Genomic DNA, 57671 nt, shown 5'->3' on the forward strand with positions numbered 1-57671 from the left:
TATCCAAGCGATGAAAGATGCGGTAGAACTTGATGGCGTAGACCTATTAGGGTATACAACATGGGGCTGTATCGATCTTGTTTCAGCAGGAACAGGTGAAATGAAAAAACGTTATGGCTTTATCTATGTCGATCGTGATAATGAGGGCAATGGTACGTTGAAACGTTCGAAGAAAAAATCATTTGACTGGTATAAAAAAGTCATTGCGACTAATGGGGAAGATTTAACGAACGCATAAAAGAGGGGGAAATCAAATGAAAAAATTTGCAAAACTGTTAGGAGTTTTAATGTTAGGAGCATTGGTAGTTGCTGGGTGCGGTAATGGTAATACAAAAGAAGACGAAGCAAAAACTGCAAATAAAGCACCTGAAGAATTGACGTTATACATTGTTCGCCATGGTAAAACGATGTTAAATACAACAGATCGCGTGCAAGGTTGGTCGGATGCTGTTTTAACTAAAGCTGGTGAAGAAGTTGTAACAGCCGCAGGTGTGGGTTTAAAAGATATTGATTTTCAAAATGCGTACAGTAGTGATAGTGGCCGCGCAATTCAAACAGCAAATCTGATTGTAAAAGAAAATGAAAAGTCTTCTGACTTAAAAGTAATCACAGATGAGCGTTTGAGAGAGTTTAACTTTGGAACCTATGAAGGTGATTTAAATCATACGATGTGGCAAGATATCGCAGATGACCAAGGGATAACCTTAGAAGAATTCTTGAAGAATATGACACCAGAATCATTTGCGAATAGCGTAGCTAAATTAGACGCTAAAAATGTAGAAGAAGCTAAAGTCAACTGGCCAGCAGAAGACTATAAAACAATTACAACCAGACTGAAAGCAGGTCTCGATGATATCGTTGAAAAAGAAATGAAAAACGAAGGATCGGGTAATGTCTTGATTGCCTCTCATGGATTAAGCATCTCAGCAATGTTAGATACATTATTTGATGATTTTAAAATTCCAGAAGGCGGGTTAAAAAATGCGAGTGTCTGTACAGTAAAATACAAAGATGGACAATACACATTAGATAAAGTCAATGATTTAAGTTATGTCGAGGCTGGACAAAAAAAGTAGAATAAGATGGAACTGGGAATAAGTCTATTGTAAAATTCAGCTACAATTACACAAAATTCGATCAAAGAAACATTTTTGATCGAATTTTGTGTATAATAAGAACAAAAAGAAGGAAAAGGGATAATAACTATGGTAACTATTACAAATTTTCGTGATATCGGTGGTATTAAAAACAAAGCGGGAAATCAAATCAAAAAGGACGTCTTTTTAAGATCAGGTGAGCTATCTAACTTAAGCAAAGAGGATGAAAAACGTTTAGAAACAATTTACCGATTAGGAAAGATTATTGATTTAAGAAGTGAAGCCGAAGTAGAGGAAAGACCTGATATGTCTGTTCCTAAAGTAGAATACGTCCATATTGACATTTTGGAAGATATCCAAGATGAAGGGGCTTCGATCGAAGACTTTGTTAAAATTGGTTCTCCAGAGAAATCAGCAGCTTATATGGAAAAACTCTATGCTGATATTGCTTTAAACACGACATCTCAAAAGGGATACAACAAATTTTTTGAAGAAATCTTAGCATTACCACAACAAGAAAGTATTTTATTCCATTGTTTCGCTGGAAAAGATCGCACAGGAATTGCAGCATTGTTGGTGCTGGAGACTTTAGATGTCCCTAGAAAAGCAATTTATACAGATTATTTATTAACAAATGACTTGAGAAAACAAGAAAATGCGATGATTTTAGAACAAGCAAAAAAAGCACAGTTGGAAGAAACAAACTTAGAAGCCTTACATGTAGCTTTAAATGTAGATAGCAGCTATTTAGATAATTTTTATGAAACCGTTGAAAAACAATATGGTGATATTGCTGCTTACTTAAAGCAAGCGATCGGTATTGATAAAGTAACGAAAGAAGCGTTGCATCATCGTTTTGTTTTAGATTAAATCAAAAGATAAAGAGGAACTTATGAATAAACAACAGCATATCGAATTATTGAACCGATGTATTGAAATTTCCCAAGATGCCCGTGAGCATGGAAATACCCCTTTTGGCGCTTTACTCGCTGATAAAGATGGAACGATCCTTTTAGAGCAAGAAAATATCGAGATCACAGAAAACATCTGTACAGGACATGCCGAAACGACATTAGCGGCAAAAGCTTCACAAAAATACAGCAAAGAATTTTTATGGGAATGCTTGCTATATACGACTGCTGAACCATGTGCGATGTGCACCGGGGCGATCTATTGGGGCAATATTGGAACGATCGTTTATGGCATGACAGAAAAACGTCTGTTGGAGTTAACTGGTGATAATGAACAAAATCCAACCTTTGATCTACCTTCAAAGGAAATAGTGAGCCACGGACAAAAAAATATTCAAATAATTGGTCCATTTCCAGAAGTGGAACAGGCAGCAGCGATCGTTCATCAAGGTTATTGGGATTAATAAAAAGTAGAAATCATTCATTTTCTTGAATCATTTCTACTTTTTATTTAATAGAAAAATATAGAAAGTAAAATGTCAGAATTTTCCAAAATGTTATTGACATCTGTACAGGTTAAGGCAATAATAGATAAAATCACTTATAAAAAAATAAAAGGGGCGATATGTATAATGATGATTAAACCATCACTGCCGCAAGAAATGACGATTTTTTTCGATGCAGAGAATCAACCAAATGAAAATGTACAGATGGGTGTGGTTATTTTAAAGCCAGGAGAAAAACGACCATTGGAAGGCTTTGCAAGACATGAGCAAGATGAATACTCATATGTTGTTTCAGGTGAAGCACACACAATTTTAGAGGATGGACAAGATTTGGTAGGAAAACCTGGGGATGCACAGTTGATCGAAGCAGGAGAAGGTCATATTAATTATAATGATGGAACTGAGGATGCAGTTGTTGTTTGGCTATTAGTGGAACGCACATAAAACAAGTTTAGGGGAGAAATGTATGAAAAAAACACTTAAATCGATCATCGGCTTAGCTATGCTGATGACTATTATATCGGGATGTTCTGGCAGTCAAGAAGCAAAAAAAACACAAGAAACCAAGCCTTTAAATTTAATGTCACCTTCAGAGTTAACAACTTTAGATACTTCCGTTATGCTGGATTTTCCAGATGCAATCGTCCAAACAGCAGCGTTTGAAGGATTATATGCGCTAGACAACAAAGACCAATTGATTCCAGCGGCTGCAAAAGAAATGCCCGTAATCTCAGAAGACGGAAAAACTTATACGATCAAACTAAGAGAAGATGCTAAGTGGACCAATGATGATCCAGTTACAGCAGCAGATTTTGAATATGCTTGGAAAAAAATGATCGATCCTAAGAATGGTTTTGTTTATAGCTTTTTAGTAGTCGACACGATTTTAAATGCTGAGGAAATTTCAGCAGGGAAAAAAGCAGTAGATGAACTTGGGGTAAAAGCATTAGACGATCAAACCTTAGAAATAAAATTGAAAGAAGCAAAACCATATTTTACGTCTGTTTTAGCTTTTCCAACTTTTTTCCCGCAAAATCAAAAATTTGTTGAGAAATTAGGTGCAGACTATGGAACGACAAGCGAAAATGTAGTTTATAATGGTCCTTTTACTGTAGAAAATTGGAAGCAAACGGATTTAAGTTGGGACTTAAAGAAAAACGAGAAATACTGGGATCGTTCGAATGTAAAATCAGATATGATCCATTATGAAGTAGTCAAAGAAGCTTCGACTGCATTGAACCTTTTTGAAGATGGGCAGTTGGATGTGGCGACTATCACTGGAGAATTAGCAAAACAAAACCAAAGCAACCCAGATTACCATTCTTACCCAACTGCAACAATGAATTACATCCGCTTAAATCAAAAACGTCAAGGGAAAGACACACCTTTAAAAAATGAAAATGTAAGAAAGGCTTTGGCACTGGGAATCGATAAAGAAAACCTAGTGAATAATATCATCGCTGATGGTTCCAAGCCATTATATGGTGCAATAACAAAAGGCTTTGTAAGTAATCCTGAAACCGGAGTAGATTTTAGAGAAGAAGCTGGAGATTTAATGACCTATAATAAAGATGAGGCATTAAAATATTGGGAGCTAGCTAAAAAGGAATTAGGTGACAAAATCACACTAGATTTAATGGTAACAGATGATGGTTCGTATAAAAAAATGGGAGAAAGCCTTCAAGGAAGTTTAGAAAAATTATTCGCTGGTCTGACCATCAATGTTTCTGTACTACCAACTGAAACAGCGCTAAACCTTAGTCGTGAGAGTGACTACGACATGTTCCTGATTTATTGGACACCAGATTATCAAGACCCGATCTCCACCTTAAGTATGTTGCGGACAGGAAATGATCGTAACTATTCTAATGCTACGTATGACGGATTATTAGATGACGCTTCACAGAAATATGCGACCGATCTAGAAAAACGTTGGGAGACATTGATTGCTGCTGAAAAAGAAGGAATCGAAACAACGGCTGGTATGATCATCATCAGTCAAAACCAGCAATCTGTTTTACAAAATCAGCAAGTTAAAGGGCTGAGTTATCACACTTTTGCAGCTCCGTTAACATTAAAAGATGTCTATAAAGAAGCAAATTAGTAAAAAAAAATGAGACGAAAGCAAGTTGGCAAAACTAAATCACAGTTTTGCCAACTTCTTTAGCCATATTAATATCTGAAATGACGTTACCGTTGTATGATAGGAGTATAAAAAGCATTAGGAGTGAAGCCGATGTCTAAGCAAATACATAACAAGCAAAGTGACAACAATGAAATTCAATTAAAAAATATCGAAGAAGAAATTCAGCAGTTTATCTTAAAGCAACACCCGGATTTAACCGAAAATTCAATCATTCTTTTTCCTGAACTTTTAAATTATCGATTAGATTATATAAAAGCAATGATCACAAGTGACTCACAAACAATGGAAAAATTAAATGAGAATATTGTCCAAAATATCAAAAATAACGAAACTATCTCCAATAATTTAAATACAACTGTGGAAAAAAACTTAACCTTAGGACAAAAAACAGCAGATAAAATTGCAAAATTTGGTGGAAGTTGGCCATTTATTTTCTTATTTATTGCAGTCTTGGTTATTTGGATCGTTATCAACTCAACTCAGTTATTTGGAAAACCATTTGATAGCTACCCATTTATTTTGTTGAATCTGGCATTATCGTGTCTGGCTGCCATTCAGGCACCGGTCATTATGATGAGTCAAAATCGTCAAGAAGCTAGAGATCGTGAACAGGCCAATAATGATTATAAAGTAAATTTAAAAGCTGAAATAGAAGTCAATTTGCTGCATGAAAAAATGGATTATCTGATCAACAGTCAGTGGCAGCATTTAGTTCAAATGCAACATATGCAAATCGAGTTGTTAGGTGAATTACAGGAACAAATCAATGAATTGAATACAAAGAAATGAGTGAACAACAATGCCTAGAAAAGTAGAAGTCATAGCCCCTCAAGAAAATTGGTTAACATGCTTTGAACAAGAAAAGAGCCGCTTAGAAAGGATATTTACCCAACAAATAGTAAGCATTGAACATATTGGCAGTACAGCAATCAAAAATAGCAGCGCGAAACCTGTGATTGATCTTTTGATGGTTGTAAAGGCAATTCAAAAAATCGATAGTTATAATCTAGCGTTGGAAAAAATAGGTTATGAATGTTTAGGAGAAAACGGTATTCCTGAACGTCGATTTTTTGCCAAGGGCGGGGAGAACAGAACGCATCATCTTCATGTATTTCAAGAAGGAAACTCAGAAATCAAACGTCATTTAGTCTTTAGAGATTTTATGAATCATCATCCTGAACAAGTTGAGGCCTACAGTCAATTAAAAATCAACTTGGCTAAAAAATTTCCATACGATATTGAATCGTATGTTGCTGGGAAAGATACTTTTATAAAAGAGATTGATCAAAAAGCAAGGACTTGGCACAGTAGAATCGCATCAATAGAAAAAAGTAGGAGCATAACATGAATTATCATCAAGTAACCGAAAATGAATTTAGCACGCTTGTAGAAATTTGGGCAAGGTCAGTTGAACAAACACATGATTTTTTACAAAGAGAAGATTTCATAGCAATAAAAAAAGAATTAGCAACGTATTTTCCTTATTTAGATGTAAAGGTTTGGACGGATCAAAAGAAGATAATTGGCTTTTCTGGTGTAGCTGGGAATAAATTAGAAATGCTTTTTTTAGACCCGATATATATTGGTCAAGGGTATGGTAAGCAGATAGTTAGCACGTTACTTAAAGAAAGTGGTATACAACTAGTAGATGTTAATGAACAAAACCTGTCTGCGAAGTATTTTTACCAAGCATTGGGGTTTGAATCATATGAACGCAGCGAAGTTGATGACGCAGGTAGAGCCTATCCAATTTTACACTTGAAAATAAGAGCAGATAGTCATAAATCAAAAGACTAAAAAAATATGTTTTAATGAGCATTATTGTTTAGCTTATGTAGAATAATGTGTATAATTTTACAGTAGTCTCCACTAATATTGCTCGAATGAATAATCTAAAAAGCATTTATTTAGAAAAATAAAAAAATCTAATAAAAGAACTGGAAAATAATTTTGTGAAAAAATAAAAAAAGAAGAAAATTGCTCTAATCCCTTGAAAAGGCTGTGGGATGGGGCTTTTTTTTTGTTTTAAAGTCTAAAAAAAATAGATATAGGGATGAAAAAAATGACAAAAAAATTTATTTTAATAGCATATTACTTGATATAATAGATTGAGAGATACTATAATAAATACAAGTCAGCTGTTTTAGCTGCTTAGTTATGGGAGGAGAGAGCATTATGTTTAGTTATACAGATATGATTTTGTCAGTAATGCAGCGAGTTGAAGTCTACAATGAGATTTTTAATGCCATTTCTAAGGAAGTACAAGAGAACAGCTGCAGCAAAGCCATTAACAGAAGGGGCAAAGATACCTATGTATTTTGTCGAACCAATGTTAATCGGTTCTTCGTAGAAGAAGCAAGTTTCAGAAAAAACTTAGTATTTTATGGCGAAAAAGAAGCAACAAAGATTTTGTTGGAAGGTCTAGATGCTTATAAAGAAGGGATTTATTTCTGGTTAGAAGGTTTAAATGATAAATGTGAAGTAATTGATGAAATCAAATACAAACGTGGATTGAATCGTACTGAAAGTTCATTTAGATTGATCAATCAAGCCTGCAAGGAAGCTTGTGGAGGAATTCAAAGTGCACATAGTGTACATAAAATGTAAGCTGATCGTTTAAAATGAATTTGCTATAATTTATTTTTGAAAAAAGAAATTTAATTTGTTAGAACAATTGTGTTAGAAATATGTATCTCATATTTTCATGTGTAATTTTTATTTATTTTGAACTATCCAAACAGATGAAGATCTTTCCCTTTTTGAATAATTAAGTACGGTCTTTATTCAATTTTAGAGCCCAAAGCAAAACAGTCCTGATTGTTTTGCTTTGGGCTTATTTTTTTATATTCTCTGCAAAAATTTTTCTATTAGTTGGTCTAATGCACAATCAATTTTGGCAGCATTGACCTCATCTCTAGATAAAAAAAGTGGAGGAGAAGAAGCCATGTCGATTAGTTTGATACCGGTTGCTCGTGTGTCGTCTAGAGCAACGGTGATTTGAGGATGAACCGTGCTTTCACCGCAAGGACCAGCAATTAGATAAGCCAACTCAATGGTTCTTTCATCAAGCTTTCGAAGTCTATAGTAGCCGTCTTTAATAAATCTTTTTTCTTCGTTAAAAACAGTGGACAGCTTAGCAAGTTGTTTGATTTTATTCATAAATTTTCTCCTTTTTAATTATTCTAACACATGTATTAAGCCAGTGAAACACGATTAAAGAAGTGTTATAAATCGCCAATTACTTCAATTTATATTCAAAATAAATTCTATGAAATTTAATAATAAAAGAGATGGAATTCACATAATTCTCAAATATTTATGTTTTTTATCAAAAACATGATAAATAAATGATTGATTTTTTGTAGACTAACCAAATGAAATAGATTAAACTGATTTTAGTTTAGAAATATATCTATATTTTATCTTGTTTATATTTATTAGTATATATTAATGAGATTTAGATGATATGTTATTTGGATGTATACTTGCTAACAAAATGATAAAGGGGAACACCAGATGTACAATATAGGATTTGCCTTGCTTGACAATACAAATGAACAAGAATCTATAGATTCACTAAAAAGTACTCAGTTAGATGTGCACCCAATCAGTAAAGAAGAAATTGCTGAAACAATGGATAATTATGATGGATTCATTATTAATGAACGTGACTCACAAAATATCGGAGCGATTTGCGAATTGATCATTCTACTAAAGAAAAAATACGATATGTTTATTTGGGTAATTTCAGAGCGGGCTAATAAAATGAATCATATCGTTTATTTACAGCTTGGTGTGGATGGCATTTTCGATAATAAATCTGATGTCGAAGAACGTAAGCTCATAATGATAAATGCATTCAAACGATACAAACAAATTCAAACGATGACAGAAGAAAGTGCTGACAAAAAAACGCAACTTTCTGAGTTTCAGCTACGACCATGCAATTTCAGTGTTTTATTGAATGGAGAAGAAATCAATCTGACAAAATTGGAATTTAAGACAATTGAATTTTTGCAAACACAAAAAGGTGTGGCTGTTTCTTATGAAGAAATTTACAAAAATGTCTGGAAAAATGAAGGAGCGGATAAACAATACCGCGTATCAAACTTGATTTTTCATTTAAGGCAGAAAATTGAAAAGGATGCTGCTCATCCTAAATACATTAAAACCATTCGCTCAAAAGGGTACAAATTAACTTTATAAACTTATTTTTGATAAAACGATAAACGATGGAATTATTGAAACAAACATGTCATGGCGGTTGGTTCGAAGAAATAAAGACAATGACGGTGACAAAAAGAAGGTAAATAGGGTTTCTCTTTTTTTGCTAATTGATGAAGCATAAACAAAATAGAGAAAATCAGTACTCATTTGTTGATAACCTGAATAGAGAACAGCCATTCTCTACGGGTGAGTAAACAAAAATCGAGTGCTAATTTTCCCCTGCATTGTGAATGTATCAAAAAATTAGACAATTGGCAAGAAAAATAGAAATAGATTGTGCGTTCTTTTAAGACAGGCGTACAAAAAATGTCTTAGGGAGGAGTTGAGAATATATGAAAATCGGAAAAAAGTCTTACTTTGTTTTGGGACTAGTTTTGTTGATGGGGCTTTTCTCTGCTGTCATCTTTCATAAATTAACACCATTGAAAGCATCAGAAGAAGCGTACTCCATTAAAACGGAAACGATAAATGAATCTGGGAAATTCCCAGTAACTTTGACAATTTCTAAACCAGTGAATGAAAAATTGAAACTTTCATATGAAGGAATCAATGCAATAACAGCTAAAGAACTATTAGACGGTATTTCTGATGAGCAAAAAGAATATATATCAATTGAAGATATAGAGGGTTCTGATGATAAAACGCTGAATATTAAAGAGAACAGCAATCCTTTGGAAATCCAAATTTCAGTTAGTCGCTTAGCTCAGGCTGCAGAAGGTAAATTAACTTTATCCAATGTAAAAGATGAAGAGTTGGCTTCAGCCAATATTAAGTTTATTGATGAACCATCTCCATTAGTTGAAAAGACGATTAAAGAAAGTTTATCTCCAGTTCAATTGCCAAAAGTTGGTCAAACTAGAGATGTTGACACAACTGGACCAGTTCCATCAACACCAGAGGAAATTGCTGCAGCAAATGATGTTGCAAATGCTAGGTTTGGTTTCGATCCTTTAGTAAATGTCAAAAGCGTAAGTACATGGGCTGAATTTAAAGCAGCTTATGACGATCAGAGTGTTACTAAAATTATCATGACTACTGATATTAGTAGAACTAGTAATTTAGCTCTTCGCCAAACGTCAATTGAAATTGACGGTGGGGGATTCATATTAGATATGAATAGTGACACATTGAGGATGGCAACTCGTCCAACTGATGGTATAGGATATTTTCATTTCCATGATATGACAGCAAAAAATTCCGCAAATGAAGGAAATGGTCTAGGTGGAAATATGTGGGCCTTTGTTAATGCAACAAACGGAACACCTTATTCACAAAACTGGTATTTTCGGACGGGTAATATCAATACGGTTCGCGAGAATGGTCAACGAGTTATTCGTTTAATAAGGGGAACACGTGCTGAAATAACGGTTTACGGTAAAATGAATTTGATCACGACATCTGAAAACTTCTATGCTGGAAGTATAATTATCGAAGATGGAACAAATTGGTATGGTGAAGACACAGGTTCAAATTATTCAGTCATCTGGTATGAACAAAATTCAAGTGGCACTGATACAGGGGCTGCACAGAAATTTGAGATCGGTAAACACGCTCAGGTAGTTTTAAAGAACTCAACAAATGGAACAACATATCCTGCGGTTTATTCTTATTATTCAGATCTAACGGTTGGGGAGAACTCTATCTACAATTCAAATATGAACGGAAACTCTGTTCGTTTTGATAATGTTGGTTCCTCTATGACTGTTAAAAAAGATGCAACAGTTAACTTGCTCAGTCGTGGTAGTGGTTCTGTCATGCAATTCAATGCAAATAACTCTGCGTTTAATTTAGAGCCTGGTGGAAGTATTTATATCGTTGGTTCAACAACAAGTCCTGTTGTTGATATAACAGGTGGTTCGAATAGAACCTTTACGATGAATTCACCAAAAGGATTTGATATTCGTAATAAAAATACTGGAACTGCAAGCAACAGTCCTGCTGTTTCTACTACAAATGTTGCTACTAATATCTTTACGATCAATGACTCCGATATCGACTTGTGGACATTGAGATCTGAATTGATGGGGCCTTCCCAACAAACCTATGCAAAAGTTGAGAAATTTTCAGCCAAAGCGAATGGTGGTGCATCAAACGTAACGACAACTGAACCGGGTTTATCTACTTTTGTAGCAACTCAATATCGTCGTATTGCTGGGATGAATGCCAATCCAGAAGTTGAATGGGTTCCTGTAACAGATGCAGATAAAACCTATAAAGCTAGAGTAAAAATTGGGATGACCCCGACTGATACTTTTGATGAAAATGGAAATGTTGTTTTACAACCTGTTTATGCTGGAGCTGGTCAAGCAACTGTAACTTATACAGACACTTATGGAGACACACATACAGTCCCTACTGATGCACAAGGTTATTCAATAATGACGGATACAAAATTTAATATCAGTAATAAAGAAATTAAAGCTCATGCTGTTAGAGGTCCATGGATTTCTGAAACTGATCCAGTTACTCCTGTTTTGGATGTCACTCCACCAGAACCAGCAATTGTTACTGGCGATAAAGTGACCAATGCCATGAAACAATTAGTTGGTAAAGATGCTGAACCAAAAGCTAAAATCTACGTTGATATCAATGGTACCCGTCAAGCAACAGTGGGAACAGTCAATGACGATGGCACTTGGCATATAATTTACCTCGTTACTTAAATACAGGTGAAACCGTTCAGATATTCTTAGAAGATAATGCTGGAAAAATTACAGAAGCTCTTACTCCAGCAGCTCCTTCAACGAATAGCGATAACGGTAATATCAACCCAGCAACTGAAATGAAATATCGTGATGCAACGTTTAAGGCAGCTACCAAATACACAGTAGAAGATGTATTACCAGATAAACCGTTTATAGAAAAAACAGTTATTTCTTCTGGTGGGCAAACGACACAAGTTGGCGATATCCTGACTTACACATTAACTGCTAAAAATAATAAACCAGAATCGTATACCACAGATTGGGAGAAAGTTGTTATTACTGACACGCTTCCTACTGGCCTAGACTTCGATCCAGAAACTGCAGAAGTCAAAATCAACGATATCGCAGCCGTGAGTCCAACTGATTATACGTATGACGCTGATTCTCGTTTGTTAACAGTCAATGTTGGCAATTTAGCAACAGGTGTTTCAGCTAAAGTAACGTTCAAAGCAACAGTTGCTGCAAATGCGGTTGGTTCGATTATTACAAATAAAGCTGAAGCAATTGGTAAATCTCCAAGGGAAACGCCATTTGTTGAAGGACCTGTTGATCCTGATGCAAAACGTGAGACGTATTCAGCAGAGTCACTGGGTGTAGATAACCCCGGCGGAACCGTTTTTGGTGTTTTAGAATTAGCTTCTGCACCAAGTGAAATTGATTTTGGAAGCGTGAAATACCAAGGGAAACAGACTCGTATAAACGCTGCTGAGCATCGTGGTGCTGACTTGATTGTCAAAGATAGTCGAGCGAACAAAAAAGGTTGGTCGCTAACTGCAAAAATGGTGACGCCAATGAAGAGCATGACCCCAGATGCTCCAGTCTATACATTGGATGGAGCACTCAAATATGTTTATAAAAACCGAGAAATTACGCTAAATGGTGGAGCTCAAGATATTATGGTCCAAGATGCTGTTGTTGGCGGAGGGACCGAGGGTGCTACCTACAACATTAGTGATACTTGGTCTGAAACTGGAGATGGATTTAAGTTTGAGGTTTCTGCTGCCGATGTGAAAGCACTTGGTGATTATCAAGGTGAAATCCTATGGGAATTAGGGGATACTCCATAAAAGTAAAGGAGATTTACGTATGAAAAAAATAATCTGCTTTTTAATACTCTCCTTTACTTTTGTATTAACGCTAGCAATCAGTAATCCATTGAATGTAGCGGCTAATAATGGAGGAGAGGTGCAGACTAGTGGTGTGATCAGCTTTTACGAAGAGAGTTCTAGTTCATCAACAGAGCCCTCAAGCACCACAGAACCTTCATCAAGTACTGAAACTTCCACTAGTTTGCCAGCAACCAAAAAACCAGCTGGTCGTTACCCTAGTACGGGTGAAATGGTAAAAACAAGTCTTGTATTCAGTGGAGCAGCCTTGATTATTATCGGCTTACTGCTATTTTTCTGGAAACGCAAGAAAGAGAAAGAAGGGCGGGATAACACATGAGAAAATTAAACCAAATGATTAAATTTCTCGTTATACCCGTTGCTATGATTTCTACATTTGCATTGAACAGTATCAATGCATCTGCCGAATCAGAATCATTGAGCGGGCCTGGCAAGATCAAATTTTCAGGCGAATACCCGCAAGATATTGTTGATCCAGAAAAACCTGGAGAAATAGTTGATCCTGGAGAAACGCCCCAATTAAAGGGAGACTTGAGAATCGACTTTGTTCCAAAACTGGATTTTTACCAGAATAAAATTTCTGATAAAGACGAAATTTATTACGGAAATGCACAAAATTTCTTTGGTGCAACAAAACCTAGAGGGAATTTTGTACAAGTGACTGACTTGAGACAAAAACCGACAGGTTGGACCTTACAATTGCGTCAAGAGATGCAATTTACAAACAAAGATACTGAACACAGTGAGATAAAAGGAGCCATGTTATCGCTAGATAAATCTTGGGTAAATTCAACAAAAGACCTTAGCAATGCTCCTCAATTATCAAAAGAAATCATCAATATAGACAACGTTGGCGCTTCATATAACTTAGCGCAAGCGAATACTGGACAAGGCGGGGGCACATGGACGATTTCTTTTGGGGCATCTGTTGAAAATCAGAGCAACCAAAAGAATACTTTGGAACCAAGGCTTGATAAAAATGGTCAAGCAGTTCTTGACCCAGTATTTGACAACAAACCAATCTATTTGAATAAAGCTGTTTCATTATCGATACCAGGAACAACCATCGTTGATCCGGTACCTTACACTACGGTGTTAACTTGGGTATTAGCCGAGTTGCCATAAATAGAAATACAAACACACACACAAACACACAAAAACTAGGAGGAAACACACATGAAAACAAAAACATTATGTTCAGTAGCATTATTAACTTTATTAGGAGTAAGCTTAGCAGCCCCAGCTGCAGCTAATGCTGAAGCAAAATCATTACCAACAAACGGTAAAATCAAATTTACAGAAGACAACGATCCTAAAGACGTTGTAGACCCAGAAGATCCAGACAAACCAGTTGTAGATCCAAAAGAACCAATCATCGTTAACCCAGATCGTGGTTCATTCAGTATTGACGCTGTAACAGAATTAAACTTTGGTGAAGATAAAGTAAAAGCTTTTGCTTCTAACCCAGAATATTTTGCAGCAGCAATTCCAGTAACAACAGCTGATGGCGATGTTACTCGTGGAAACTTCGTACAATTTACAGACGTACGTGGTGTTGCAAACCATAAATACCAAGTAAGTGCACAATTATCAAAACAATTTGAAGCAAATGCAAATGCTGGAACTTTTTTGAAATCAGCTACAATTGATTATTCAAATGCAGTAATCACATCTGCAGATCCAGCAGCTCAATGGCCAGCAACTACTGTTGCAGGATTCCAATTAGCAGCGGATGCAGCTGGAACAGGTGCTGGTTCATCAGTAGTTGTTTTAGACAACAAAGATGCTTCTAAAGGTATCGGAACATACACTATCGAATTTGGACAATACGGTGACGGAACTGCTGATACAACTGCAGAATCTGTTAAATTAACTGTACCAAACACAAACGTTCTATTGGCTGACGAATACACAGCTGAAATCACTTGGACAATCGCTGAAGTATTATAATTTAAACTGAATAATAAGTTGAATTATATAGCATACTTTAAGTAGTCGTGTTCAAATAATTGGCGAGACAGAAAGAAAATTTCTGTCTCAGCTTTTTAAAGAGAGGGAAATCGATGAAGAAAAAGCATCTATTCTATTTAGTAGTTATGGTCATTTTAAGTGTGCTTATGCCCACCAAGACATTTGCGCAAGACAGCAGTAGCGGTAACGCAACTGGATTTACATATGAAACAATCAAGCCTGATAATCAAAAAAGTCAAGATGTCGGTTACTTTGATTTAAAGATGACACCTGGACAAAAACAAACTGTTAAAATCAAAATCAAAAATCTAGCTTCAGAAGAAATAGAAGTTTCAGTCAAACTGAACGGGACGAAAACAAATGCTAATGGCGTTATTGAATATGGGCCGACAACAATCAAGAAAGATAAATCATTAAAATATGATTTTGAAACTATCGTTAAAGCTCCAGAAACAGTTAAAATACCTGCAAACGGTGAACAGGATGTCGACATAGAAATAACAATGCCGGAAGCATCATTTGATGGTGTAATCTCAGGTGGGATCCAACTTCAAAAAATCGAAAAAGAAGAACAATCAAAACCAAAGAAGACAGGTGTTATCAACAAATACGCCTATGTTATTGGGATGATTCTTTCAGAAACTGACAAAGAAGTTCAAGCTGATCTTGAGTTAAATAAAGTATATGCAGAATTGAATAATTTTAGAAATACATTTTTTATCAACTTTTCAAATGTCCAACCAGCGTATCTCGAAAATATGTCTACACAAGTTCAGATCATGAAAGACGGTAGTGATGAAGTTTTATATGAAACAAAACGTTCTGGTATGAGAATGGCCCCTAATTCATTGATCGATTTTCCAGTGAGCATGGAAGGCGACCGAATGGTTCCAGGAGATTACCGAGCTAAAATTTTAGTAACTTCTGGCGACAAAAAATGGGAATGGGATGAAAAGTTTAAGGTTACCGATGAAGAAGCAGATAAATTCAATAATCAAGATGCTAGTTTAGAAGATGTTCAAACATTCAACTGGCAACTGATTGCCGGAATCGTGGCTGGTGTACTTGTATTAGCAATCATCGTTTTTCTTGTAATTAGAACCATCAATAAGAAAAAACAAGCGAAGAAAAAACAAGCAAGAAAAAAGAGACCTAAGAAATAGTGGCTGAACCAGCAGATTCTATTTTTCAGTTTAGACTGAGAGAGCTCTTGCAAACAAAAAAATTATGGAGGTAAAGAAATGACGATATTAGATTGGTTTTTTATTGTTTCTTTGTCCTTGGCAAGTATAGGGGTATTGTTTGCTGGGATCTCCTTTTATCTGATGTTTAAAACAAAAAGAGCCTTAGAAAAAGTAAAAAGAACGAAAGTCAAAAAGAAAAAACAGAAACAAAAAAGACGAAAAATCAGAGAGCTTAGAAATAAAAGCAAAAAGCAGCGGACGTGGGGAATCGTTTTAAGTCTCCTCTTTGTAGTCTCAGGTATAACTGCAGGTTATTCATTGTATTACCAATCCATGCATTTGAGCCAGAAAGATTCTAAGGCTGTTATTCAAGGCTATTATCTTGTGGAAAATTTTGAGAATGAATTAAAAGCAGCTAAAACAACTGACAATGACGTAAAAGCAGGGAAAAATATTAAGTTACTAGCAGGGCAACTGTCAAGTTATGGTATCTATAAAGCCACGATAAGAAATACAGAACAAGGGCAAAAAGTGTTGAATAAATACTATAAATCATTGAAGGAACTAGGGATCAATGTCTCCTCACAAACAGATGGATTCTTCAAAGATGAGGCTCTTTTAAATGAATTTGAAGCAGACCTCGCAACAATCAAGAAAAACCAAGCAGCGGTTGTCAGCTACTTCAAAATCAATGAAAAAGCGTTGGTAAATAAAAAATAACTCGGTGATTTTATGGAAAAAGCAACGCATAAAAAAAGAAAAAAGAAACAACCGAATCAAAGACCGACCTCAAATCGGCAACGAAAGACAACAAAGAAAAAGCCACCTATGAAAACCACTAAAGTGCATAAAAAGCGAAAGAAAATAAAGAAGAAAAAAAGAAGAGTAAAGAAATTGAATGTTCTTTTTTTAGAAATAGCATTGACCTTGTTTGTGACTTTTGGCATTGTTTATATTCTTTCTCTTTTTACCTTTTCTTTTGCAAGGGTAGAAGGTTACTCTATGAGTGATACACTTGAAGATAATGATGTTGTCGTTGTCAATAAATTAGCAAAAATCAAACAGTTTGATCTTGTCTATATCCATGTCCCAAATTCTAAGGATAAATCAATTCGAAGAATCATCGGTCGTCCTGGAGACAGTCTGTACTATAAGAACGGTCAATTGTTTATCAATGAAGAGGAAAAAGAAGAGCGTTTTATCGCAGAGTATAAAAATCAATTTGAAAAAGATGGTATGATGTTTACAGATGATTTTACGCTAAAATCATTGACAGGTGAGTCTAGGATACCTAAAAATAAATATCTGGTTTTAGGAGATAATAGACCTTATGCAACGGATAGCCGTTACTATCAGTTAGTAGATGAAAAAGAACTGATCGGTACGGTAGAAATGAGAATTTTACCGTTACATAAATTACAAAAATTTTAATAGAATGATAGAAAACACCTTACTTTTGTCAATTGATAGGTGTTTTTATTTTAGAGATTAATCGGTCTTATACAAGTAAGGAAGATACGAAGAGTTTTACTTGAAAAGAATAAAAAGTAAGTTTTTTCTTGATAAATCTGTTATACTAATAAGCGTTACAAGTTCCCGAAAGGATTTGTTGTAAAATTATAGTTTTTTCGCAGAACGATTCTTTTTGAATTGGAAGTGAATGAAGCTTTATTTTATACAAAGATGCCTTGTAACCGAATAAACTTAGGGGGAATACATTATGACAGAGAGACATTTATTTACATCAGAGTCTGTTTCTGAAGGACATCCGGACAAAGTTGCCGATCAAGTAAGTGACGCAATACTAGATGCGATTTTAGAACAAGATCCACTAGCCCGTGTGGCATGTGAAACAAGTGTTACAACCGGTTTGGTTTTAGTTTTTGGAGAAATATCTACGACAGCTTATGTAGATATTCAAAAAGTCGTTCGTCAAACGCTGAAAGATATTGGCTATACTCGAGCTAAGTATGGCTTTGATGGAGACACTGTTGCTGTTTTAGTTGCAATTGATGAGCAATCGCCAGATATTGCACAAGGTGTGGACGACGCACTAGAAACGCGTGGTGAAAAAGATACTAAAGATGATATTGGTGCTGGAGATCAAGGCTTGATGTTTGGTTTTGCGGTTGATGAAACCCCAGAATTAATGCCTTTACCGATTTCTTTAAGCCATAAACTCGTTCGCCGTTTAGCAGAATTACGCAAAGAGGACAAACTTCCTTATTTACGTCCAGATGCAAAATCACAAGTGACGGTGGAATATGATGAGCATGGCAAACCACAACGTGTGGATACAGTCGTGATCAGTACACAACATGATGAAGAAGCTACGCTGGAGCAGATTCAAGCAGACGTGAAAAAACTCGTTATTGAAGAAGTGATCCCAGCAGAATTACTAGATGAAGAAACAAAATATTTTATAAATCCGACAGGCCGTTTTGTAATTGGCGGACCTCAAGGGGATGCCGGTTTGACTGGACGTAAGATCATCGTAGATACATATGGTGGCTACGCTCGTCATGGTGGCGGTGCCTTTTCAGGAAAAGATGCGACTAAGGTCGATCGTTCTGCAAGTTATGCAGCACGCTATATTGCAAAAAACATCGTTGCAGCTGGCTTAGCTGAAAAAGTTGAAGTTCAATTAGCCTATGCAATCGGTGTCGCACAACCTGTATCGATTTCAATCAATACATTTGGAACAAGTGAAGTAGCTGAAAGTAAACTGATTGAAGCGGTTCGTAAAAACTTTGACCTGCGTCCAGCAGGGATTATAGAAATGCTTGACTTACGCCGTCCAATCTACAAACAGACAGCGGCATATGGTCATTTTGGTCGTACAGACATTGAACTACCTTGGGAGCAGACAGATAAAGTCGAGGCAATCAAGAAAAGCTTGATGGAGTAAACGAGGCGGCGCTACTAATGAAAATTAGTGGCGCCGTTTTGCTGCAAATCACTGCGACTGCAGCGCAGAGTAGATGATGAGCAGTACTAGGCGACCAAAGAGAGCGTAGTTACCTTACTAGTGAAACACCAAACGCTGTAATCCCAAGTAACAAATAGAAGTTAGCAACCAAAGTGCTTGAAAACACCAAACACTATAATCCCAAGTAACAAATAGAAGTTAACAACCAAAGTGCTTGAAAACACCAAACGCTGTAATCCCAAGCAATCAATAAAAGCTAGTATCAAAGTGCCTGTAACCACCATACGCCAGAAACCAAACAACAAATAAAAGTCAACAATCCACAAAATTAGTCATGAGTAGATCACAGCAAAACTAAAAAATCTGATAGTAATGTAAAATATCACAAAAGTACCACTAAACCTCTGTAAATAAATTCATAAGTAACTTTATTAAACCAAAAATATCAAAAGGATGGAGATACATGGAAAGAAAAACAAACGTCAAACTTGTAACGATCAGTGTTTTCGTTGCAACCTTTATGACAGCAATCGAAGGAACGATCGTTTCAACAGCCATGCCAACAATCGTAGGATCTTTACATGGCATGGAAATCATGAACTGGGTCTTTTCTATTTATTTATTAACAAATGCTATGTTGACACCGATTTATGGGAAATTAGCGGATAAAATCGGACGCAAACCAATATTTATGATTGGAATTATTATTTTTATTATCGGTTCGTCACTTTGTGGTTTAGCACAAAATATGATCACATTGATTATTGCACGGGCAATTCAAGGAATCGGTGCAGGGGCAATCATGCCAGTTGCATTAACGATTTTAGCTGATATTTATTCGATCGATAAACGTGCAAAAATGCTAGGGTTGAATAGTGCAGCTTGGGGAATTGCGAGTATTTTTGGTCCACTTGCAGGAGGTTTTATTGTAGATACTGTAGGTTGGCACTGGATTTTCTTTATTAATGTACCGATTGGTCTTGTTTTGATGGGCTTGATTGCTTACTTTTTGGTGGAGCCAAAAAGAGAACAAAACAAAGTACCCATGGATATTCTCGGCAGTATTCAGCTGATGCTGGTTTTATTAACACTATTATTAGGTTTCCAATTAATTGGTGATGGTGGTTTTGATTTGAAAGTGTTCTTATGTTTAGGAGTGTCTGTTTTATTTTTTATTGGCTTTATTTTTGTGGAAAAAAGAGCGAAAGATCCTGTTATTGATTTGGTGTTGTTTAAAAATTCCACCTTTGTAATCGTCAATATTGTAGCTGCCTTGATCAGTGGATTTTTGATGGGGGTAGAAGTATATATCCCGATGTGGATGCAAGGAGTATTAGGAAAAAGTGCAGGAATCGGCGGGCTTGTCTTAGCGCCAATGTCGATTTTATGGATGGTAGGTTCGTTCATCGCCAGTAATTTAATGGAAAAACATACAACGAAAAGAGTGCTGACGATCGGCTTGAGCATTACTTTATTAGGCGGTATTTTCCTAGTGTTGGTTCCGGCATCGATTTCATTTGTTTGGTTCTTTGCGATTTCTTCTGTTTTAGGGATTGGTTTTGGGATTACGATCACAACAACTACTGTGACCGCTCAAAGCAGTGTAGATCCATCCGAAATGGGTGTTGCAACATCATTCAATACATTAGCAAGAACAATTGGACAAACGTTGATGGTATCGATTTTTGGTGTCATTATCAATGCAGTAACAAGTTCCGAATTAGCAAAAAGTACCTTACAGGTCGATCCAGATGTGATGAATCAGCTGGTTAATCCGCATACGGCTAACACGATCCCAGCAGATTTACTGAGACCATTACGCGGTATGCTATATGCAGGACTGCATAATGTGTATTTAGTGGGAATCGGTTTGATTATTGCAGCGATCATTTTAAATGCAAGTGTTAAAAAGAAACTTACGAATTAGAGGAGTCATTATTTCTTTACAAAAAATGACAATAGAATACGAAGTTTTGACGTAAAAAGTTCATACTTACTTTGTATGATATTGATATACCAAAAGCAAATAACTTAAGTAATGTATTTTCATTTTTAACTCCTCCTCTGCTCGTTCTTCTTAGAAGAACGAGTTTTTTTGTTTTATATATTTAGTCAAAAAATAATGATTTTAGTGCTACAATAATAGAAAACAGAAAATGAGGGATGTTGAATGGCTTTTTTGCAAGCGAGTATTTATTCAAATGTATTAGAGATGGAAGTATCAGTGAACGTAATTTTGCCTCAAAGAACAGAGAAAAAAATCGGTACAGCAACAAAAGGGAAGGAGACAGATGTCCCAGTAATGTACTTACTTCACGGAATGGGTGGAAATCATAGTGTATGGGAACGACGAACATCAATAGAACGTTATGTCTCAGAGCTAGGCTTAGCTGTGATCATGCCATCTACAGATCTTGGGTGGTATACGGATACGACCTATGAAATGAACTACTGGACATTTATTTCTGAGGAATTACCAAATATATGTCATGAGTTATTTCCACAATTGACAACAAAAAGAGAAAAAACATTTGCGGTAGGACTTTCCATGGGCGGATATGGGGCTTTAAAACTTGGATTAGCTAAACCAGAAAACTATGGAGCAGTGGCGTCTTTATCCGGTGCTGTGAATCTTGCTGACAGAATAGAAGATCTATTAGCGATTAAAGGAAGAAAGTTCTGGGAAGGGATTTTTGGTCCTCTAGAAAATGTCCAAGGATCGACCAATGACCCAATGTTTTTACTTGATCAGCTTGTTTCAAGTGGAGAAAATGCACCAAATATATTTCTTTGCTGTGGGGAAGAGGACTTGCTTTTACATGGAAATAAAACAATGGCGACAAAGCTTACAGCTTATAATATTGAACATACATTTGAAACAGGCCCGGGTAACCATGATTGGATCTTTTGGGATGAGTGGATTCAACGGGTATTAAAGTGGTTACCGCTAGATAAATGAAGAAAAAAAGCTTGGACAAATAAAAAATGTCTAAGCTTTTTGCGTATTTACTATTAGACGAACGTATCTAACCCATTCAAAAACACTCGCAATGTTTTCATAAAGAAATCTTTTTGTTTTTCTTTTTGCCGATATTGAATACTTTCGCTGATATTATTAAGCTCATGTTCTTGAACATATTGTTTCATCAAGATGATTTGTGTCTTTAAGTAATCATCCCCTGCCATGACTTTATTGTATAGTTTTTTTTCTTCAGAAGAATCCATCAACATGCCAAAGAGTAGATGCTGTAAAGAAGTGATCGTCATATAACTCAACTCAATAGAAAAACCAGCTTCATTAAGAATACCTAAAATTGCATCAAGATTTCTTAAACGAGAGGGGTAAGATGGGATCGTTTGAATTTCGATCTCGATAGCACAAGGGTATTGCTGATACAATTCATAATATTTTTCCATATAGGCATAGATGGTTTCTTTCCAAGTTTCTTTCTGCTTTGGTGGTATAAAATGATTCTCTATTTCTTCGGCCATACTTTGGAGTAGGGCCTGTTTATTTTCTATATGCCAATAGATCGCAGGGGCTTGAATATTAAGTTTTTGTGCTACTTTACGCATAGATAATTTTTCTAATTCAGGGTTTTCTGCCAATAATTCAAATGCTGCTTGAACGATTCTTGTTTTTGATAATTTTTCTTCCAAATTTCTCATCCTTTTATATAAAAATAGAAGCTAACTTCTTGAATTTCATTTCTAAAAATGGTAAATTGTTATGCGGCCTAATTTTACAGTGTTAAGTTTGTGAAGTCAACAATGGAAAACGTGTCTTATTTATCCGTTTATTCTCACATAATAACATTAAATGATCGTTGAAAGTTGCACAACGAATCAAAGACGGCTAGTTTTACAAAGAAAGTTGGGATATAAGTGAGTATTATTATGGAACATGTCAAAAAGTACAAGCTAGAAGTTTCAATCGCCTTGATTACTGTTGTTGTCATGGTCATGTCGGCTTTATGGCAGCCTAAACTATTACAAAAAGTGCTAGAAGCAATTATTAAAGAAGATAAGAGTCAAATGAAAGAACTAGGATTATATTTGATCGGGATTGCAGGTCTTGGTTTGATTGCAGGAGTGTTTAATACGATTTATTCTGCTAAAGTCGCACAAGGAGTGAGTGCTGATATTCGTGAAGCAACATTTCGTAAGATCCAAACCTTTTCATTCGGCAATATTGAAGAATTTTCAGCCGGGAATTTAGTTGTTCGTTTGACGAATGATGTAACTCAAATCCAAAATGTGATTATGATCGCATTGCAGTCATTATTCAGAATTCCCATTTTGTTTATTGGTAGTTTTATTTTAGCGATGATGACGTTACCGCAGTTGTGGTGGGTGATCGTTTTACTAGTTGTAGCAGTCTTCATTATTACTGCACTGTCATTTTCACAAATGGGTAAACATTTTATGATCATTCAAACATTGATCGATAAAGTAAATGGTTTAGCTAAAGAAAATCTGTTAGGGATTCGTGTCGTTAAATCATTTGTTCAGGAAAAGAATGAATTAAACCGTTTCACCAAAGTCAGTGAAGAATTGACGAAACACAACTTGATTGTTGGAACCCTATTTTCTGTGATGATTCCATCATTTATGTTGGCAGCCAATTTAGCTGTTGTTGGGTCTATTTTTCTTGTAAGTAATCTTGTAAAAGATGATCCAACAGTTATCGGAGGCATTGCCTCATTTATGAGTTATTTGATGCAGATCATGATGGCAATCATTATTGGAGGAATGATGATGATGATGACTTCTCGTGCTGCTGTTTCAATCAAGCGGATCAAGGAAGTCATGGACACAGTTCCAGCACTAACCTATAAAGATGTACCAGAACAAAAATTAAATGGTAGTGTCGTTTTTGATCATGTTAGTTTCCGTTATCCAGGAGATGATACAGATACGTTGAAAGATGTATCGTTTTCTATCAAACCTGGTGAAATGGTCGGGATCGTAGGGGCTACTGGTGCTGGTAAGTCAACTTTGGCACAATTGATTCCACGATTATTTGATCCATCTGAGGGGAAAGTGGAAGTTGGCGGAATTGACTTGAAGGATGTCAATGAACATAGTTTGCGTAAAGCTGTGTCTTTCGTATTACAAAAAGCGATTCTTTTTTCTGGTACGATTTCACAAAATTTACGTCAGGGAAAACGAGATGCTAGTGAAGCTGATATGTCTCGGGCAACTGAAATTGCGCAAGCAAAAGAATTTATTGAGAAATTATCGTTACAATATGAAGCGCCAGTTGCTGAACGAAGCAACAATTTTTCTGGTGGACAAAAACAACGTTTGTCTATTTCAAGAGGAGTGATCGGTGATCCTAAGATTTTGATCTTAGATGACAGTACAAGTGCCTTAGATGCCCGTTCAGAACGTTTAGTGAGAGAAGCGTTGGATAGAGATTTAAACGATACAACGACGATCGTGATTGCGCAAAAGATTTCTTCTGTTGTTCATGCAGACCGTATTTTAGTCTTAGATAAAGGACAATTAGTGGGTGAAGGAACGCACGAAGAATTAGTGAAGACAAATCCAATCTATCAAGAAATTTATGAAACACAAAAAGGAAAGGATGAAAATAATGACTGATTTAATAAGAGCAAGTAAATTCTTTTTTCATTATTTAAAACGATACAAACTTTCCTTCTTGTTTATCTTTGTGACGATCGTCATTGCGACGTATTTACAAGTGAAAGCACCGCAATTTGTTGGTGAAGCAATTCAAGAATTAGCTAATTATGTGGGCGCTTTGGCGCAAGGAACAGATGATAAGAGCAAATTTATCGATATTATCTGGAAGTTATTGATTTTTTATGTACTGACAAGTGCAGCTAATTTTATTTATAGCATACTATTTACCCAAGTTGTTGGAAAATCAACAAACCGGATGCGTATTGGTTTATTTAATAAGCTAGAAAAACTTACGATCCGTTTCTTTGATTCTCATCAAGATGGTGAGATTTTAAGTCGTTTTACTAGTGATTTAGATAATATCCAAAATAGTTTGAATCAAGCTTTACTTCAAGTGTTGACCAATGCGGCATTATTTGTTGGAATCTTGATCATGATGTTCCGTCAAAATGTGCAATTGGCATGGGCAACGATTGCTTCTACGCCTGTAGCGATCCTGATTGCTGTAGTTGTTATCAGTAAAGCAAGAAAATATGTTGATATTCAACAGGATGAAGTCGGTAAATTAAACGGCTATATGGATGAAAAAATTAGCGGACAACGCGTGATCATCACAAATGGTTTACAAGAAGAAACAATCGATGGTTTCTTAGAACATAATGAAACAGTACGTAAAGCAACATTCAAAGGACAAGTGTATTCAGGTCTACTATTTCCAATGATGCAGGGAATGTCCCTTGTAAATACCGCTATCGTTATTTTCTTTGGTGGTTGGCTAGCATTAAATGGAGAGTTAGAAAAAACTGTAGCATTAGGTTTAGTTGTCACGTTTGTTCAATATTCACAACAATATTACCAACCATTGATGCAGATTTCTTCAGGATACAGTATGATCCAGTTAGCGATCACAGGAGCTCGCCGTTTGAATGAAATGTTTGATGAGCCCGATGAAATCAATCCAAAAGATGGCAAAGAAATTGATGGTATCGATCATTCTGTTTCTTTGAATCATGTTGATTTTGGCTATGATCCTGAGGTACCGATCTTAAAAGATGTGTCAATTAATGTAAGCAAGGGTGAAATGGTTGCTCTAGTGGGGCCAACGGGTTCTGGTAAAACAACGATCATGAACTTACTAAATCGTTTTTATGATGTAAATAGTGGTTCAGTGACATTTGACGGAACAGATATTCGTGAAATTGAATTGAGTAGTTTGCGAAGTCACGTTGGAATTGTTTTGCAGGATTCAGTTTTATTCTCTGGAACGATTCGGGAAAATATTGCATTTGGTAAACCAGAAGCAACTGAAGAAGAGATCATCGGAGCAGCTAAACAAGCGAATATTCACGAGTTTATCATGGAACAAGAACATGGCTACGCTACTGAAATTACCGAGGAAAACAATATTTTCAGTACAGGACAAAAACAATTGATCAGCATTGCTAGAACGATCATCACAAATCCTTCACTATTGATTTTAGATGAAGCAACGAGTAACGTAGATACTGTAACAGAAGCAAAAATCCAAAAAGCGATGGATGAAGCAATCAAGGGGAGAACTAGCTTTGTGATTGCACACCGCTTGAAAACGATTTTGAATGCAGATCGTATTGTTGTTTTAAGAAACGGTGAAGTGATCGAAGAAGGAAACCATCATGAATTATTGGAACAAGATGGGTTTTATTCAGAGCTGTATCATAATCAGTTCGTGTTTGAATAAATAAAAAGAGATTAAAAATGAGAGAAAATAAAAGACAGGCTGAAAATCATTTAAATGATTTCGGACTGTCTTTTTTAACTATTTTTTCTCAATACAAAACAAAATTGGCGGATTGTTTTTCTGATTGACAAATTGGTAAGTCAAGACGCTATATTCGTCTTGAGGCAGTTTTTGAGAATAATCTTGGACTAAAGATAATTCTGCTTCGCCGCCCGTGTGTCCATAATAAACAACTAAAATAATCCGTCCTTTGGATCGTAGTCTAATCAGCAAAGCATCTAAGGCTTGTTTTGTTGTATCTGGTTTTGTAATAATTTGTTTGTCGCTTTTAGGAAGATACCCTAGATTAAAGACAGCGGCAGCCAAACGTGTTTCTGTCGGAATCGTCTCTTCAATGGTTTCATGACCTTGATGAAATAAAACAACTTGTTTTTTCAAGTCTAATTCGATGAGCTTTTTTTCAGTGTTTATCAAGGCTTGTTCTTGTACATCATATGCGTAAACTAAGCCTTCTGAACCAACAAGCTGTGCTAGAAAAGCTGTATCATTTCCATTGCCCATCGTAGCATCAACAACGGAATCACCTTGTTCTATCACTTCTTTTAAAAGTGTGTGACTAAAATGAAGTGCGGTTTGCAGCATTAGGCAAGAACCTCCTTACGTACATTATAAATTCCCTGTACACTATTTCGACGTTTCATTTCATTATCAATCGCATTCAACACTTCCCATTTCTTTAAACTCCACATTGGGCCAACTAATGAATCAACAGGTGCATCACCTGTTAAGCGATGGATCACAATCTCTTTTGGAATCATTTCCAACTGATCACAAATAACAGTGACATAGTCTTCTCGAGTCATCAATTGTAAACGTCCCTCATGATAATCTCTCAACATCCGTGTATTCGTCATAAGGTGCAATAAGTGCAATTTGATTCCTTGAATATCTGAGTCAAGGATCGTCCGACGAACATTTTCTCTCATCATCTCTAGATTTTCACCGGGTAAACCGTTGATCAAATGAGTACAAACACGGATATCATGTTTCCGTAGTTTCGCTACACCGTCTAAATAGATTTGATAATTATGTGCCCGATTAATTGTATTGCTGGTATTTTCATAAGTGGTTTGTAAGCCTAGTTCGACCCATAAATAATAACGCTGGTTCAATTCTGCTAAATAGTCAACAACATCATCTGGTAAGCAATCAGGACGTGTGCCGATTGAAATACCGACTACGCCTTTTTCATTGACTACTTGTTCAAAACGATGCCGAATCACTTCAACAGGTGCATGAGTATTGGTGAAATTTTGGAAATAAACGATATATTGATCAACTTGAGGCCATTTTTTATGCATCATTTGAACTTCTTTTTGAAATTGAATCGGCAAAGGATCTTGCGGTGCAACGATCATATCACCTGATCCTGATACACTACAAAAAGTACAGCCACCTTTTGCAACAGTCCCGTCGCGGTTGGGGCAATCAAATCCACCGTCTAACGGGACCTTAAAAATTTTTCCGCCAAACTGCTGGCGTAACGCATAATTCCATGTGTGGTAGCGTTTATTTGGATCTTCTGTATATGGAAACTCAGACATTTTCATTCTTCTTTCTATTGTTGTTTACTTTTGAAGCGCCAAACAAAGCGTTTTTCTAAATAAATTGGATAGGTCATTAACAGCCAAGCTAATCCAAAACAGAATCCACCTACAACATCACTAGGGAAATGAACACCTACATAGATTCTGCTGATACCAATCAGAAAAATTCCTAAACCTAAAAGAATTTGTAAAAATAAACAAAGATTTTTTTGTTTAATAAATTGCGGTAATAATAAAATAATCGTTCCGTATAACAAGACACTTCCAGTAGAATGTCCACTTGGAAAGCTGTAACTATGTTCTGTTACTAAATGATTCAATGTTGGGCGTGGGCGCATAAATAATAACTTGATCAAAGGATTTGCTACGCCAGCAATTAATCCTGTATTGATTAATAGCCAAAGAAGCTCGGCATAATATTTTCCTCTAAATAATACAAAAGCAATTGCTAGAGTAAGAATCCCGACAGTCAACGGATCAGCGAATCTTGTATACCAGATAAAAAATTGATTAGCAGAAGGATACGGCGTTCTTACGAGCGTTGTGATCGTCTGATCAAAACCGTTTAACCAATCTGGATAAAAACGTACTACATAACCTAAAAACATAAAAACAACCAAAAAACAGCTGCCTGCAAATTGATAATATAATTTATTCTTCATTAAAAGATCCTTTCAAAATTAGATAAAGCCTATTATAACATCAAATAAATAAGAAGACATCTGAAAAACTAGAAAAAGAAGCCTATATGAAAACTTTAAAAGTTTCATATAAGCTTTTAAATAAGAAGAGAATTACTCGTCTTCTCCATCATCATAATCGGAAGGTCCTTCAACTGAAATATCTCCAGAATTTGTTTGTAATGTGAATGATTTTGTCCCTTTTCCACGTTTGTAAGAAGTTCTTTCTTTCCCAAAAATCGTGTGATCACCCAATTGAGTTTTTGCTTTGATTGTTATATCATACAAAATTTCTTCTGTGTGTATCTCGATGTCTCCTTGTTGAGATTCAACCAGTAGTTTTTTAGGAATTTCTGTTCCAGATAATGAAAAGCTGCCATTGACACTTTTAGCTTGTGCCTCACCTTTTAAATTGGACACTTGAATATCACCATTGGTCGTCTCAATGTTAGCGACACCCTTGACTTCATTTAAAGAAATGTCACCAGAGGTACTGCTAGCAGACCATTTTGAAGCAGTAAAATCATTTACGTTGATATCACCGTTGGTCGTTTGGAAAGTAGCTTCGTCTGCACGAACGTCATTAAAGATGTTAAGATAGCCATTTGTTGTTTTAATCGCTAGTTTTTCAGCGTTGACATCATTAACATCGATATCAGCGTTGGTAAAGGAAATGGCTAAATCTTTTGTCGCTGCATTTGAAAGATGGATAGCACCATCAGATTTACCATCAATAATCAACCGTTCGGTGTCTTCTGGAATCGTTAGTGTCACGGCCGAACCTCTATCAAAAAAACCAAATTTTAGTCCTTCAAATTCCTTTTTTCTCTGATCGCTACTTACTGAAATCAATAACTGGTCATTTTTTTCCTTAACATCTAAGGTGCTTTTTAAAGAAACTGGTAAAGAACTGCGAGAGTTCATTACAACCTTATCCGAATTGTCAGTCAAGACATAAAATTCAGCATTGCCAGAAAGGTTTAGATGGATTTCTTTTTTACTTTGTTTATTTTTTATATCATACGTTTGTTTTTTTTCATCGACCATAGAATTTTCAGCACGACTAAAATAAACAGCACCGCCTATTCCACCGATAATCATGCTAAAACACCGATAGTTAGAAAAAATGTAGTTGTCTTTTTCATATTAAACCTCTCCTCTTAAGACACGAACGTTCCATTGTAGATAACGTCGCAAACAATTTCCAAAAAATTTTGTTAAGGGCAGTAGAATCACTATCCCAACGATTCCAGCACCAGAAAGAAAAATACTAGCAAATAACTGGAACATCGCTGCATCGTTGAAGCCAGCAAAGACTGAGATTCCTGCTAAGATAGGTGAAAATAAGAAGACAACAGCAACTAGCCAACAAGCGAAAAAGACCATGATGGCAGCAAAAATCATCCAAAACATAAAGAGAAAGTTAAAAGACAGCACTCCAGCAATTTGACAGAATCTTGTAAAGCCGCCATGGTGTGGACGTTCATAAGAACGGTAAGCATCATCATAAGGATGTTCAAGCTCTTCTTCATAATAATAGTCATTGTTCACAATTGGCTGAATCTCTTGCCAACCATCACGCTCAATTCTTTTTTCAGGAACGGAGATATCAAATTCTTGTAAAATCTCTTCAGCGATTCCTCGTGGTTTTCCTAAGCTTTTAGCGATTTGTTCTTCTGTTTCACCAGTAGCTGAGCGTTCCTCAAAAATTGCTTCATATTTATTCAAGATAAGAGCTTGCTGTTGGTTAGTCAGAGGTTTAAGGTAGATTTTCAATTCGATTAAAAAATGTTCTTTATTCATTATTTTCCCCCATTTCATTTTATCGTCCGTTTACTTCTTCTCCACTATAATTTTTTTTTGGAGTAATAACAAGCCTTTGATTAAAAAATCAGCCTAAGGTAAAGGGAGGTATCAGCCTTTAGACCTAGTCAGAATATCAAAGAAATAGTAAAAGATTGTAGAAAAAAGCAAAATAAAAATAGTTGGAAATGTTTTACATTTTTATTTGCATATTAATGAAAGAAAATAAAAAAATATTTCTATTTTCTTTAAAAAAAGGGTATACTATAAATCAAGGATTACTTTTTTAGAAAATTCGGAGGATATATTATGAAGAAGTACGTAATATCAAGAAAAGAGCGGAGGAAAGCCGAACAAAACAAGCTTGCTTATGGTCAGTTCAAAAAAGGAACCACTGTGCTTAGCTCAGCACTCGTTGTTTCTTCGATCGCTGCACCGATTGCCGCACCAAAAATAGCAGAAGCAGCAGAAGATCAAAGTTCAAGCGCACAGGTAAGTTACTCAGATACAATTACACATACAGAAGCCGTTCAAGCAGAAACGACGACTGATTCAAACGATTCGATGACACAAGAAACTCAGACAACAACGCCTGAAACATCTTCAAGTGAAGGGACATCTGAAACACTAGAATCATCAGAATTAAATACATCAGAAACAACACAAAGTACTGAGTCAACTGAGTCTACAGAAGAATCAACTGAAACAACAGACTCTTCAACGACTAAAAAAGAAACAGAAGAATCAATAGCGCCGGATCTTATGATGCGTTCAGCATTTGCTCAATCTAGAAGTGTCAGCCCGAGTACATTCATCGCCGAAATTGCTGGACATGCAAGTTCTGTTGCAGCAGCGAACGATTTATATGCATCTGTAATGATGGCCCAAGCTATTCTTGAGAGCGATTGGGGAAGAAGTACTTTAGCTGCACCACCAAATCATAACTTATTTGGAATCAAAGGAAGTTATCAAGGACAATCTGTTACCATGAAAACATGGGAAGTTATAAATGGACAGTGGGTTCAAGTAGATGCAGCATTTAGAAAGTACCCTTCTTATTCAGAATCATTCATTAATAATGCCAATGTTTTGAAAACGACATCTTTTCAAGCTGGTGTTTACTATTATTCAGGCGCATGGAAAAGCAATACGAATTCCTATAGAGATGCAACGGCTTGGCTGACTGGACGCTACGCAACAGATCCAGGGTATAATACGAAGTTAAATAATATTATTACAACGTATAACTTAACTCAATATGATACTCCTTCATCTGGCGGCGGAAGTACAGGAGAAAGCAAGCCTGGCGGAGGTAACACAGGTGGTAATACAGGTGGTAATACAGGTGGAAATACTGGTAATAATACGGGCGGAGGAACCAGTAGCCAAGACGTGACTCATACAGTAAAAGCTGGAGATAGTTTATGGGCACTATCTGCAAAATATGGTACATCGGTTGCTAATATTAAAAGCTGGAATAATCTTTCTAGTGACGTTATTTACGTAGGTCAAAAACTGGTTGTAAAAAAAGGAACAGGAAATTCTGGAAGTACAGGTGGAAGTAATAATAACGGGAACACTGGTGGTTCTGGTAACACAGGAAACTCAGGAAACACAGGGACCTCAAATACTTATTACACAGTAAAATCAGGTGATTCGCTGTGGGCGATCGCCAATGCAAATGGTATAAGTATAACGAATTTACGTCAATGGAATAGTTTAAGTGGAGATATCATTTACCCAGGTCAAAAACTGATTGTGAAAAAAGGTTCTGGAAATACTGGCGGAGGCAGCACAGGTGGAAGTACTGGTGGCTCAACAGGAAATTCAGGCGGTTCTAACGGTTCAGGAGCATCTAACACTTATTACACAGTAAAATCAGGCGACTCACTGTGGGCGATCGCTAATGCGAACGGTACAAGTATAGCGAATTTACGTCAATGGAATAGCTTAAATGGGGACATTATTTACCCAGGTCAAAAACTAGTCGTGAAAAAAGGTTCAGGAAGTACTGGCGGCAATACCAATAACAGCAATAGCGGTTCAACTGGAAATGCCAACAGTTCAAATAATTCCGGAACTGCTACTGGTTATTACACAGTAAAATCAGGTGATTCGCTGTGGGCAATCGCCAATGCGAATGGTATAAGTATAGCGAATTTACGTCAATGGAATAGCTTAAATGGGGACATTATTTACCCAGGTCAAAAACTAGTCGTGAAAAAAGGTTCAGGAAGTACTGGCGGCAATACCAACAACGGCAATAGCGGTTCAACTGGAAATGCCAACAGTTCAAATAATTCCGGAACAGCTGCTGGTTATTACACAGTAAAATCAGGTGATTCGCTATGGGCGATCGCCAATGCAAATGGTATAAGTATAGCGAATTTACGTCAATGGAATAACTTGAGTGGTGATATTATTCAGCCAGGTCAACGTCTAGTTATTAAAAAGAGTCAAGGCGGTTCTGGTTCTTCTAGCAATCAGGGCAACACTCAAACAGCAGGTTCACATACCGTAAAAAGTGGTGATACTTTGTGGGGACTGGCTCAAAAATATGGCACAAATGTTCAAAACATCAAACAATTAAATGGCTTATCAAGTGATATCATTTATATTGGTCAAAAATTGAAAGTTAGATAAAACGATTGAAATTGCTGGCAATGTTTGGTAGTATAGTAGCACACAATAGATATACAAACAGTGAAAAGGAATAGTAGAAAGAACCCTGTTTTAGAGAGCGTATGGCTGGTGAAAATACGTACAGAAGCTTTTGAACTCGCCTTTGAGTTATTTTACTGAATTAGTGACAGATAAAGATTCTTTTCGATTTTGATGAGCGGCAGAAACAGCTCAACGACAATCATCTTCACTTTATTAAGTAAAATCGGCGGCAGTCGTTATAATGTTGAGGCTTGTATTTATACAAGTGAACTTAGGTGGTACCACGTTGTCGATTATACGTCCTATAGGAATATTTTCCTGTAGGGCGTTTTTGTTGCAAGTCACAGCAATTGCTTATAGAGCTGATGAATGGGCAACTTTTGATGGCAAAGGGAAGAGACGTTATCTAACTTATGAAGTATCGCCAAGCCAACACTTTAACAAAGTGAAAAAGGCGAACCTAAGAGACAGGTAAACCGATCACCAGCAGAAATTATTAATAAAAAGTTGCATAAAATAGGAGGAGAAAAACGTGAGTTACGATCACAAGAAAATTGAGAAAAAATGGCAAAAATATTGGGCTAAGCATAACAGCTTTACTACCCATGATGATCCGAGTAAAAAGAAATTTTACGCTTTAGATATGTTCCCGTATCCATCAGGACAAGGGCTTCATGTTGGGCATCCAGAAGGTTATACTGCAACAGATATTTTATCTCGTATGAAAAGAAGCCAAGGATACAGTGTTTTACATCCAATGGGTTGGGATGCCTTTGGCTTGCCGGCAGAACAATATGCGTTGGACACAGGTAATGATCCAGCTGAATTCACAAAAAAAAATATTGAAACATTCAAACGTCAAATTAACTCCTTAGGCTTCAGTTATGATTGGAATCGCGAAATCAATACGACAGATCCTGAGTATTATAAATGGACACAATGGATTTTTACCAAGCTATATGAACATGGCTTAGCCTATGAAGCGGAAGTAGCAGTGAACTGGGTACCAGAACTTGGTACAGTTATTTCAAATGAAGAAGTGATAGATGGCAAAAGTGAGCGTGGTGGCTACGACGTTGTTAGAAAACCAATGCGCCAATGGATGCTTAAAATCACAGCTTATGCAGATCGTTTGCTAGATGATCTAGATTTGGTCGATTGGCCAGAGAATATCAAAGATATGCAGCGCAACTGGATCGGACGTTCTGAAGGAGCGAACGTTGATTTTAAAGTCAAAGGAAGTAATGAAACTATCACAGTCTTCACAACTCGTGCAGATACATTGTTCGGTGCAAGTTATTTAGTCATTGCGCCTGAATTAAAAATAGTTGATGAGATTACAACACCTGAGCAAAAAGCGGCAGTAACAACTTATCAAGCAGAAGTAAGTAAAAAATCTGATTTAGATCGTACGGATTTATCTAAAACAAAAACAGGAGCCTTTACAGGTGCCTATGCAATCAATCCAGTCAACGGCAAAGAAATCCCAATTTGGATCGCAGATTATGTTTTGGGAAGCTATGGAACGGGTGCTGTCATGGCTGTTCCAGCTCATGATGAAAGAGACCACGCGTTTGCTGATAAGTTTGGTATCGCAATGATTCAAGTTATTGAAGGTGGAGATATCACGAAAGAAGCATACACTGGAGATGGTCTTCATATCAATTCTGGTTTCTTAGATGGTCTAACAAAAGATGAAGCAAATGAAAAAATGTATCAATGGCTGACAGAAAACGGCTGTGGTAAAAAAGAAGTCACTTATCGTTTGCGTGATTGGTTATTTTCTCGTCAACGCTATTGGGGGGAACCAATCCCTGTGATTCATTGGGAAGATGGAACAACAACGACAGTGCCGGAATCTGACCTACCCTTGACCTTGCCCAAAACCGATGATATCAAGCCAAGTGGAACAGGTGAATCACCACTTGCAAATATTACCGAATGGATCAATGTAGTCGATCCTGAAACAGGCAAAAAAGGTAAACGTGAAACCAATACAATGCCGCAATGGGCTGGAAGCTCTTGGTACCATTTACGTTATATCGATCCACATAATAAAAATGAAATTGCCAACTATGAAAAATTAGAACGTTGGTTACCAGTAGATATTTATATTGGTGGGGCTGAACATGCGGTACTCCACTTGTTATATGCACGTTTCTGGCACAAATTCTTGTATGATATCGGTGTTGTACCAACAAAAGAGCCATATCAAAAACTATACAATCAAGGAATGATCTTAGGCCAAAGTTTCCGCGATAGTCGTGGTGTACTCGTTCCTACAACTATGGTTGAAAAACGAGATGGTATTTGGGTAAACATCGAAACAGGTGAAGCACTTGAAGAGGCTCCAGCCAAGATGAGTAAATCATTGAAAAATGTCGTGAATCCTGACGATGTTGTTGAAAAATACGGAGCAGACACATTAAGAATGTATGAAATGTTCATGGGCCCACTCGATGCATCGATTGCTTGGAGTGAAAATGGACTTGAAGGTAGTCGTAAGTTCTTAGACCGTGTGTGGCGTTTGATCGTAGATGAAAATGACAAGATGCGTGATCGTATTACAACAATAAATGATGGACGTTTGAGTAAAGTGTATAATCAAACTGTCAAAAAAGTGACAGAAGATATGGAAAATCTACACTTCAATACGGCAATCTCGCAATTAATGGTTTTTGTCAATGAAGCCAATAAAGTTGATGTTTTGCCATACGATTATATTGAGGGATTTGTTCAATTATTAGCTCCAATCGCACCGCATATTGGTGAAGAGCTATGGGCGATTCTTGGAAATGACGAAAGTTTAACGAATGCACCTTGGCCAACATATGATGAAGCTGCATTGATTGAAGATGAGGTCGAAGTTGTTTTCCAAGTGAATGGAAAAGTTCGTACAAAACTAAATATCGCTCGAGGCTTGAGCAAAGAAGAATTAGAAGAAAAAGCACTAGCTGCTGAAGAAATCCAAGCATTTATTGAAGGAAAAACAGTACGTAAAGTGATCGTTGTACCAGATAAACTGGTGAATATTGTAGCGAATTAATTACCTATAAAAATGTAATTGGCTGACGCCAAGATAAAAGTGTTTAGCTTCGAGAACAATACCTACCTAGTTCTCGGAGCCTTCAATTCTCAAAGAATTTGATGTGATCGAAGCATAGCTTAGTAGCTATTTTTTCTCGCCGTTTATTCGGGTTTAGAGCACGAAATAACACTAATTTTTAGTGTTTTCCCGCTCCAGTCTTTTTATTTTGTTGAATTAATATAGCTTTATTTAGTAACCTATTTTGAAGAATTAATAAAATGGAGTGAGGAACAATGGGCAGAATCCAATCTGATCATTGTTTCTCACTCCTATACATAGTTAAGTTAGGTTGTGTAAAAATTTTTGGGAATTGTCTATTAGTATAGATTGACTAATCATAGATTTCAACAAAGTATGGATTTCGAAATCTATATTCTCATTCAAGAGATAATTTTCGAGATCTTCAACTTCATCATCTTGCACGATTGATATAATCTTTTTGACTTGTTTCTCGTTTAAATCAAAGTCGATGATCCCTTGAAAAAATAAGGTCTCTTCTTTGTTTTCTTCAAGAGCAATTATGAGTAGTAATTTTTGATGGTATTTAATTTTTGACAATTCATCTTTGATATTATTATCCAACTTTGCACCTCATTTTAAAATAGGAACTGACTTATTGCCCATGCTATAGTGCGAGCAGCAGAACTTGGTATTTTTAGTTCGTGTATCATGAATGAAACTAGTCGAGCCTCAATAGAAGTGGAGATTGATTCAAGAAATGTGCCTAGTGCAAATGCATGTTTTTTAAGTAAATTTGCATTCTTTTTACTTAAAATACCAACAACTTTGCTAAGTAAATTTCCACCATATTTTAAAGCCAAAACCATCGCTTTTTTCTTAAGACCTCTGGCTTGAGGGCGTAGATCATTTGGATTATTTTGTTTATCTTCAAATAGGGATTTACCTTCATCAGATAAACCAGAGTAAATTTCATTTTCATAATTTAGATGTTTTTCAGTGGCGACGTTATCATTCGCAAATACTTGGGAAGTAGGGACAACATAAGTACCAACTAGCAATGTAGAACAAAATACCAACATAAGTTTTTTTAGTTTCATATCAATCAACCTTCTTTCATTTTTTACTCATCGCGATTGAGATAATTCATATTATATATTATGTTATATTAAATGTAAATGTTTTTTTACTTTTTAAAAACAAAAATAATCATAGAGGTCGATCGTTCATAAAATAGTTTTGCTCAATTGTGAAAATCATGCTACAATGTTTCTAAGAAATGACGAAGGTGGTGAATAAGTACAATGGTCAACATGTCAAAAATAACAGTTAGCTTTTCATATACAATGGAGTACCTGGCTTTTTGTCATGTTATTATTTCCGATTTTTTAACTCAAGGGACGAGTGTGCCCAAAAAGGTTGATCAATTGAATAAAACAGACCATTCAGACTTATTTACTTAGAAAACAATCAGTCATAAAATAACATGATGTTTGCTAATAGAACATGCTCCCGTCTAAAAAATAAAGGAGCTAACTTTGCATCTAACAGTAAATAATGAAGGTTGAACGAAGAAAAACGTTCAGCTTTTTTGTGTATACCAAATAACTAGAAAAAATGTAGGTCAAAGGAAAACGAAAAGCAAGAGTGTTTCGTTTTGTTTATCTGTCTGAATGGCAGAAAGAGGACGATATGTTAGTACAATTACAAAAGATAACCAAAAACTATGGAAGTGTTCCACTTTTTGAAGAAGTAAATCTACAAATAAATCAAGGAGAAAAGCTCGGACTGATCGGTACCAACGGATCAGGAAAATCAACGATGTTAAGGATTATCACAGGACGTGAACCAGTTGACTCAGGGACGGTCAGCTGTAAAAAAAATATTCGTATTGGCTATTTAGCTCAAATGCCAGAAGTCTATGAACAACAAGTCAAAACGTATCTGTTAGAAACTTTTACATTACAGAATTCGATTCAAAATCAATTAACACATTTGGAAGAAGCCATGACTGATCCAGACTGTGATTTAGAAAAAATATTAGCTCGCTATGGTCAAAAGCAAGAAGAATTCCAACAAGCTGGCGGCTATGAAATGGAAAATAGACTAGAAATGATTGCTAACGGTTTAATGATCACTCATTTGTTGTCGAAAAAACTTTCAGAGCTAAGCGGTGGTGAGCAAACGATCGTTTCTCTAGCAAGGATATTATTACAAGAGAATGAATTGGTTTTATTGGATGAACCGACCAATCATTTGGATGCTAAAAGAATCACTTGGCTAGAAGGTTATTTAACACATGAGAAAACAGCTTATTTGATTGTTTCACATGATCGTTTATTTTTAGATCATACAGTAGATAAAATTATAGAGCTAGAATCAGGACAGCTGCAGGAATACAAAGGGAATTATTCAGCGTATAAGAGACAAAAGGAAGAACAGCTTGAAAAGTTGAGAAAAGATTTTGCAGAGCAGCAAAAGGAAACCCAGAAAATTAAACTAGCAATTCGTCGTTTTCGTCAGTGGGGTCACGAAGGTGATAATGAAAAATTCTTCAAAAAGGCTAAAGAACTGGAAAAACGTTTAGAAAAGATTCAAAAAATTCCTAAACCTAAAGATGAAACCACAAAATTAGGAAAGAAATTCAAAGAAGCTGACCGTTCTGGGAAAGAGGTGCTTCACTTTAAGGCTGTTAGCAAGCGTTATGCTGAACACCGCTTGTTTGATCAAATCGACTTTTCGTTATTTTGGCAAGAGCATTCAGCCATTATAGGCGAAAACGGTGTCGGAAAAAGCACATTGTTAAAACTGGCATTGGAATTAGAATCAGCGGACAGTGGCGAAATCAAACAAGGAGCGAATCTTCAAGTCGGTTATTTACCTCAGGTCATTGATTATGAGCAGCCTAATCAAACAATTTTAACTTCATTCAGCCAAAGTTGTTCTTTGCCAGAACGAGAAAGCCGCCAAGCGCTGGCAAAATATTCGTTTTATAGTGAAGATGTGATGAAACAGGTTCGGTTTTTAAGTGGTGGTGAAAAAATTCGTTTAGAATTGGCTAAACTGATGCATAATGAAGTGAATTTTTTAGTGCTAGATGAACCAACTAATCATTTAGATATCGAAACTAGAGAAGAAATCGAAGAAATATTAGAATCGTTTAAAGGAACCCTATTAGTTGTGTCCCATGATCGTTATTTTTTACAAAAGATGTTTGATACATTTTTGATCGTTGACCAACTTAAGGTAAGGAAACAAACAGGAACATATTTAGAAATACTTACAAAAAACATTTAACTCCAAGAAACGTCCCCTTCAGAAATAAGCTGATATTGCACAATATCTACTTGGTCATAGAAATTTGAAGAGTAGTTTTTGAGAATTCTTCCTTACTTCTCAAGGGGATATACGTTTCACTCAATCTAAACCTGCCCTCACCTTTTAATCAGATTCTCTTTTCCTAGTGTTTAAAATTGAAGTAATTACCCACAAGAAAGAGCAAAATGAAAAGAAGATGTCAGTGCTTAAAAAAAACTTAATCTTTATGAAAAGAAAATTGAGAGCAGATAAAGAGCGGATTTGTTATAAAAAGTTTTAAAAAAATAAGTAATTGATAAAATAAATAGATAAACAATAAAAAACTGACGTTATTAAATTGATATTAGTTGCAAATTACAATACAATGATATACGTGAGGAAAATTATTTGCTTAGTTTCTATTAAAAAGTAGGGGAGGCCTGTCATGAAAAAAAATATTCGTTTGTTTTTAATTACATATATCATCGTAATGATTTTTCCGATTGATTGGTCTTACGCTATAGAGGTAGAACAAGTCCAAATGGAGCAACCAAACGAGGAAACTTTATCGACCACTGAATTAACAGAATCAACGGAGGAAGAATTAGTCTTAGATTCATCGGAGCTGATTAGCACTGATGCTTCAGATACACAAGAATCAACGGAAGAAAAAGAATTCATTGAAAAAGATAATATAACAAATAGTAAAAGTATAAATAACGTTTCAGATGAAAACGAAGTTGAAATGAGCAGTGAGAATAGGTTAAGGATCGCTGCCCAAGATGAAGATGGTTTTTGGCTAGTTGATTCAGCTGCTACTTTGACTGAGTATTTAAAAGATAGTCAAAAATTAAATTTTCGTTTAACAAACGATATCAATTTGGGTTCAAGTGGTTATCAGCTTAAAGATAAGATGATCATAGATGGTGCAAATCATATTATTACATATAATAAAGGCGGTACAGCTGCCAGTGGTTTTTATGCAAATCAAGCAAATGCGGTTATCGAGATACGCAACACACAATTTGGTAATAGTGATGGTTCAGGCGCAGTTGGTTATTATGGGATCATATCTGGAATATCAGCAGCAAATATGACTTTCATTTTTGATGGAGTCGATTATTATTCTACAAATGGTCAAATGATTTATAACATAGATGGATCGGTCATCATGCGTGGGCAAAATAGAATCGATCAACGAGGTACGAGTACATATTCCCAGGAATGGGCAGAAATCAATTATGTAGAAATTCAAAGTGGTCATACGTCAATCCAACATTCAGGTACAACAGAGGCATTCATCTGGTCATCGGGAACGTCTTCAGCCAATCCACATGCGAGAACTTCTCAAATCGTAGTGAGAGAAGATGCACAACTGGATGTACAAACGAATGGAAATGTCATGTATGGCTCTCTTTCACCAAGTTACACTGTTGAAAAAAATGGTATCTTTAATTTGGACAAAGTCACACTAGCATCAACGAGTTCTAGAAATCGATTTTTTGCTGCTAATCTGACCCAACCAATTACATTTGACTTTAAAGAAAATGCTCAAGTGAACTTTAAATTACCTTTGCCGATTAATCTATATACCGCTAAAGGCGGTATGACGATTGGTGAAAATGCTGATGTTTCAATAGATGTTGCAAGTGGTAATGTCTTTACAACGTCTAGCTCCAGTACATTTGCTATCAATATGAATAAGGCAAAGCAAGTGTCATTTGCAGGGACGAGTCTGGGAACTCTTGGGTTAAATGGCGCCAGTGGTGTCAATAATTTGTCTTTCACTAGCAACTATCTACAAAAAATAGAGACCTATTCCAGTAAAACGAGTAGTACACCAACACAAGAAATATTCAAGACAGCGTCCGATTTGAGTGTTCAAGGAACGAACTTTACGAATATCCCAGGGTCTAGTGATCCATTCAACGCAACAGAAATACTTGCTTTAAGAAACTCACAGAAAATTGTGTTTAGTGAGTTTATAGATGTTCCTAATCAATTAGACCTTTTTGCGCTTGATGCGTCAGATACATCCATTTCGTTATCTGGAAGCTCTGTGAATAATGGCAGCCCAGCAACAGAGGTGAAATTTTTCATTTTCTCTGCAGAAGAAGATGCAAATGATTTAAGGAATGCAAGACAAATCGTTACGTTAAACTCATTTGATGGTCAAATAAACACAGCACTCAAGTCATATTATAATGTTGTCGTGGATGGTCTAAATCCAAACACTCTTTATTGGGCTCAAATGGTTGTTACTAACCAAGCGGGAGAAAGTGAATTTTCTGACACGGAACTTTTTGCTACAAAACCGCAGTTGAGCAATCTCACAGCTGATGTCACAACTACTACTGCCATTATCAATGGAGAACTAGCAAGTGATACAGGGAAGTGGACGGATTATTCAAATGGTGAAGCTGCAGCAATCCCAGATCAACCAGCTTATTTTGGTGCTAAGTATCGCCAAGTCACAGTTGAATATAGCAAAAATAAGACCTTTCCGGAAAATGAAACAAACTATCAAATTGCTGATCTTTCAGGAGATAAGAATCAAAAATTTAGTACGAAATTAAAAGGGCTTGAAGAAGATGTTACGTATTATGTTCGAGTGAATGTTGCAGGCGTTTATGGGGAAGAAGTTGTTTTAGCAATGACGCCTCTTACGGAATTTCAAACGGTAGCGGAAATCATCAAAGTGGAAATACCGATTGAAATGGCTTTTCAAACACAAAATCAAGATATTGGCACGCCACAAGAAGGCGAGGTCTCCTCTGGGGAATATCAAGTCGTAAACAAAGGCAACACGGCAACAAAAATTTCTTTAACTAATCTGAGTAAAGAAAATGCGGATGCCAATCAATTACTATTATTGAATAACCTTTCAGGAAATGCAGGTCAAAATGAACTTGCGCTGCAAATGCTTATCAATAATGATCAGTCAAACACGCTCTTTTTGACGAATGATTTAATTCACTCCCCATTATCGATCGGCGTGTTGGATCCCAACGAACAGAAAAGTCTGACTCTTAGAGGAAAGTACTTTAATGCAACGAACCAAGCAATTTTCCCAACCTATAAAATGACTTTTAAAGTGGAAAGAAATGAAGAATGAGAGGTAATTTATGGATAAAACGAACCAAACAAATGAGGAAAAGAAGAAAAAGAAACGCCTGCTGATTTTGCTATTACTACTTATACTCGCAGTAGCAGCAGGAGGATTATACTATTATTATTCAACTAAAACCGAACCGATCCAAGTCGTATCTGGAGAGTATTTACCAGATGCTAAAGGTGCTAAGAAGATGAGTGATAAAGAAGTGAAAGAAGCTGAACAAAAAGCAGTTGATGCCAGTAAATTCAACATGGTCATCAAATCGCTTGCAGTTTTTGAGACTGGTGATAGTGAGGGCAGCCTCTATATTCAAAACCCAGTCGAAAACGGTTATCCAATCAATGTAGTGATTCGTTTAGATAACAATAATGAACAAATTTATTCTTCTGGTGCAATTCAGCCAGGCTATGAAATAAACGGAGCAAAACTAGATAAAAAACTTGCCCAAGGAGATCATCCAGCAACAGCCACATTTGATATTTATGATTCAAAAACCAATAAAAAACGTGGTCAAGTGCAAGCTGGAATCACCATTCGTGTCAACAACTAATAACGTTATTTAACAGGTTTTCTGTTAAAAATAAATCATTAACACATAAGGGAGAAACGATATGAAAAAAACGAACTTTTTACTTACTGCAATGATGCTAGGTCTAAGCGTATCAGGACTAACACAACTAGCGTCAGCTGAAACAATCGATGGAGAAAATTCAGCAGACGTTATTATCAATGGAACGATCGGTAAATTAGATAATACAGATCCAGATACTACTATTCCGGAAGGCTCTGATGAATGGATCAATGTTACTGTTGATACAGCAACAGCCTTTCACACGACAACAGCAAGTGCCCACAAAAACATCGAGTCTGCTGATTACAGCATTGTCAATAATTCAGGTCGCGGTGTTGCGGTGACGTTGAACAAAATGGACGGAACGCCTAAATATGTTGATACATTGACAATCAATGCCAAAGGAGATGGATTAGTTGCGACTCCTGCAGCTACTAATTTAGTGGAAAGTAATGCATTAGCTGATTTGACAAGCGCGCCTGTTTGGATGCGTTTAGCCAATAAAGAGGGACGCTTAAATATTGATACAGATGCGGCTTCAGCATATGCGAATTCTGCAAAATTCTACTATACAGGTACAACGGTTGCTGATTTACCAGCAAATGTTGAACAAGCGACAACTCCTGAAAACTACACATTGACATTGAAATTCACATCGATCCAAAAAGACGGTACAACACTTGGTGTAACTCCATAATTTAGTAAAAGGCTGTGATAATCAATGAAACGATTTAATTGTCACATCATTTTGTTCATTCTTTTGGTCGGCTATATTGGTTTTTATCAAGAGTCTGTTTATGCTTCAACTGCTGAAATTGAGGTAAGTGGGCAAATCGGTGGAAATAAAGCCAATTCACAACCGCCAAAAGAACAAGAGCAAGAACCAGATACAAAATTAGCACAACCAGAACAAACGCACATAGAACTAAGAAAATTTCCGAATATGGGGAGCCTTATCGAAACAATCACTCCGATTGGCTTCGTATTACTATTGATTTATCTACTTCTCAGTAGATGGAAAGCACATAGAAAAAATTATTCATAATAATAAGCATAGAGGATGGACAAAAGGGATTGCTTTTGCTCCCATCGTTTATCCGAATTCTGTGTGAGTGGGACCTGACTAGAAGAGTTAAGTTCCACTCTCTTTATGTTTATCTAAGAGCTAGGAGTCTATAAGTGATAACAACTGATAGATATAATACTAGAATAGCTTAAATGAAAAAATAAAAACAAATAAAAAAGGAATTGACAGCGTTTTCTTTCCGTGCTATATTAATCGTAGTTGATGGAATTGTTACTGATTTTTCAGGCATAACCATAATATAGCAAAGATGATAAAGGCTTCTTTATCGTGATTGCTATGTTATGGTTTTTCTTATTCTTCAACGAGACTGAACGAGCTCTTTTAGCTTTTATTGTAAGGAGGTGGAACATGTATATAAAAAAGCGAATCAATAATAATGTTGTGTTGGCTGTTGATGAGGAGTTAGAAGTTATTGTTGTTGGGAAAGGTTTGGGATTTCAAGCATATCCTAATGAACCTGTTGATCCCAAGTTGATCCAGCAAGTGTATCTGCCTACAGAAAAAATGAGTGTTAAGCAAATGGCTGTTTTATTAAATGAAGCAAGTTATGAGGAAATTTTGTTAGTGGAGAAAATAGTAAAAATCGGAGAAGAGAAACTTGGTAGGGAAATCAATCCGGTTATTTTGTTTAGTTTGCTAGATCATTTGTTATTCGCATTTAAGCGTCACCAAGAAGCGTTAAAAATACGGAGTCCGATCGAGTGGGAAATCAAACAGTTTTATCCTAAAGAAGTTGAGGTTGGTCTGCAAGTACTTTCGTTGATTGAAAAGGAAAAAGGAATTGCTTTAGAAGAATCAGAAGCAGTATTTATTGCCATGCATTTTGTAAATTACCAATTTGATCAAGAATCAATGGAAACGACAATGGACTATATGGAAGCGATGGGAGATATTACTCAACTTGTCCGTTATTATTTTCAAGTAGAATTAGATGAAAACTCAATCAATTACCAACGTTTTTTGAATCATCTGCGTTACTATTTAATGCGGTTGAACACGCATGAGACTGTGAACTCTCTTGATAATGAAGAAATTGTTTTAACGGTCAAAAAAAAATATCCGAAAGAATTCAAATGTAGCCTGAAAATCAGTGGTTATTTGGAAGAAAGGTACAAAAAGACAGCAACCTTTGATGAACAATTATACTTAACCTTACATTTGGCTCGCTTATTGCATTCATAAATATCAATACAAGGATTCGTTACAGTTAGGCTGGCAAGACCTGTTTGAAAAAAATTGTTTTCTAAAGAAAATAATTTTTTGAGCAGGTCTTTTTTTCTTAAAGAAAACTAACTGCAAAATTTGGGTAATAAATAAAAATATTAAATAGAAAAGAGGAGAAAAAATGCAGGCTTTAGCTGAAAAAATCATTATGCTTGTTGGTGGAGAAGAAAATATCAGCAGTTTGACTCATTGTGTTACACGACTACGATTTAATTTAAAGAATGAGTCTAAGGCTCAAACAAAAGTGTTGGAAGAGCTTGAAGGAGTTATGGGTGTTCAAAGACAAGGTGGTCAATATCAAGTGATCATTGGTGGGAAAGTCGGTAAAGTGTATGCAGAAATCATTAAACTTATCCCGCGTTTAGATGATAACACGAGTGAAGAAGCGCCAAATGGCGAAAAAGATTCGTTGATAAACCGTTTGATCAACACTTTATCTGCAATTTTAGTCCCAAGTTTGGCACCAATTGTTGGTGGCGGGATGCTAAAGGGCTTTTTATTCATGCTGACAAGTTTGGGTTGGGCAGATCCTGAAAGTGGCACGATGTTTGTTTTGAATATGACTGGGGATGCCATGTTTTATTTCTTCCCGTTTTTATTGGCAGTAAGTAGTGCACGTAGATTTAAAACCAATGAATACATGGCGTTAAGTTTGGCTGGTGTATTGATGTATCCAACGTTGATCAATGCTGCAATAGCAGGGGAATTGACGAAAGTTCAGTTTTTAGGTTTTATTCCTGTTCCGATCGTTAATTACAGTAGTTCGATTTTACCGATTATTTTAGCTGTTTTACTGTTGAGTTATGTGTATCGCTTCTTTGAAAAAGTCATACCTAGTATGGTGACAGTGATTTTTACGCCGTTGTTAACATTGATTTTGATAGTGCCGATCATGTTAGTTGTTTTGGCCCCAATCGGGTTTTATGTGGGAGAATATATTGCTCAAGGAATCGAAGCACTGATCAAGTTCTCTCCGCTAGTATCAGGTTTTGTCATTGGTGCAAGCCGTCCGTTATTAGTATTAATGGGGATGCATCATGCGATTCGGCCGATTACGCAGCAACAAATCGCAACATACGGTTATTCGACAATGGGACCAATGAATTTTATGAGTACGATGGCCCAAGCGACAGCAGCATTTGCTGTCTACTTCTTGATTTCAAATAAAAAAATGAAGCAAGTGGCTTTGTCCTCTACAGTTTCCGGGTATTTAGGAATTACTGAGCCTGCGTTGTATAGTGTTTTAGTAAAATATAAAGCTGCATTTGTCGGTGCATCGTTAGGTGGAGGGATCGGTGGTGCTATCGGTGCAGTTTTGGGTGCTAAATCAATGGCGCCTGTAATGCCGAGTATTCTTTCGATTCCTGTTTTTTTAAATGATGCAGCTGCCGGATTTATTATTGCCTTGATCGTAACGGTGATCGCTACTTTTGTGATTACATTTTTACTAGCGAAAAGTGTGATGAAAATAGAAGAGGGCCCAGAAAAAGCAGTGAGTTCATTGAATACAAGTGCTGTAGAAAAGGAGCAGGACGTTGTGATTATCAATGCACCAGTTTCTGGAACAGTTTATCCGATCAGTGACGTGGCAGATCAAACATTCTCAAAAGAATTAGTTGGAAAGGGCATTGCAATCATGCCTGATACTGACAGGATCGTGTCGCCGATTGAAGGGACAGTGACGATTGCGTTTAAGACGAAACATGCGATTGGTTTGACCTCAAAAGAAGGAATTGAAATGTTGATCCACGTGGGATTAGATACAGTGGAATTAGAAGGACAGTATTTTGAGTTGCTGTGTAAGCAAGGGCAAACGGTTCATGTAGGAACTCCGCTGCTTCGATTTGACCATGAAAAGATCAGTGAAGCGGGCTATGATATAAGTGTGATCGTGGTTGTTACTAATTCGGATGACTATTTATCAGTTTTAACAATGGATGATCAAAAGCAGATTCAAGAAGAAGAGGCATTGATCACGATTGTTCCTGGGGTGACACATGATAGAAGCGAAGTGGGGTTAGCTGTGGAATGATGTAGGAGGAGAAAGTAAGACTGATTTAGTTGTCGATTTTAGAAAAATGAAATGAGCTTTACGGGCTATTCTCTATGAAAAAAGCTGAAAATGAAGTGATACAAAAAAGGAGCGCACTCAATTTTTTCTATTTTTCTACGAGACTGGACGAGCCCGATATGCGTTTAAATTTAGGAGGAAATGGTATGAAAATTATTTTGACGAAGGATTATGATGAATTAAGTAAAGTTGCAGCACAACTGTTGATTGGAGAAATGTTTCAACGCCATGAGCGAGTGAATTTGGCAATCACTGCAGGGACGACGCCAATTGGGATGTATGAAAAATTAGTGGCTGAAGTGAAAGACAAGGACTATTTTGATAATGTACATTACTATAATTTTGATGAGATTCCTTATAAGTCAGGGCGGCGTGAAGGTGTGACGATCGGCGACTTAAGAGAGCTGTACTTTACACCTGCAGATATTTCAGATGAACAAATCCATATACTAGATGGAGAAAACTACAAAGAGCAGGATCAACGGATAGATGAAGCTGGCGGTCTTGATGCGATTTTACTTGGGATCGGTGCAGATGGGCACTATTGTGGCAATCTACCAGGGACAACAAGCTTTAGTGACTTCACAACGAAGGTTGTTTGCGATGAGGCAATGAAAGAGCGAATCGCGCCGCATTTTGAAGATCGTGCTGAAACACCTGATTTTTATGTTACAATGGGACCAAGAAGTGTGATGAACGCTAGACACTTGATTCTTTTTGCTAGTGGTGAAAAGAAAGCGAAAATTATGAAAGCGTTTATTGAAGGCGCAATCACTGCTGAAATACCTGCTTCTATTTTGAAAATGCATCCGCATTTAACGGTTGTTCTAGATGAGGCAGCAGCAGAATTATTAGAATGAGGAGAAATAATCAATGAGTAAATCAGTATTTCCAGAAAATTTTTTATGGGGTGGGGCTACAGCTGCCAACCAATATGAAGGTGGCTATTTATCTGGTGGCAAAGGACTAAGTACGCTAGATGCGATCACAGGTGGTAGTCATACAAGTCCTAGAATGATCACTTATAAAACAAAAGAAGGTAAAATTGAAACCTGTAAAAGAGACGCAACGCTACCAGAAGGTGCAGTTGGCTATATTGATCCTGAACAGTATTACCCAAGCCATGTAGCAACCGATTTTTATCATCATTATAAGGAAGATATTGCTTTATTTGCTGAAATGGGCTTTAAATGTTTTAGACTTTCGATCGCTTGGTCTAGAATTTGTCCTAAAGGAACAACAGAAATCAATGAGGAAGGGTTAGCCTTTTACGATAAAGTGTTTGATGAGTTATTGAGTTATGGGATTGAACCAATCGTAACGATCAATCATTTTGACATTCCAATGTATTTAGCCGATGAATTAGACGGATGGTCAAGTCGAAAAGTGATCGATTATTTCTTGTTTTTCTGTGAAACATTATTTAAACGTTATAAAGATAAAGTAAAATATTGGATGACTTTTAATGAAATCAATTTTTTACGCAGCTGGACACAAATCGGTATCCATCAAAATGATAAACAAGCGAAATACCAAGCTGCTCATCATTTATTTGTAGCGAGTGCTAAAGCTGTTAAGTTAGGTCATCAGATCAATCCAGATTTCAATATAGGGATGATGGTCGCATATATTCCAAGCTACCCAATGAGCTGTAATCCAGAAGATGTGATGGAAGCGATCAAATTTAATCGTGAGCAAGAATTTTATATTGATGTGCAGGTTAAAGGCTATTATCCAGCACACAAAATAAAAGAATTTGAACGGGAAAATGTTGTGATCAAAAAAGAAGCGGGTGATGATGAAATCATACAAGAAGGAACGGTTGATTATATTGGCTTTAGTTATTATATGTCAACGGTTTCTGCTGCTAATCCGGAAGAGGTAAAGTATGTTGGTGGAAATCAAATGCCAGCGGTCAAAAATCCTTATTTAAAGGAATCGGATTGGGGTTGGGCTGTAGATCCTCTAGGTCTACGTATTTCTTTGTGTAAATTGTATGATCGCTATAATGTTCCATTATTTGTTGTAGAAAATGGGTTTGGTGCAGCTGATAAAGTTGAAGCAGATGGCACGATCCAAGATGACTATCGTATTGATTATTTCAGTAAGCATATTGCTGCGATGAAAGAGGCGATCGAGTTAGATGGAGTCGACTTGATTGGCTATACACCTTGGGGCTGCATTGATGTTGTTTCATCTGGAACAGGAGAAATGAAAAAGCGTTATGGTTTCATTCATGTTGATATGGATGATGAAGGTAATGGTACATTAAATCGTTCTAGAAAACAGTCGTTTTATTGGTATAAAAAATTGATTGCAGCAAATGGCATAGAAGAATAAAAGAGTTAAGACTTATTTCAATCATTTGAAGTAAGTCTTTTTTAATAAAAGGCGCAAAAAGAGCGTAAAATGTTGTAGTAATAAGGAACAGTGGTATACTGCTAATGAGACGAATTAACTGATTACAGAATAAAGAAGCAGTAATCAGTTGGCTGAAAAAGCTGCAGGAGGAATAATAGATAAGATGAAAAGAGTATCAGTCAAGGAATTAAAAAAGTTAATCGAATTAACAGTCAATGAACCAGTTTCGATCATTGATGTTCGAGAAGTAGAGGAATTTTCTGATGGACATATTGTTACTGCCAAGAATTATCCGCTATCCACATTACCAGAAGCAATGTCGGAAATCGATCGGGAGCAGCCACATTACGTTATTTGTCAGCACGGTGTTCGTTCGGAACATGCGTGTTCTTTTCTTGAGAATTATGGCTATAATGTAATTTCTGTATCTGAAGGTATGTCGGTTTGGGATGGAGAAAGCAAGGTCAATAGTTATAGCTGAAGAAGTGGGTGATCCCGACAACCAAGTAGGTACAATGTCTATCTGCGACGAGTCTTTGGCGAGAAGTATCAACTCGTACTTCGTTGTATTTTAAAATAATTTCAGCTTATTTCTGAAGAGATTGTTTCTGTTCCTACCAATTTATCTGGATTCCGTGTGAGTGGGATATGACCCAAGAGTCATATCCCACTTATTTTTAGTAAGCAAATAAGTTGTCAGTTCACTTACTATTTGTTAGTATTTGAATGTAGATAGAAAACAACAGTTATTGGAGGAAAAAAACATGACAACTAAATTATTGATCGCATATTATAGTTCTACAGGGACTGGTACACAAATGGTAACATGGGCAAAAGAAGCAGCTGAAGCGAATGGTGCTGAAGTTCGTTTAAGAAAAGTTCATGAGCTTGCACCAGACGTGGCGATTGATTCAAATCCAGCTTGGCGCAAAAATGTGGAAGCGAGTGCTGACATTCCAGAAGTTACGAGTGATGATCTGTTATGGGCAGATGCTTATATTTTCTCTTCACCTTCTCGTTTTGGTGTGATGGCAAGTCAATTAAAACAATTTTTTGATTTACAAGGTGGACTTTGGGCACAAGGTAAATTAGCTAATAAATTTGTTACAGCTTTTTCTTCAGCTCAAAATCCAAATGGCGGACAAGAACAAGTGATTCAAGGGATTTATACAGTTATGCAACATTGGGGTGCTATTATTGTTCCTGCAGGATATGTAAACCCATCAACTTTTGCAGCGGGTGGTAACCCTTATGGAACAAGTGCTTCAATCGATGGTGAAGGCAATATGTTGAAAGCTGATGAAGTCAAAGCAGCGATTCAAGATCAAACAAAACGATTAGTGGATGTCACAAGTAAATATTTAAGCTAATCGGATAACGACAAAAAACATACTAAGAGTAGAGCGTAAACTTAGTATGTTTTTTGTCGTTCATTTTTAAAGTGAGTGTTCACTTAGTTACATCTTCTCCAAACCATTCTTTAGAAATAGCCGCTAGTTTGCCAGATTTTCTGAGTTTTTCAAAAGCCATGTTAATTTTTTCAGCTAATTGTTTATCAGATTTCCGTAGTCCAACAGCGAATGCCTCACTTTCAAATGCGCCGCTAACAATGGAATAATCAGCTAAATTATCTTCATGGGAAAGATAATAATTAGCATAAACACGATCGATCAATAATCCGTCGATGCGACCGGATTTTAAATCCATAAAGGCTTCATTGAAGCATCATACAAAATGGCCGTTTGATCTTTTACCAAATTTTTTAAAATCTCAGGCTGTTCTTCAAAGCTATTGTAGCCAGAAGAACCATTCTGGGCACCTAAAACTTTTCCTTTCATATCCACAAAGCTGTTGATAGCATTCTTTTTTAAAGAAACTACGACTTGCTCATTTTTCATGTATTCATCACTGAACAAAACCTTCTCTTCTCGCTCAGCATTCTTAGAATAGCCGTTCCAAATTAAATCGATTGTCTGATTTTGCAGCTCATTTTCTTTCATCGACCAATCAATGGGTTGAAAATCAACGTTGATTCCATATAAATCAAAGACTGCTCTAGCTAAATCCACATCAAATCCAATGATTTCACCTGCTTTGTTTTGAAAGCCCATCGGAACAAAAGAATCATCTAAACCAACGATCACTCGTTTTTCAGAATTGATTCGCGACCATTGATCTGTGTCTGTTTTTTTTCTGCCACAGCCTGTAATCGATACGATGGCCAATAAAGTAGCAATGGTGAGTATTAGATAGTTTTTTCTCTTCATATAAGATGTCCTTTCTACTGAACAGGTGACACTGTTAGTAAGTTATCGGCAATATTTTCAGCAAAGTTCATGTCGTGGGTCACAACGATTTGAGTCATGCCTTGCGCTTTTAGTGTTAAAATCACATCTTCGACTTGTTGACGAAGTTCAGGGTCAAGTGCACTAGTTGGTTCATCATAACCTAATACTTTTGGTTTCATTGCAAGAGCCCGAGCAAGTGCAACTCGTTGTTTTTGACCACCAGATAATTGGTAAGGATAGAGTTTTTCTTTTCCCCCTAAACCAAACTTGGTTAGTAGATCGACAGCTTCTATTTCACTAGTTTCTTTCGATTGTTTTAAAGCAAGGATAGGTGCTAAGGTAATGTTATCTAGTACTGAAAGATGAGGAAATAATTGGAAATCTTGAAACACGATTCCCACGACCTGGTCTGCATTATCCATTTCAACAGGATTGAAAGGCACGCCATCCATAGTCAACTCACCAGAATCAATGGTTTCTAACCCTGCTAAGCAACGCAGCAAAGTTGTTTTTCCTCCACCAGAAGGCCCTACAATTGTTAAAATTTCTCCATCTTTGATTTCTAAATTCAATTGATCGATGATCCGACGACCATCAAAACTTTTGGTTAAATTTTTTATACGTAACATAATCTTCCTCCTAAATAAAAATGGTGACAACGTTCCTCAAGCACTGACTATTTATAATACTGATAGTGCTTTTCTAATTTTTTTGAAGCTAAAGTCAACACGGCGGTCAACAGTAGATAAATAACTCCGACTAGAACTAATGGCAATAAGCTTACATCCCGACTCATCGCAATTTTTCCAGCACGCAGTAGATCACCTAAACCAAGTACGTAAATCAATGAGGTGTCTTTAACTAAATTGATTACTTCGTTACCAATAGAAGGTAAAACGACTTTGATCACTTGCGGCAAGATTATTCTTGAGACCGTTTGGAACTTTGTCAAACGTAACACTTTAGCCGCTTCATATTGCCCTTCTGGAATTGACTGAATCCCGCCGCGGAATATTTCAGCAAAGTAAGCCGCATAATTTAAAATAAAGGCAAACAACGCAGCATCATATCGTTCAAAGACAACTCCAATCAAAGGCAAGCCATAAAAAACAAAAATGAGTTGTAGTAATAATGGCGTTCCCCGCATGAGCCAAATATAGATGTTGATCAGAAAATTCAAAGGTTTAAAATTTGTCTGTAAGGCAAAGGCAACTAAAATTCCAAGTGGGATCGAACCCAATAGTGTAAAAATAAATACTTTCAATGTCATAAGTGCTCCGTCTAATAAAGCCGGCATGATTTCTAAAATGTAGTTCATGTTTCTTCCTCCAATTTTTTTAAGTTTGTAGATAAAAGCAAAAAGTCCTCTTGCAATAGCCAAGAGGACGAAATAATCGTGGTTCCACCTCAATTTGTTAATACCTCACAGTATTAACCTCATAAAATCTCTCGCATAACAAAAGATTTCTTTCTGGTAACGGAGAAGGCCGCATCTTCTTACTTGATTCAGAAGATGACTGAAACAGGTGTGTTCATCAAAGGTTTCCCGCTTTTTTTCTCAGCGAATAAAAAAGTCTCTGTCAGGAAATGGTCGGTGATTACTTGTTCTGTTTATGTGTGTTGTGTTTATTCAAATGATTAGCGGAAACTGTCTTAGTACCTTGTTTCTAATTGTGGTTAATGAGTAAGAAGCTTGACGATTCTAAGTAATGAAACGTCTCTCGCTTAGGTTGTCAAGTGTTGAACAACAAAAAGTCCTTTGGCAATTAAGCCAAAGGACGTAAAATTCGTGGTTCCACCTTTTTTCGTTATCATCTCACAATGATAACCTCATGAAGTCGTAGACTTCGAATGCTATAACGGGCATTCCCGAACTTTTCTACTCTTTTGTTCAAAAAGTTAACTCCCAGATGTGGTTCGCTTTATCATTCTGTCTTTTTTCACCAGCCAAAGACTCTCTTTAAGAAAAAGATAAAGGTACTCTTCTGTTCTTTGTTTTTTATAACTTTACCACCAGTTTTTCCACTTGTCAACAATCAATTGTTGAGAAAATTCAGAAAATACTATGTTTTAAGCATAAAACTTACTGATTCAGCGAAGTTGAGTTAAAATGAACATAGCTATTTCCTTTTAAAAAGTAAGTGAATTGTGATAGGTAGAAACTATCGCACTGGTCCTTTTGGTACTATCCATTTGCGTATATATCTGATAAACTATGTACAATTATTGTCGGAAAGTAAAAAGGAGTGGTGGCGATTGAAGCGGCCGATTATTGGAATTGCAGCAAATGAAATCAAGGACGCAGGAGCAAAATTATATCATTTACCAATCAGTTATACTCCTTGCGGTTATGTAAAGGCCGTTCAAAACGCTGGTGGTTTGCCATTGGTTTTACCTGTCGGTTCTCCTGAGCTAGCAAAAGCGTATGTTGCTCAGATTGATAAATTAATTCTAGCTGGGGGGCAAAATGTTTCACCAACACTATATGGTGAAATGATTCAGGTTGAAGAGGCTGAGCTATCTAATGAACGAGATCAATTTGAGCTAGCGTTGATCGAAGAAGCAATTGCACAAAAGAAACCGATTTTTGCCGTTTGTCGTGGGCTACAGTTAGTTAATGTAGCGCTTGGCGGCAGTTTATACCAAGATATCAGTTGTTTGAATAAGCAAAATATTGCCCATATGCAAGTACCGATAGCAAGAGAAATTCCAACGCATCAGATCCAAACGGAAGAAGCCAGCATTTTACGTGAAATATATGGGAAAGCAACGACTGTTAACTCTTTTCATTTTCAAGCAGTAAAGAAATTAGCGGAAGAGTTAAGAGTTACAGCGCTCAGTGAAGATGGCATCATTGAAGGGGTGGAAAGCAAGGATCCTAGTTTAGCATTTTTAGGGGTTCAGTGGCATCCTGATTTTGCCTATGAGTATTTAGAACAAGAAATGGCTGTTTTTCAATATGTTGTCAAAGAATTATAAATTATTCAGCTTAAAAAGAGGAGGAATTGTATAATGAAGAAAAGATTAGGCGTTTTTGTTTTGGCGGCAAGTCTATTGCTGGCTGCATGTAATAGCAACAGTGGGACAAGTTCAACTGGGGAAAAAGAAGACGGTAACAAAACAGCACAAACTCAAGTCATTAAAGTAGCTTCTGGCGGAGAATTATCAACATTAGATAGTGCTCATTACACAGATGTTTACAGTTCAGATATGATCGGTCAAGTGGTGGAAGGACTTTACCGTATGGATAAAAATCATGATCCTGAATTGGCTGTTGCTGCAAGTGAACCTACCGTTAGTGAAGATGGATTAGTTTACACATTTAAATTAAAAGAGACAAAATGGAGCAATGGCGATCCAGTCGTAGCAGGTGATTTTGTGTCTGCGTTTAAAAATGTTGTCGATCCAAGCTTTGGCTCAAGTAGTAGTAACCAAATGGATGTTTTCAAAAATGGCCGGAAAATTCGTGAAGGACAAGCAAAATTAGATGAGCTTGGTGTGAAAGCCATTGATGATCAAACGTTAGAAATGACGTTGGAATACCCGATTCCTTATTTAGCTCAAGTATTGGTTGGTACACCATTTATGCCGAAAAACGAAAAATTCGTTAAAGAAAAAGGTGAAGCTTACGGGACTTCAACAGATAATTTTGTCGGTAATGGTCCATTCTTGATTTCTGGTTGGGATGGTAATACAGAGAACTGGAAATTGACGAAAAATAAAGATTACTGGGATCAAAAAAATGTCAAATTGGATACGATCGATGTGCAAGTCGTCAAAGAAATCGGTACTGGAACGAATTTGTTTGATGCCGGTGACTTAGATTACACTGTGTTAGCGGATACCTACGCATTACAATATAAAGATTCACCTCAAGCGCACTTTACACCTAAAGCTATGGTGGGTTATTTAAGCCCAAATCATAAACGAGAAGTAACTGGCAATGTTAATGTTCGTAAAGCAATTTTACAAGCAATCGATAAAGAAACCTTTGCCAAAGATATTTTAGGTGATGGTTCGACTGCTATTAATGGTTTTGTACCAAAAGACTTTGCTAAAGACCCTAAAGATGGTGAGGACTTCCGTAAAGAAAATGGTGATTTTTTGCCATATGATTTGAAAGCCGCACAAAAAAGCTGGGAAACAGCTAAAAAAGAATTAGGCAAAGATGAAATCGAATTAGAGTTGCTTTCGGCTGATTCGGCTCTTGCGAAAAAGACGATTGAGTATGTGCAAGGACAATTACAACAAAATTTGCCAGGCTTAAAAATCAATTTAAAATCAGTACCATTACAAAATCGTTTAGACTTACAAACAGCTAGTAACTTTGATTTAGTTTTTGGTACATGGACACCAGATTACGCCGACCCAATCAATTTCCTAGAATTTTATGATTCTAAAAGCGGATTGAATACAGCAGGATACAACAATCCTGAATACGATAAAGGGTTGAATGATGCCAGAATCACATTAGCAAATGAACCAGAAAAACGTTGGGATAAATTAAAAGAATTAGAAGAAACATTAATTGAAAAAGATGCCGCTGTCTTGCCTTTATACCAAGGCGCGATCGGATATCTTAAAGCAGATCGATTAAAAGAATTACAAGTTTTTCCTTTTGGACGAACCGTTTCTTATCGTTTGGCTTATGTTGATTAGTATTTAAAGCAAAGAGCAAGTTGCACGTTAAGGAAAATTTCTTTAATTGCAACTTGTTTTTTTATAGTAAAAACTATGAACAAAACGTTCTTATACAAGTGACTAGAAGACAATAAAGATATAGAACAAGGTTGGAAATCCAATTTTGCTCGTGCGTATCTTTTGTAATTGTTGGAAAATGCGTTTAACATAAAATGTATAGACAGGAGAAATATTTTCCAAAAGTCCGAACAACGTTGGAGGGAAAAACTATGCGAGTAATCAAAGGACTTGTTTCTTTATTGTTAATAGCTGGTATTTTTGGAATCGTGGGATTGTATTCACAGATGATGGATTTAGGTATTGTGAGCACATTTTTCAATGATTTGTATGTTCGATTTGATGGGGTATTTTATTTTTACCAGATTGTTCTTTTTGCTCTATTAGCTCTATTGCTGTTGCTGTTTTTGATCGTTGTATTTAAACCAATCACCAAAAAACAGATCCATTTAAAAAAAGATACAGGTCAGGTAAATCTGCCGCTCAATACGCTAGAATCCATTGCTAAATCCTCTTTACATGGAATTGCTGATAGTGAGACTATACAGACAAAAGTAAGACTGACCAAGAGCCAAACAGCAGATGTAGAAGTAACCATTGCAGATGAGCAACAACAATCTTTTATAAGTCGAGGAAAACAAATTCAAGAACAGATTCCGCAAGCTCTACAAAAAATGGCTATGCTTGAGACGCATAAGACGAAAGTTATTTTCAAAAAGAAAAAAGCAGAATCCTCTTTGTTGTCAAACAGCAAAAAAGAGTCCCGCGTAGTTTAAAGGAGGAAGTAGGGTGAAAAAATTAAAGACTTTCGCACCTTATCGCAATCAAATGATCTTTACAACGTTAGCGATCCTAATTGCTATTCTTTTGATGACAATTGGGTTTTGGAAAACAGTGTTACTTGTCGTTTTAACAGGAATCGGTTATTTTATCGGTAAAACGCAAGACGAACAACGTTCTATCTCTTCAATTTTAGCTTCTATACAA

At 36.4% G+C, this 57671-nt stretch carries 52 protein-coding genes, 1 pseudogene, 1 riboswitch and 3 other annotated features (1 of these 57 running past the window's edge); of the genes and pseudogenes, 41 read left to right on the forward strand and 12 right to left on the reverse strand.

Annotated features, from left to right (window positions below; all coding sequences use genetic code 11):
* The 10 genes from V192_RS0117850 to V192_RS0117895 form a co-directional block, all read left to right on the forward strand.
* Nucleotides 1-238, forward strand: a 238-nt coding sequence (locus V192_RS0117850) for a family 1 glycosylhydrolase (protein ID WP_029948333.1), incomplete at its 5' end; no start/stop codon positions are given.
* Between the two features lie 16 nt (nt 239-254).
* Nucleotides 255-1076: a histidine phosphatase family protein gene (locus tag V192_RS0117855; protein WP_025873633.1), complete on the forward strand. Its 822-nt coding sequence runs from the start codon at nt 255-257 to the stop codon at nt 1074-1076.
* A gap of 129 nt (nt 1077-1205) precedes the next feature.
* Nucleotides 1206-1967 carry a tyrosine-protein phosphatase gene (locus V192_RS0117860; protein WP_025873634.1) on the forward strand — a complete coding sequence of 254 codons (762 nt, stop codon included), beginning with the start codon at nt 1206-1208 and terminating at the stop codon, nt 1965-1967.
* Nucleotides 1968-1989: 22 nt separating this feature from the next.
* Nucleotides 1990-2472, forward strand: coding sequence for a nucleoside deaminase (locus V192_RS0117865; protein WP_025873635.1), 483 nt, complete (start codon nt 1990-1992; stop codon nt 2470-2472).
* A 168-nt stretch (nt 2473-2640) separates the two neighbouring features.
* Nucleotides 2641-2958 (forward strand): cupin domain-containing protein, encoded by a 318-nt coding sequence (locus tag V192_RS0117870; protein WP_025873636.1) that lies wholly within the window; start codon nt 2641-2643, stop codon nt 2956-2958.
* A 22-nt stretch (nt 2959-2980) separates the two neighbouring features.
* Nucleotides 2981-4618 (forward strand): peptide ABC transporter substrate-binding protein, encoded by a 1638-nt coding sequence (locus V192_RS0117875; protein ID WP_025873637.1) that lies wholly within the window; start codon nt 2981-2983, stop codon nt 4616-4618.
* Nucleotides 4619-4750: 132 nt separating this feature from the next.
* Complete coding sequence (locus tag V192_RS0117880) at nt 4751-5449, forward strand: DUF1003 domain-containing protein (RefSeq protein WP_051581984.1); 699 nt, start codon at nt 4751-4753, stop codon at nt 5447-5449.
* Nucleotides 5450-5459: 10 nt separating this feature from the next.
* Nucleotides 5460-6008, forward strand: coding sequence for a GrpB family protein (locus V192_RS0117885; protein WP_025873639.1), 549 nt, complete (start codon nt 5460-5462; stop codon nt 6006-6008).
* A complete protein-coding gene (locus V192_RS0117890) occupies nt 6005-6457 on the forward strand; it encodes a GNAT family N-acetyltransferase (RefSeq protein ID WP_025873640.1) in 453 nt (150 codons plus the stop codon). Before V192_RS0117885 ends, V192_RS0117890 begins: the two co-directional genes overlap by 4 nt.
* Nucleotides 6458-6835: 378 nt before the next feature.
* Entirely contained in the window at nt 6836-7267 is a 432-nt protein-coding gene (locus V192_RS0117895) for a hypothetical protein (protein ID WP_035011591.1), read from the forward strand.
* 234 nt (nt 7268-7501) lie between these two features.
* Here V192_RS0117895 and V192_RS0117900 read toward each other — a convergent pair whose 3' ends face one another.
* On the reverse strand, nt 7502-7819 hold the full coding sequence (locus tag V192_RS0117900; RefSeq protein ID WP_025873642.1) for a hypothetical protein: 318 nt from the start codon (nt 7817-7819) through the stop codon (nt 7502-7504).
* Nucleotides 7820-8176: 357 nt separating this feature from the next.
* Between V192_RS0117900 and V192_RS0117905 the strand changes: the two genes are divergently transcribed.
* The 12 genes from V192_RS0117905 to V192_RS0117955 all read left to right on the forward strand — a co-directional run bounded on the left by V192_RS0117905 (nt 8177) and on the right by V192_RS0117955 (nt 21762).
* Nucleotides 8177-8866: a winged helix-turn-helix domain-containing protein gene (locus V192_RS0117905; RefSeq protein WP_025873643.1), complete on the forward strand. Its 690-nt coding sequence runs from the start codon at nt 8177-8179 to the stop codon at nt 8864-8866.
* 353 nt (nt 8867-9219) lie between these two features.
* Entirely contained in the window at nt 9220-11550 is a 2331-nt protein-coding gene (locus tag V192_RS20665) for a pectate lyase-like adhesive domain-containing protein (protein ID WP_239644736.1), read from the forward strand.
* The gene (locus V192_RS22480; RefSeq protein ID WP_239644737.1) at nt 11523-12659 is read left to right on the forward strand and encodes an isopeptide-forming domain-containing fimbrial protein; all 1137 of its coding nucleotides are present in this window, start codon (nt 11523-11525) and stop codon (nt 12657-12659) included. Before V192_RS20665 ends, V192_RS22480 begins: the two co-directional genes overlap by 28 nt.
* 19 nt (nt 12660-12678) lie before the next feature.
* A complete protein-coding gene (locus tag V192_RS0117915) occupies nt 12679-13038 on the forward strand; it encodes an LPXTG cell wall anchor domain-containing protein (RefSeq protein WP_025873644.1) in 360 nt (119 codons plus the stop codon).
* Nucleotides 13035-13844 carry a WxL domain-containing protein gene (locus tag V192_RS0117920; RefSeq protein WP_025873645.1) on the forward strand — a complete coding sequence of 270 codons (810 nt, stop codon included), beginning with the start codon at nt 13035-13037 and terminating at the stop codon, nt 13842-13844. Before V192_RS0117915 ends, V192_RS0117920 begins: the two co-directional genes overlap by 4 nt.
* 51 nt (nt 13845-13895) lie before the next feature.
* Nucleotides 13896-14669 carry a WxL domain-containing protein gene (locus V192_RS0117925; protein ID WP_025873646.1) on the forward strand — a complete coding sequence of 258 codons (774 nt, stop codon included), beginning with the start codon at nt 13896-13898 and terminating at the stop codon, nt 14667-14669.
* A gap of 113 nt (nt 14670-14782) precedes the next feature.
* A complete protein-coding gene (locus V192_RS0117930; protein ID WP_025873647.1) occupies nt 14783-15853 on the forward strand; it encodes a WxLIP family cell surface protein in 1071 nt (356 codons plus the stop codon).
* Nucleotides 15854-15931: 78 nt separating this feature from the next.
* Nucleotides 15932-16594: a hypothetical protein gene (locus V192_RS0117935; RefSeq protein WP_025873648.1), complete on the forward strand. Its 663-nt coding sequence runs from the start codon at nt 15932-15934 to the stop codon at nt 16592-16594.
* A gap of 12 nt (nt 16595-16606) precedes the next feature.
* Nucleotides 16607-17305 (forward strand): signal peptidase I, encoded by a 699-nt coding sequence (lepB, locus tag V192_RS0117940; protein ID WP_239644738.1) that lies wholly within the window; start codon nt 16607-16609, stop codon nt 17303-17305.
* Nucleotides 17306-17455: 150 nt separating this feature from the next.
* Nucleotides 17456-17597: riboswitch (SMK box riboswitch) on the forward strand.
* Nucleotides 17595-18782: a methionine adenosyltransferase gene (gene metK / locus V192_RS0117945; RefSeq protein ID WP_025873650.1), complete on the forward strand. Its 1188-nt coding sequence runs from the start codon at nt 17595-17597 to the stop codon at nt 18780-18782. (Overlaps the previous riboswitch by 3 nt.)
* Before the next feature lie 484 nt (nt 18783-19266).
* The gene (locus V192_RS0117950) at nt 19267-20730 is read left to right on the forward strand and encodes an MDR family MFS transporter (protein WP_025873651.1); all 1464 of its coding nucleotides are present in this window, start codon (nt 19267-19269) and stop codon (nt 20728-20730) included.
* A 243-nt stretch (nt 20731-20973) separates the two neighbouring features.
* On the forward strand, nt 20974-21762 hold the full coding sequence (locus tag V192_RS0117955) for an alpha/beta hydrolase (RefSeq protein WP_025873652.1): 789 nt from the start codon (nt 20974-20976) through the stop codon (nt 21760-21762).
* Nucleotides 21763-21815: 53 nt separating this feature from the next.
* Here the strand turns inward: V192_RS0117955 and V192_RS0117960 are convergent, their stop codons facing one another.
* Entirely contained in the window at nt 21816-22463 is a 648-nt protein-coding gene (locus V192_RS0117960) for a TetR/AcrR family transcriptional regulator C-terminal domain-containing protein (RefSeq protein WP_029948335.1), read from the reverse strand.
* A 237-nt stretch (nt 22464-22700) separates the two neighbouring features.
* Between V192_RS0117960 and V192_RS0117965 the strand changes: the two genes are divergently transcribed.
* Nucleotides 22701-24410: an ABC transporter ATP-binding protein gene (locus tag V192_RS0117965; RefSeq protein WP_420834562.1), complete on the forward strand. Its 1710-nt coding sequence runs from the start codon at nt 22701-22703 to the stop codon at nt 24408-24410.
* A complete protein-coding gene (locus tag V192_RS0117970; protein WP_025873654.1) occupies nt 24403-26172 on the forward strand; it encodes an ABC transporter ATP-binding protein in 1770 nt (589 codons plus the stop codon). Before V192_RS0117965 ends, V192_RS0117970 begins: the two co-directional genes overlap by 8 nt.
* Before the next feature lie 78 nt (nt 26173-26250).
* On the opposite strand, the gene mnmM is transcribed toward V192_RS0117970, so the two are convergent.
* From mnmM to V192_RS0117995, 5 genes are all read right to left on the reverse strand, one after another.
* A complete protein-coding gene (gene mnmM / locus V192_RS0117975) occupies nt 26251-26814 on the reverse strand; it encodes a tRNA 5-(aminomethyl)-2-thiouridylate-methyltransferase MnmM (protein ID WP_025873655.1) in 564 nt (187 codons plus the stop codon).
* The gene (gene mnmL, locus V192_RS0117980) at nt 26814-27776 is read right to left on the reverse strand and encodes a tRNA modification radical SAM protein MnmL/YtqA (RefSeq protein ID WP_025873656.1); all 963 of its coding nucleotides are present in this window, start codon (nt 27774-27776) and stop codon (nt 26814-26816) included. Before mnmL ends, mnmM begins: the two co-directional genes overlap by 1 nt.
* Before the next feature lie 14 nt (nt 27777-27790).
* Nucleotides 27791-28441 carry a phosphatase PAP2 family protein gene (locus V192_RS0117985; RefSeq protein ID WP_025873657.1) on the reverse strand — a complete coding sequence of 217 codons (651 nt, stop codon included), beginning with the start codon at nt 28439-28441 and terminating at the stop codon, nt 27791-27793.
* A gap of 132 nt (nt 28442-28573) precedes the next feature.
* Nucleotides 28574-29560 (reverse strand): DUF4097 family beta strand repeat-containing protein, encoded by a 987-nt coding sequence (locus tag V192_RS20670; RefSeq protein WP_239644739.1) that lies wholly within the window; start codon nt 29558-29560, stop codon nt 28574-28576.
* A gap of 45 nt (nt 29561-29605) precedes the next feature.
* Nucleotides 29606-30262: a DUF1700 domain-containing protein gene (locus tag V192_RS0117995; RefSeq protein WP_025873658.1), complete on the reverse strand. Its 657-nt coding sequence runs from the start codon at nt 30260-30262 to the stop codon at nt 29606-29608.
* Nucleotides 30263-30571: 309 nt separating this feature from the next.
* Between V192_RS0117995 and V192_RS0118000 the strand changes: the two genes are divergently transcribed.
* Entirely contained in the window at nt 30572-32905 is a 2334-nt protein-coding gene (locus V192_RS0118000; protein ID WP_025873659.1) for a LysM peptidoglycan-binding domain-containing protein, read from the forward strand.
* Nucleotides 32906-32956: 51 nt separating this feature from the next.
* Nucleotides 32957-33234, forward strand: a binding site (T-box leader).
* Between the two features lie 224 nt (nt 33235-33458).
* Nucleotides 33459-35972: a leucine--tRNA ligase gene (gene leuS, locus V192_RS0118010; protein WP_025873661.1), complete on the forward strand. Its 2514-nt coding sequence runs from the start codon at nt 33459-33461 to the stop codon at nt 35970-35972.
* A gap of 321 nt (nt 35973-36293) precedes the next feature.
* Here the strand turns inward: leuS and V192_RS0118015 are convergent, their stop codons facing one another.
* Complete coding sequence (locus tag V192_RS0118015; protein ID WP_025873662.1) at nt 36294-36596, reverse strand: hypothetical protein; 303 nt, start codon at nt 36594-36596, stop codon at nt 36294-36296.
* A gap of 14 nt (nt 36597-36610) precedes the next feature.
* Nucleotides 36611-37072 carry a hypothetical protein gene (locus V192_RS0118020; protein WP_025873663.1) on the reverse strand — a complete coding sequence of 154 codons (462 nt, stop codon included), beginning with the start codon at nt 37070-37072 and terminating at the stop codon, nt 36611-36613.
* Nucleotides 37073-37664: 592 nt separating this feature from the next.
* Between V192_RS0118020 and abc-f the strand changes: the two genes are divergently transcribed.
* The 11 genes from abc-f (at nt 37665) to V192_RS0118075 (ending at nt 51068) form a co-directional block, all read left to right on the forward strand.
* Complete coding sequence (gene abc-f, locus V192_RS0118025) at nt 37665-39269, forward strand: ribosomal protection-like ABC-F family protein (RefSeq protein ID WP_025873664.1); 1605 nt, start codon at nt 37665-37667, stop codon at nt 39267-39269.
* A gap of 445 nt (nt 39270-39714) precedes the next feature.
* Nucleotides 39715-42384, forward strand: coding sequence for a fibronectin type III domain-containing protein (locus V192_RS0118030; protein ID WP_025873665.1), 2670 nt, complete (start codon nt 39715-39717; stop codon nt 42382-42384).
* A 10-nt stretch (nt 42385-42394) separates the two neighbouring features.
* Complete coding sequence (locus V192_RS0118035; protein ID WP_025873666.1) at nt 42395-42934, forward strand: hypothetical protein; 540 nt, start codon at nt 42395-42397, stop codon at nt 42932-42934.
* 61 nt (nt 42935-42995) lie between these two features.
* On the forward strand, nt 42996-43652 hold the full coding sequence (locus tag V192_RS0118040) for a hypothetical protein (RefSeq protein ID WP_025873667.1): 657 nt from the start codon (nt 42996-42998) through the stop codon (nt 43650-43652).
* 24 nt (nt 43653-43676) lie between these two features.
* Complete coding sequence (locus V192_RS0118045) at nt 43677-44000, forward strand: hypothetical protein (RefSeq protein WP_025873668.1); 324 nt, start codon at nt 43677-43679, stop codon at nt 43998-44000.
* 390 nt (nt 44001-44390) lie between these two features.
* Nucleotides 44391-45224: a PRD domain-containing protein gene (locus V192_RS0118050; protein WP_025873669.1), complete on the forward strand. Its 834-nt coding sequence runs from the start codon at nt 44391-44393 to the stop codon at nt 45222-45224.
* A gap of 163 nt (nt 45225-45387) precedes the next feature.
* Nucleotides 45388-47298, forward strand: coding sequence for a beta-glucoside-specific PTS transporter subunit IIABC (locus V192_RS0118055; protein WP_025873670.1), 1911 nt, complete (start codon nt 45388-45390; stop codon nt 47296-47298).
* A 185-nt stretch (nt 47299-47483) separates the two neighbouring features.
* Nucleotides 47484-48197, forward strand: a complete 714-nt coding sequence (locus V192_RS0118060) for a glucosamine-6-phosphate deaminase (protein ID WP_025873671.1) — start codon at nt 47484-47486, stop codon at nt 48195-48197.
* 13 nt (nt 48198-48210) lie between these two features.
* A complete protein-coding gene (locus V192_RS0118065; RefSeq protein ID WP_025873672.1) occupies nt 48211-49677 on the forward strand; it encodes a glycoside hydrolase family 1 protein in 1467 nt (488 codons plus the stop codon).
* Nucleotides 49678-49861: 184 nt separating this feature from the next.
* Nucleotides 49862-50179, forward strand: coding sequence for a rhodanese-like domain-containing protein (locus tag V192_RS0118070; protein ID WP_025873673.1), 318 nt, complete (start codon nt 49862-49864; stop codon nt 50177-50179).
* A gap of 283 nt (nt 50180-50462) precedes the next feature.
* Complete coding sequence (locus tag V192_RS0118075; protein WP_025873674.1) at nt 50463-51068, forward strand: NAD(P)H-dependent oxidoreductase; 606 nt, start codon at nt 50463-50465, stop codon at nt 51066-51068.
* A 79-nt stretch (nt 51069-51147) separates the two neighbouring features.
* Here V192_RS0118075 and V192_RS20675 read toward each other — a convergent pair.
* The 3 genes and pseudogenes from V192_RS20675 to V192_RS0118090 all read right to left on the reverse strand — a co-directional run bounded on the left by V192_RS20675 (nt 51148) and on the right by V192_RS0118090 (nt 53304).
* Nucleotides 51148-51965: pseudogene (locus tag V192_RS20675) on the reverse strand (amino acid ABC transporter substrate-binding protein).
* A 14-nt stretch (nt 51966-51979) separates the two neighbouring features.
* On the reverse strand, nt 51980-52615 hold the full coding sequence (locus V192_RS0118085) for an amino acid ABC transporter ATP-binding protein (RefSeq protein WP_025873675.1): 636 nt from the start codon (nt 52613-52615) through the stop codon (nt 51980-51982).
* Between the two features lie 47 nt (nt 52616-52662).
* Nucleotides 52663-53304, reverse strand: coding sequence for an amino acid ABC transporter permease (locus V192_RS0118090; RefSeq protein WP_025873676.1), 642 nt, complete (start codon nt 53302-53304; stop codon nt 52663-52665).
* Between the two features lie 60 nt (nt 53305-53364).
* Nucleotides 53365-53610, reverse strand: a binding site (T-box leader).
* A 147-nt stretch (nt 53611-53757) separates the two neighbouring features.
* Nucleotides 53758-53988: a binding site (T-box leader), on the reverse strand.
* A 254-nt stretch (nt 53989-54242) separates the two neighbouring features.
* Here V192_RS0118090 and V192_RS0118095 point away from each other — a divergent pair.
* The 4 genes from V192_RS0118095 to V192_RS0118110 all read left to right on the forward strand — a co-directional run.
* Nucleotides 54243-54965 (forward strand): gamma-glutamyl-gamma-aminobutyrate hydrolase family protein, encoded by a 723-nt coding sequence (locus V192_RS0118095; protein ID WP_025873677.1) that lies wholly within the window; start codon nt 54243-54245, stop codon nt 54963-54965.
* A 33-nt stretch (nt 54966-54998) separates the two neighbouring features.
* Complete coding sequence (locus tag V192_RS0118100; protein WP_035011592.1) at nt 54999-56645, forward strand: peptide ABC transporter substrate-binding protein; 1647 nt, start codon at nt 54999-55001, stop codon at nt 56643-56645.
* Nucleotides 56646-56896: 251 nt separating this feature from the next.
* Nucleotides 56897-57460 carry an alkaline shock response membrane anchor protein AmaP gene (amaP, locus tag V192_RS0118105; RefSeq protein ID WP_025873679.1) on the forward strand — a complete coding sequence of 188 codons (564 nt, stop codon included), beginning with the start codon at nt 56897-56899 and terminating at the stop codon, nt 57458-57460.
* Nucleotides 57461-57473: 13 nt separating this feature from the next.
* Nucleotides 57474-57671 carry the 5' portion of a DUF2273 domain-containing protein gene (locus V192_RS0118110; RefSeq protein ID WP_025873680.1) on the forward strand. Its footprint extends 18 nt past the window's final position, so the window shows 198 of its 216 coding nt (coding positions 1-198); the start codon lies at nt 57474-57476; the stop codon falls past the right edge of the window.

The sequence above is a fragment of the Enterococcus crotali genome (genome assembly GCF_000633635.1).
GTDB classification, from domain to species: Bacteria; Bacillota; Bacilli; order Lactobacillales; family Enterococcaceae; genus Enterococcus_L; species Enterococcus_L crotali.

What these genes read in the sequence shown, in the direction of transcription:
- V192_RS0117855 (WP_025873633.1), top strand. Translation starts at nt 255, where the DNA reads ATGAAAAAATTTGCAAAACTGTTAGGAGTTTTAATGTTAGGAGCATTG.
- V192_RS0117860 (WP_025873634.1), top strand. Translation starts at nt 1,206, where the DNA reads ATGGTAACTATTACAAATTTTCGTGATATCGGTGGTATTAAAAACAAA.
- V192_RS0117865 (WP_025873635.1), top strand. Translation starts at nt 1,990, where the DNA reads ATGAATAAACAACAGCATATCGAATTATTGAACCGATGTATTGAAATT.
- V192_RS0117870 (WP_025873636.1), top strand. Translation starts at nt 2,641, where the DNA reads ATGATGATTAAACCATCACTGCCGCAAGAAATGACGATTTTTTTCGAT.
- V192_RS0117875 (WP_025873637.1), top strand. Translation starts at nt 2,981, where the DNA reads ATGAAAAAAACACTTAAATCGATCATCGGCTTAGCTATGCTGATGACT.
- V192_RS0117880 (WP_051581984.1), top strand. Translation starts at nt 4,751, where the DNA reads ATGTCTAAGCAAATACATAACAAGCAAAGTGACAACAATGAAATTCAA.
- V192_RS0117885 (WP_025873639.1), top strand. Translation starts at nt 5,460, where the DNA reads ATGCCTAGAAAAGTAGAAGTCATAGCCCCTCAAGAAAATTGGTTAACA.
- V192_RS0117890 (WP_025873640.1), top strand. Translation starts at nt 6,005, where the DNA reads ATGAATTATCATCAAGTAACCGAAAATGAATTTAGCACGCTTGTAGAA.
- V192_RS0117895 (WP_035011591.1), top strand. Translation starts at nt 6,836, where the DNA reads ATGTTTAGTTATACAGATATGATTTTGTCAGTAATGCAGCGAGTTGAA.
- V192_RS0117900 (WP_025873642.1), bottom strand. Translation starts at nt 7,819, where the DNA reads ATGAATAAAATCAAACAACTTGCTAAGCTGTCCACTGTTTTTAACGAA.
- V192_RS0117905 (WP_025873643.1), top strand. Translation starts at nt 8,177, where the DNA reads ATGTACAATATAGGATTTGCCTTGCTTGACAATACAAATGAACAAGAA.
- V192_RS20665 (WP_239644736.1), top strand. Translation starts at nt 9,220, where the DNA reads ATGAAAATCGGAAAAAAGTCTTACTTTGTTTTGGGACTAGTTTTGTTG.
- V192_RS0117915 (WP_025873644.1), top strand. Translation starts at nt 12,679, where the DNA reads ATGAAAAAAATAATCTGCTTTTTAATACTCTCCTTTACTTTTGTATTA.
- V192_RS0117920 (WP_025873645.1), top strand. Translation starts at nt 13,035, where the DNA reads ATGAGAAAATTAAACCAAATGATTAAATTTCTCGTTATACCCGTTGCT.
- V192_RS0117925 (WP_025873646.1), top strand. Translation starts at nt 13,896, where the DNA reads ATGAAAACAAAAACATTATGTTCAGTAGCATTATTAACTTTATTAGGA.
- V192_RS0117930 (WP_025873647.1), top strand. Translation starts at nt 14,783, where the DNA reads ATGAAGAAAAAGCATCTATTCTATTTAGTAGTTATGGTCATTTTAAGT.
- V192_RS0117935 (WP_025873648.1), top strand. Translation starts at nt 15,932, where the DNA reads ATGACGATATTAGATTGGTTTTTTATTGTTTCTTTGTCCTTGGCAAGT.
- lepB (WP_239644738.1), top strand. Translation starts at nt 16,607, where the DNA reads ATGGAAAAAGCAACGCATAAAAAAAGAAAAAAGAAACAACCGAATCAA.
- metK (WP_025873650.1), top strand. Translation starts at nt 17,595, where the DNA reads ATGACAGAGAGACATTTATTTACATCAGAGTCTGTTTCTGAAGGACAT.
- V192_RS0117950 (WP_025873651.1), top strand. Translation starts at nt 19,267, where the DNA reads ATGGAAAGAAAAACAAACGTCAAACTTGTAACGATCAGTGTTTTCGTT.
- V192_RS0117955 (WP_025873652.1), top strand. Translation starts at nt 20,974, where the DNA reads ATGGCTTTTTTGCAAGCGAGTATTTATTCAAATGTATTAGAGATGGAA.
- V192_RS0117965 (WP_420834562.1), top strand. Translation starts at nt 22,701, where the DNA reads ATGGAACATGTCAAAAAGTACAAGCTAGAAGTTTCAATCGCCTTGATT.
- V192_RS0117970 (WP_025873654.1), top strand. Translation starts at nt 24,403, where the DNA reads ATGACTGATTTAATAAGAGCAAGTAAATTCTTTTTTCATTATTTAAAA.
- mnmM (WP_025873655.1), bottom strand. Translation starts at nt 26,814, where the DNA reads ATGCTGCAAACCGCACTTCATTTTAGTCACACACTTTTAAAAGAAGTG.
- mnmL (WP_025873656.1), bottom strand. Translation starts at nt 27,776, where the DNA reads ATGTCTGAGTTTCCATATACAGAAGATCCAAATAAACGCTACCACACA.
- V192_RS0117985 (WP_025873657.1), bottom strand. Translation starts at nt 28,441, where the DNA reads ATGAAGAATAAATTATATTATCAATTTGCAGGCAGCTGTTTTTTGGTT.
- V192_RS20670 (WP_239644739.1), bottom strand. Translation starts at nt 29,560, where the DNA reads ATGATTATCGGTGGAATAGGCGGTGCTGTTTATTTTAGTCGTGCTGAA.
- V192_RS0117995 (WP_025873658.1), bottom strand. Translation starts at nt 30,262, where the DNA reads ATGAATAAAGAACATTTTTTAATCGAATTGAAAATCTACCTTAAACCT.
- V192_RS0118000 (WP_025873659.1), top strand. Translation starts at nt 30,572, where the DNA reads ATGAAGAAGTACGTAATATCAAGAAAAGAGCGGAGGAAAGCCGAACAA.
- V192_RS0118020 (WP_025873663.1), bottom strand. Translation starts at nt 37,072, where the DNA reads ATGAAACTAAAAAAACTTATGTTGGTATTTTGTTCTACATTGCTAGTT.
- abc-f (WP_025873664.1), top strand. Translation starts at nt 37,665, where the DNA reads ATGTTAGTACAATTACAAAAGATAACCAAAAACTATGGAAGTGTTCCA.
- V192_RS0118030 (WP_025873665.1), top strand. Translation starts at nt 39,715, where the DNA reads ATGAAAAAAAATATTCGTTTGTTTTTAATTACATATATCATCGTAATG.
- V192_RS0118035 (WP_025873666.1), top strand. Translation starts at nt 42,395, where the DNA reads ATGGATAAAACGAACCAAACAAATGAGGAAAAGAAGAAAAAGAAACGC.
- V192_RS0118040 (WP_025873667.1), top strand. Translation starts at nt 42,996, where the DNA reads ATGAAAAAAACGAACTTTTTACTTACTGCAATGATGCTAGGTCTAAGC.
- V192_RS0118045 (WP_025873668.1), top strand. Translation starts at nt 43,677, where the DNA reads ATGAAACGATTTAATTGTCACATCATTTTGTTCATTCTTTTGGTCGGC.
- V192_RS0118050 (WP_025873669.1), top strand. Translation starts at nt 44,391, where the DNA reads ATGTATATAAAAAAGCGAATCAATAATAATGTTGTGTTGGCTGTTGAT.
- V192_RS0118055 (WP_025873670.1), top strand. Translation starts at nt 45,388, where the DNA reads ATGCAGGCTTTAGCTGAAAAAATCATTATGCTTGTTGGTGGAGAAGAA.
- V192_RS0118060 (WP_025873671.1), top strand. Translation starts at nt 47,484, where the DNA reads ATGAAAATTATTTTGACGAAGGATTATGATGAATTAAGTAAAGTTGCA.
- V192_RS0118065 (WP_025873672.1), top strand. Translation starts at nt 48,211, where the DNA reads ATGAGTAAATCAGTATTTCCAGAAAATTTTTTATGGGGTGGGGCTACA.
- V192_RS0118070 (WP_025873673.1), top strand. Translation starts at nt 49,862, where the DNA reads ATGAAAAGAGTATCAGTCAAGGAATTAAAAAAGTTAATCGAATTAACA.
- V192_RS0118075 (WP_025873674.1), top strand. Translation starts at nt 50,463, where the DNA reads ATGACAACTAAATTATTGATCGCATATTATAGTTCTACAGGGACTGGT.
- V192_RS0118085 (WP_025873675.1), bottom strand. Translation starts at nt 52,615, where the DNA reads ATGTTACGTATAAAAAATTTAACCAAAAGTTTTGATGGTCGTCGGATC.
- V192_RS0118090 (WP_025873676.1), bottom strand. Translation starts at nt 53,304, where the DNA reads ATGAACTACATTTTAGAAATCATGCCGGCTTTATTAGACGGAGCACTT.
- V192_RS0118100 (WP_035011592.1), top strand. Translation starts at nt 54,999, where the DNA reads ATGAAGAAAAGATTAGGCGTTTTTGTTTTGGCGGCAAGTCTATTGCTG.
- amaP (WP_025873679.1), top strand. Translation starts at nt 56,897, where the DNA reads ATGCGAGTAATCAAAGGACTTGTTTCTTTATTGTTAATAGCTGGTATT.